Genomic DNA, 56,766 nt, shown 5'->3' on the forward strand with positions numbered 1-56,766 from the left:
TGCCCAGCGCCCGGGGCGCGGCTGCGTCGCGGTCGGGCCGGCCGTGCCCGCCGCGGCCGGATGCATGCCGCCCGGATTCGGCGGCACGAATCCGCCGGCGCCGGGGGAGATCGATTCGGAGGAGGAATTCATCGCGTCGCCCCGCCCTTACCCGCGTATCGCCCAGAACTCCATCGAGAGCCCAGGGAATTCGCCGGCGAAATGGAAAGCGAGACCGCCGGAGCGCGCCAGCTGCTTCCACAGGTCGCTGCCCTTGTCGATCTCGAAGTACGTATGGCCCGCGTGATACGGGATCTGCCGTGGCGCGACCGGCAACTGGCGCATCGTGATGCCCGGCAGCTGCAGCTGCACGAGATCGCGGATCCGCTCGACCGGCCCGAGCTTCGCCTGCGCGGGAAACCGTGCACGCAGGCTGTCGGCCGGCATGTCCGCGCGCACCGCGAGCACGAAGCCGGCCGTGTCGCGCAGCGCCGGGTCGGCCAGCGTCGCGACACGGATGCCGTTGCCCGCATCGCGCAGCTCGATCTGGATCGCGTTCTGCTCGAGCACCGTCGACAGCGACCGGCGCAGCTCGGTCATCAGCGCCGCGAAGCTCGTGCGCAGGTCGTCGTGCACGTAGACCGCAAGCGACTGCGGGCGCCGGCCGGCCGCCGTGAACGTGCTCAGGTCGCAGGCGAGCTTCAGCCAGTCGCAGAACAGCGCCTCCGGGTGCGTCGACACGTGCTGCTGCGCGTGCCAGGTCAGCGCGAGATAGCGGTTCACGAGCTGCAGCAGCAGGAAATCCGCGACTTCCGACACGCCGCCGCGCCCGGGCTCCGACAGCCGTGCCGCGAGCGCTTCGCTGCGTTGCGTGAGCAGCCCGTGCAGCTCGCGCGCATACGCCAGCAGCACGGTGTCGTGCTGCGCGACGAGGCGCGGCGGAATGTAGCCGTCGTCGACGAGCAACCGCGCGTCGGTGCGCCGCTCGACGATCCGTGCGACGCCGAGCGCGTGCCAGTCGCCGGTCAGCTCGGCTTCGAGCATCAGCCGCACGTTCAGGCGGCCCGTCTGCAGCAGCGCGGGGCCGAGTGCGACCGCGTTCGCGTCGGCCACTTCGTATTCGCGGACGACGTAGCGCGCGACGTCGGCGCTGCCGTTCGCGCCATTCACGCCGTTGGCGGCATGGCTGCCGCCCGCGCCCGCACCGAACGACACCTCCTCGCCGCCGCCGCGCCACAGCGGCAGCGCGAGCACGACGAGCTGGTCCTTCGCATTGGCCGGCACGTCGAGCGGCTCGGGGAGATCGTCCGGATGGGACAGGTCGAACGGCGTGCCGTCGCGCATCACGCCCGACGCGGTGCGCAGCGCGACCTTGCCGAGCGCCAGTTGCTCGCGATCGAGTTCCAGCGTGTCGAAGCCCCAGTAGAAGCCTTGCAGCGGCAGGCAGCGCAGCGCGACGTAGCGCTCCCAGTGCCGTTCGAGCTGCTGGAAATGCTGCGGCCGCAGGAACATCCCCTCGGTCCACACCACCCGCTGGCGGAGCGCCGCGACCGGCGTCGCGGACATCGTCGGTTCGGTCATGGGCGCCCCTTCGCATCGTTCAGCGCGACGCCGCCATTGCGGACGGCGATCGACAGCTTCAGCTCGCCCGGCGACGTCTGCCAGAACTTGTAGAGATTGAGCTGCTTCGCGCGCGGCAGCGGCACCGTCAGCCGCCAGCGGTTCTTGTCGAGCATCCGGTATTCGGCGACCACGCCGATCGCGCCGGCCTCGACGTTGCCGCGATAGCGCAGCGTGCGCGACTCACCCGGCCGCAGGATCACGCGGTCGGTGCCGAGCAGGTCCGCGCCGAGCACGTTTTCCGGCTTGTCCTGCAGCGAGAAGAAATCGGCGCTGTCGAACGACGACGCCGCGCGGAGCTGGAACACCTTCAGCACGATCGGCGAAGGCTTGCGGTTCATGTCAGGGTTGACGTCCGGCGCAACGTCAACCGTGATCGCATACGGCACCGCCGCGGCGTGCTCCGTCGCACCGCACCCCGGCAACAGCATCACGCATCCCCATACGATGAAACTGCTCGACCGCCATTGCATATGCCACCCTCGCCACCCAATAGCCGCGCGCCGGTTTTCGACTTCGAAACCGGATGATCTGATTGAAAAAGGGACAATTAATTGATCGGTAATTGTGTAACCTGCATATCCATCCATTGCAATCCGTGTCGGCAAATTGTTCTTGTAAAAAGCCGGGTCATATCAATCGGGGTTTTTGAAAGTCGCTTTGGCGAGATGATGGGCAATTGAATTGAGATTGGTAAATTAATGGCAAAAGTTAATCCGACCGGTGCGCCTGGGCGGCCCGGTTCTATGGCGTGGACACCTGTCGGATGGGCGCGGGACGTACGCCGGCCGGCCGCCGGGCAAGGGACGCTCGCGACGCTGGTGGTGTGCCAGGCTATTCGTTTCGCACGAACGGATGCCCCGTTTTCAGTGCATTGACGTGCGCTGACCAAACAACTGACGAATCCGAAAAACACAGCGAACTATAGGCCGTTTTTCCGGTTTCACAAGCACTGAAATTCGTAGTCGATTCTGTATTCAGGGGGAAACGGATTGTCGAAATGAAACAAAACGTAACAGCTGGTTGGGTGTCGATGATTGGCACTAGAATCCAACAGCGCTTGTGTGCCACCTTCCAATTACGCCAATCTTTAATTTCAATAATGAAAGGTCGTTCATCGCTCGTTCTTTTCCTCGGCGCATGGTTGCTGGGGGCCGGCGGGTGCAGTACGTCCCCGACACAGTCGGCTGCACGCGCGACGGTCGACAGCGCGCGCGCCGCGTACGACAGCGGCGACTACGGGCGCACGATCGCACTGCTGAGCCATGCGAAGGAGATCGACGGCGCCGACACCGACACGCAGGTGGCCGCGCACAAGCTCCTCGCGTTCAGCTATTGCGTGACGAACCGCATCACGCCGTGCCGCGCCGAGTTCTCGAAACTTCTCGACCTCAACCCGCGCTTCGACTTGTCCCCTGCCGAGAAGGGGCATCCGATCTGGGGGCCCGCGTTCGAATTCGCGCGCCGCAGGCATGCGTCGTCATCCTGAACGAACCGGTTTCCACGCGAGCGCTTCACCGAGCGACGTATGACATGCAACTGATCGTGATCGAACATGCCGGCGAGCCGGTCGAAAACGACTCCTACGACGCCGTCGTGTTTCATCCGCCCGGCGGCACCATCGGCCGGGCCAGCGACAACCATCTCGTGTTGCGCGACGACACGCGGCAGATATCGCGGCTGCAGGCGCTGCTGCAGGTCGGCGACGACGCGTGCCTGCTGAAGAACCTGAGCAGCGTCTCGACGATCGAGGTGAATCGCGAGCCGGTCGGTTATGCGCAGGAGCGCCCGCTCAATACCGGCGACATCATCCGCATCGGGCCGTACGTGCTGCGCGCCGAACGTGACGACGGCGGCCAGGGCGACGATGCGCCGGTCATCGACATGGCGACCGATACCGGCGTGCACGTCGATCCGCCGTCGCAGGCGCGAACGTCGGCGGCGCCCTCGCCCGCGTCGTCTTCGCGGATCGATACGAAAGGCGCCGGCAACCGGCTGTGGGGGCTTCTCCAGGATCGTCTCGCGCCACGCGGCAAGGCGGCAGATGCCGGCACACGGCCAGGTGGCCCTGCACGGCCGGATGCCGCGCAACCGGCGAACCGCGCGGCGCAAACCGTACCGCCCGCCCCTTCACAGCGCGACCTGCACCAGCTGTCGATCGATCCGCTCGACCTGTTCGCGCAGCCGTCGGGCGATATCGGCACATCAGGCACGACGGGCACGGCACCGCATGCCGATCGCGGCCACACGGAGCGCGAAGCGTCATCCGCGACCCAGGCCGACCATGCGCCCGAGTGGACGCAACACGTGCGGGTGCAGCCCGCTGCCGCGCGCGCGGCCGATACGCATGCGCGGCCGGCCGACGAACCGGCGCCGCACGCCGCACGCCCGCCGACGCCCGATGAACTGCTGAGCGCGTTCTTCGAAGGCGCGGGGCTCGATACGGCCGCCGAGTCGCATCAGTGGTCGGCCGAGCAGCTGTACATCGCGGGCCAGTTGCTGGCGCTGTTCGCGAACGGCACGGTCGAGCTGCTGTCGTCGCGCAGCATCCTGAAGCGCGAGGTGAAGGCGCACATGACGATGCTGCTCGATCGCGAGAACAACCCGCTGAAGCTGCTGCCGGACGGCGGCGCCGTGCTGCGGCAGATGTTCGGGCTGCCGCTGCCGGGCTTCATGTCACCGCAGAGCGCGGTGAGCGACGCATTCCAGGATCTGCATGCGCACCAGATCGGCATGGTCGCCGGCATGCGCGCCGCGTTGATGGACCTGCTGACGCGCTTTTCGCCGCAACGGCTGCGCGAGCGCGACGATGCGATGCGCTGGTACGAGAAGCGCGTGCCGGTGCTGTACAAGGCGAGGATGTGGGATCGCTACGCGGCGACCCATCGCGACACGGTGTTCGCGATCGAGGACGATTTCGCGTCGGTGTTCGGCAAGGCGTTTCTGGCGGCGTACGACGCGGAAGTGGAAAGCTATCGCGGCAGCGGCCGGCATTGAGCGTCGAACGGCACGCCCGCCGTCGGTGGCGGGCGGTGCGAGCCGGCGGCGGTGTCAGGTGCCTGTTTCATGCGAGGCCACCTTGTTTCGCCCGGTTTCCTTCGCGTGGTACAGCGCCTCGTCGGCCGCCTTGATCACCGCCTCGACCTCCCCTTCCTGCCCGGGGGCCCAGCTTGCCACGCCGATGCTCGCGGTGACGCGCCCGAATTCGCTTTCCGCATGTTCGATCGCGAGCCCGTCGATCGCCGCGCGAATCCGTTCGGCGATCTCGGTCGCGCCCGTGGCCGGCGTATCGGGCAGGATCACGACGAATTCCTCGCCGCCATAGCGGGCGGCGGTATCCGCGGGACGCCGGATGTTGTCGCCGATGCATCGCGCAACCGCCGCCAGCGCGTCGTCGCCGGCCTGGTGACCATACGTGTCGTTGAAGGCCTTGAAGCGGTCGACGTCGACGAACAGCAGCGAAAACACCGAACGGGCACGGCGGGCGCGACGCCATTCGAGGTCCAGCACTTCCCCGAACGAGCGGCGATTGTTGAGCCCGGTGAGGCCGTCGGTGCGCGCGAGCATCACCAGCTCGGATTCGGCCCGCATCCTGCGCCGCAGCTGGGTGCCCAGCAAAAAGGACAGCACGATGAACGCCGCGCCGAAGGTCGCGACCAGCGCGCCGATCGTGATCGCGCGTCGCCGCCACGCCGCGTAGATGTCCTGCTCCGCCTCGGCGACCATGATGATCAGCGGCAGGTGCGGCAGCGTCTTGAAGTAGTACAGGCGGCGCACGTGGTCGATCGTCGAGGTCTCGATGAACGAGCCTTCCGGCGCCGTCATGAAGTGGCGGAACGTCGCCGCCTTGCTGATGTCGCGGCCGATGGTGCGCACGTCGTACGGCTGGCGCATGAACATGATGCCGTCCCGGCCGACCAGCGAGATCGCGCCGTGCGAGCCGAGCGCGAGGCCGGCGAACAGCGTGTGGAAATACTCGAGATTGACCGCGATCATCACGATGCCGCCGAACGAGCCGTCCGGATTCGACACGCGGCGCGTCAGCGCCACGCTCAGCGAACCGCCCCGCAGGCGGGACGCATAGGGATCGCTGATGTAAAGCCCGGCGTTCGGATTGTCCCGGTGAACCGTAAAGTACGTGCGGTCGCCGAAATTGCCTTGTCGCGGCACGTCGTTCGCCGAATCGAGGATGATGTTGCCGGCCGCATCCAGCACGAGCATCGAGCCGAGAAATTGCGCGGTCATCGCATGATCGAACAGGACGGCGCGCCGCAGGGCCGGCGTGGCCGCCATGACGTCCTGCCGCTGAAGGCCCTGGATCACCGCCTCCAGTGACAGCCCGTACAGCTCGATATTGCGCTCGATGTCGCGCTCGGCGACGAGCGCCAGATTTCGTGACGTCTCGCGTGCGCGGTCGAGCGCGTCGTGACGGCTCTGAAACAACTGCAACACGCAGAGGCCCATCAGCGCGCACGCTATCAAGGTCCCCGCCAGCACAACGTAGTACGGCGCTGCCGACCGCGGATGCATCCGTGTCCTCTCAGGTTGGGCCGATGCGGACGCACCGGTTGTTATGGTTTCTTGTGAATAAGCTATACCAAAAAGTGTGACGTCCGGGTACGAGGGGCAGTCCGTACTTGCCAGGTTGCGGGTCACGTGAGCTGAACGGCATCGGGCGGAAGGTGCCGACGTCAATTCGCCGAGGGATGCGGCGCGTGTCGTTGTCGGTGACGGAATTGAAACAATCCGCCCGCAGTGACACGTATATTGAAATACCGAGGAGGTTGCCGTTCGAATGCACGGCGGGAGCGAGACGCTGGCAATAGACCGGGCGCCCCGCCCGGCCCGCGCCGATCGCATGCGCGACGCCAACAAGCGCCGCGCACGCGATCGATCGACGACCGTCAGACGGCCATCACCGTCACCGACTTCGTGACGAGGTACGGCTCGAGCGCTTCCGGCCCGCCTTCCGACCCGTAGCCCGAGTCCTTCACGCCGCCGAACGGCATTTCCGGCCACGGCGTCGCCGGCTGGTTGATCCACAGCATCCCGACTTCGAGGCGCTGCGTGAGCAGGTGCACGTTCGCGAACGAACGCGTGAACGCGTAGCCGGCGAGACCGAACGGCAGACGGTTCGCTTCCGCGATCGCGTCCTCGAGCTTGTCGAAACCGCGAATCGCCGCGACCGGGCCGAACGGCTCGTTGTTGAACACGTCCGCTTCGAGCGGCACGTTCGCGATCACGGTCGGCGCGAAGAAGTTGCCTTCCGAGCCGATCCGCTCGCCGCCGGTTTCGATGCTCGCGCCGACCTTGCGCGCGTTGTCGATGACCGATGCCATCGCGGTCAACCGGCGCGGGTTCGCGAGCGCGCCGAGCGTCGTGCCTTCCTCGAGGCCGTTGCCGACCTTCAGCCCTTCCGCATGCTTGACCAGCGCGCGCGTGAATTCGTCGCGGATGCTGTTGTGCACGAGGAAGCGCGTCGGCGAGATGCAGACCTGCCCCGCGTTGCGGAACTTCGCGCCGCCAGCTGCCTTCACCGCGAGCGCGACGTCGGCGTCCTCGGCGACGATCACCGGCGCGTGCCCGCCCAGCTCCATCGTCGCGCGCTTCATGTGCAGGCCCGCCATCGCGGCGAGCTGCTTGCCGACCGGCGTCGAACCCGTGAACGTGACCTTGCGGATCACCGGGTGCGGGATCAGGTACGACGAGATTTCAGCCGGATCGCCGTACACGAGGCCGATCACGCCGGCCGGCACGCCCGCGTCGACGAAGGCGCGCAGCAGCGCGGCCGGCGAGGCGGGGGTTTCTTCCGGCGCTTTCACGAGGAACGAGCAGCCGGTGGCCAGCGCGGCGCTCAGCTTGCGCACGACCTGGTTGACCGGGAAATTCCACGGCGTGAAGGCGGCGACCGGGCCGACCGGCTCCTTCACGACCGTCTGCTGTGCGCCGAGGTTGCGCGGCGGCACGATCCGGCCGTACACACGGCGGCCTTCGTCCGCGAACCATTCGATGATGTCCGCCGCCGACAGCACTTCGACGCGCGCTTCGGTGAGCGGCTTGCCCTGCTCCTGCGTCATCAGCTGCGCGATCGCGTCGGCGCGTTCACGCACCAGCGCCGCCGCCTTGCGCATCGTCGCCGCGCGCTCGTGCGCGGGCACCTTGCGCCAGGCTTCGAAGCCGCGTTGCGCGGCGGCGAGCGCCCGGTCGAGATCGGCGATGCCCGCGTGGGCCACCTTGCCGATCGGCTTGCCGGTCGCCGGGTTCACGACGTCGATCGTCTTGCCGCTCGCGGCGTCGACCCACTCGCCGTCGATCAGCAGTTGCGTATCCGTATAAGTCACGTTAGCCATCCAGACACCCCTACATTGCGTCGATAAACGCGCGCTGCCGCGAACGGCCGCGCGCCGGTTGACAGAAAAAGCCACGTCGCCGGGGCAGGCACGCACCCGGCGGCAGTGGCGGCGGGCACGCCGGCCCGCCCTCGTTCCGCATGGGGCCGCGCTCAGCGCGCGGCCGCCGTCGCCTTGCGGAGTTTCGCGACGTCCGCTGCCTGCACGGCCGGCGCGCCGTTGTTCCAGCCGGCGCGCATGAACGTCAGCACGTCGGCGATCTGCCGGTCGTTCAACTGGTTCGAGAACGCCGGCATCGGATACGCGGACGGCACGCCATCGATCACGAGCGTGTCGCTGCCGTTCAGCGTCACGTTGATCAGCGACGATGCATCGGCTTCGAGCACGTTCGGATTGCCGGCGAGCGGCGCGAGCAGCGGCGCGTAACCGCGCCCGTCCGCGCCGTGGCAATGCAGGCAGTAAGCGTTATACACCTTCGCGCCCGGATCGGCCGCCGGCCGGCCCAGCGCGGCCTGCGTCGCCTTCGGATCGTAGCTGTACGACGGCGCGCCCGTGCCGCCCGCCGCCGGCAGCGATTTCAGGTAACGCGAGATCGCCGCCAGATCGTCGTCGGTGAGCGCCTGCGTGCTGTGGTTGATCACGCTGACCATCGAGCCGAACGCGGTCGCATGGCGGTTCGCGCCGGTCTTCAGGAACTGCGCGACCTCGGCCTCGTTCCAGCGGCCGAGCCCCGTGTTGGGCTCGCCGGTCAGGTTCGACGCGAACCAGTTGTCGATCGGCGCGCCCGACAGGAACGCCGCGCCGCCTTCGTCGAGCGCCTTCTCCTGGAAGCCGACGCCGCGCGGCGTGTGGCACGACCCGCAGTGCCCGAGCCCCTGCACGAGATACGCGCCGCGGTTCCACACCACGTCCCTGGACGGCTTGTCGGCGTAAGGCGTCGTGTCGAGGAACACCTTGTTCCACAACGCGAGCGGCCAGCGCATGTTGAGCGGCCACGGGATGTCGGACGGCCGGTTCGCCTGCTTCACCGGTTCGACGCCGTGCATGAAGTACGCGTACAGCGCCTTCACGTCGTCGTCCTTCAGCTTCGCGTACGACGGGTACGGCATCGCCGGATACAGGTTGTGACCGTCCTTCGCGACGCCCTTGCGCAACGCGCTGGCGAAGTCGGCTTCGGTATAGCCGCCGATGCCCGTCTCCGGATCGGGCGTGATGTTGGTCGTATAGATCGCGCCCATCGGCGTGACCATCTTCAGGCCGCCGGCGAACGGCGTGCCGCGCGGCGCGGTGTGGCACGCGACGCAGTCGCCCGCTTTCGCGAGATACGCGCCGCGCGCGACGAGCGCGCTGTCGGCCGGCGCCGCCTGCGCGGCGTGCGCGGCTGTGCCGGCCAGCAGTGCAGACACGGCGAGCAACGACGTGCCGAGCATCTTCAGGGTGAGGTTTTGCATGGTCGTCTCCTCCCCTCAAGCCGTTTTCAGCTGGTCGCCGACCGGCAGCTTGCGCAGCCGCTTGCCGGTTGCCGCGAAGATCGCGTTCGCCACCGCCGCGGCGGTCGCGGCCGTACCCGGCTCGCCGATCCCGCCCGGCGCCTCGCCGCTTTTCACGAGATGCACCTCGATCGGCGGCGTCTCGTTGATCCGCAGCATCCGGTAGTCGGTGAAGTTGCTCTGCACGACGCGGCCCTCCTCGATCGTGATCTCGCCATACAGCGCGCCGGTAATCCCGAAGATGATGCCGCCCTGCACCTGTGCCTCGATCGTGTTCGGGTTGACGACCATGCCGCAGTCGACCGCGCACACGACACGCTTCACCAGCACTTCGCCGTTATCCACCGCGACATCGACGACGATCGAGAAGAAGCTGCCGAACGCGTGCATCACCGAGACGCCGCGCCCTTGCCCCGTCGGCAGCGCCGGGCCGCCCCAGCCGGCCGCCTTGGTCGCGACGTCGAGCACGTTGAGCGCGCGCGGCGTCTTGCCGAGCAGCGCGCGGCGGTATTGCACCGGGTCGGTCTTGGTCTGTGCGGCCAGTTCGTCGATGAAGCTCTCGACCACGAACGTGCCGCGCGTCGGGCCGACGCCGCGCCAGAACGCGGTCGGCACGTGGCGCGGCTCCTGGCGCACGTAGTCGACCAGCTGGTTCGGCAGGTCGTACGGCAGCTCGGCCGCGACCTCGACCGCATCGGGATCGACGCCGTGCTGGAACGCCGGCGGCGCGAAGCGCGCCATGATCGACGAGCCGACGATCCGGTGCTGCCACGCGACCGGCTTGCCGTTCGCATCGAGGCCGGCCGAGATCCTGTCGTAGTAGCACGGCCGGTACATGTCGTGCTGCACGTCTTCCTCGCGCGTCCAGACTACCTTCACCGGCGCGTTGACCTGTTTGCCGACCTTCACGGCCTGGCCGATCATGTCCGTCTCGAGCCGCCGGCCGAAGCCGCCGCCGAGCAGGTGGTTGTGCACGACGATCCGCTCGGGCGCGAGGCCCGTGAGCTGCTGCACGGTATCGCGCGCCCGCGTCGGCACCTGCGTGCCGACCCAGATCTCGCAACCGTCGCCGCGCACGTGCACCGTGCAGTTCACCGGCTCCATCGTCGCGTGGGCGAGCAACGGCTGTTCGTAGACGGCGTCGACGCGCGTCTTCGCATTCGCGAATGCCTTGTCGACGTCGCCGTCCTTGCGTGCGACCGCGCCCTTGCCGTTCGCCGCCGCCTGCGCGAGATCCGCGAACAGATCCTTGGTCGAGACTTTCGCGCCCGCGCCCTCGTTCCACTTCACGACCAGCGCCGACGCGCCGCGCTTCGCGGCCCACGTGTGATCGCCGACCACCGCCACCGCGTTGTCGACGCGCACGACCTGGCGCACGCCGGGGATCTTCTTCGCGGCCGTGTCGTCGACGCTCGCGACCGTGCCGCCGAACACCGGGCTGTTCACGATCACCGCGACCAGCATGCCGGGCAGGCGCACGTCGAGCCCGAACTGCGCGGTGCCGTCGACCTTCTCCGGCGAATCGAGCCGCTTCGCGGGCGTGCCGATCAGCTTGAAATCCGCCGGCTGCTTCAGCGCGACGTCCTTCGGCACCGGCAGCTTCGCCGCCGCATCGGCGAGCTGGCCGTACGACGCGCGCCGGCCGCTCGGCGGATGCTGCACTTCGCCGTTCGCGGCGCGGCAGGCTGCCGGATCGACGTTCCATTGCTTCGCGGCCGCCGCGACCAGCAGCGTGCGCGCGGTGGCGCCGGCACGGCGCAGCGGTTCCCATGCATAGCGCACCGACGTCGAGCCGCCGGTGAGCTGGCCGCCGAGCAGCGGATCGAGGAACAGCTTCTCGTTGGGCGGCGCATGGTCGAGCGTCACGCTCGACAGCGGCACTTCGAGTTCTTCCGCGATCAGCATCGGCAGCGCCGTATAGACGCCTTGCCCCATCTCGACCTTCGGCATCACCAGCGTGACCTTGCCGGCGCGGTCGATCTGCACGAACGCGTTCGGTGCGAACACGCCCGGTTGAGCCGGCTCGGCGGCGTCGCCGCCGATCACCGAACGACGCGCATCGTCACCCGCGGCCGGCATGCTGAAGCCGAGCAGCAATCCGCCGCCGGCCGCCGCGCCCAGCGACATGCCGAGCTTGAGGAACGAACGGCGCGACACGCCCGCGCCGGCCCGACCGGCTTCGATCAGTCCTCGTGACATGTCAGGCCTCCTTGGCGGCTTGCTTCACGGCCGCACGAATCCGGTTGTACGTGCCGCAGCGGCAGATGTTGCCGGCCATCGCCGCATCGATGTCGGCGTCGCTCGGGTTCGGGTTCGACGCGATCAGCGCGGTGGCGGCCATCACCTGCCCCGACTGGCAGTAACCGCACTGGACGACGTCGAGCGCGCGCCACGCCTGCTGGACCTTGTGGCCGGCCGGCGTCGCGCCGACGGCTTCGATCGTCGTGATCTTGCGGCCGGCGACCGCCGCGACCGGCAGCACGCACGAGCGCGCGGCGACGCCGTCGAGATGCACCGTGCACGCGCCGCACTGCGCGATTCCGCAGCCGAACTTCGTGCCGGTGAGACCGACGACGTCGCGCAGCACCCAGAGCAAGGGCATGTCGTCGGGGGCGTCGACCGAGCGGGTTTCGCCGTTGATGTTGAGGGTGATCATTCAGCCTCCGGGGCCGGTGTATTGGGGAAGCGGCGCGAACGATGCGCCGCGTGGTGTTGTCATCGCCGCCGCGTGCCGTGCGGCGGGTGCCGTGCGGCCCGGGTGGGCGCGAGCCGCGACGGGCGTACGGCGGCGTTACTCGGCGACGTCGATGCCCGACAGCACCTTGATGACCGGCGGCGCGGTGAACCAGTCGGCCGACTTCGCGCGGAATTCGCCGAAATGCGGGCTCGCGAGGTGCGCGTCGAAGGCGGCCTGGTCGTCGTAGATCTCGTACAGGTGCAGGTTCGGCGAGCCGTCCTGTTCGCGGAACAGGTCATAGCGCCGGTTGCCCGGCTCGGTGCGCGTCTTCGCGACCATGCTGCGCAGCTCGGCCTCGGCGGCCGCCGCGTGTTCGGGTTTCAGGAACAGGGAAGCCATCACGTGAAGCGCCATCTTGTCACTCTCCTAGTCGTCGATAGCGGAATCGAGCATGCCACAAGCCGGCGTCGCGTGACGCCAGCGTGCAGCCGTTGTGTGTCGCCGTGCCGAGGCGTCAGGCCAGTTCGTCCGGGCCCACGCGCACGACGACCTTGCCGAAGTTCTTGCCGGCCAGCAGGCCGATCAGCGCTTCCGGCGCATCGGCGAGATCGGGGACGACGTCCTCGCGCGTCTTCACCTTGCCCTGCGCGACCCATTCGCTCATGTCCTTCATGAACGTCGCATAGCCGGTGGCATAGTGATCCATGATGATGAAACCCTGCATCCGGATGTGCTTGCGCAGGATCGTGCCCATCAGTGCCGGCACGCGGTCGCGGCCGGTCGACACGGCCTTGTCGTCGTAGGCCGCGTCGTTGTAGTGCGCGATGATCCCGCACACCGGCACGCGCGCATGGTCGTTGAGCAGCGGCCACACCGCGTCGAACACGGCCCCGCCGACATTCTCGAAATAGATGTCGATGCCGTTCGGGCACGCTTCCTTCAGCTTCGCGGCGAACGCCGGATCGCGGTGGTCGACGCACACGTCGAAACCGAGCGTATCGGTCACGTACGCGCACTTGTCGGCGCCGCCCGCGACGCCGACCACGCGGCAGCCCTTCAGCTTGGCGATCTGGCCGACCACCGCGCCGACCGCACCGCTCGCCGCCGCGACCACCACGGTTTCGCCGGCCTTCGGCTCGCCGATCGTCAGCAGGCCGGTATAGGCGGTGAAGCCCGGCATGCCGAGCACGCCGAGCGCGTACGACGGATGGGCGAAGTCGCGGCCGAGCGGAATCAGGCCGCGGCCGTCGGACAACGCATAGTCCTGCCAGCCGGCGCCTGCGACCACCAGGTCGCCTTCGCGGAACGCCGGCAGGTTCGACGAGACGACCTGGCTGACGGTGCCGCCGACCATCGGCTGGCCGAGTTCGGCCGGCGGCGCATAGGACGGTGCGTCGCTCATCCGGCCGCGCATGTACGGGTCGAGCGACAACCAGACCGTGCGCAGCAGCACCTGGCCGGCGCCGGGCGTCGGCACGTCACCGGATTCGGTGCGGAAGTTGTCCGGCGTTGGCGCGCCGACCGGGCGCGAATTCAGGATGATCTGGCGATTAGCGGTCTTGCTTTGTGGCATGTGAGCCTCCGTCAACAGGAATGGACGTGCTTCGTGGGCACGATCGGATCAGGGATGGACCAGCGGGAGACGCACGCGGGCGGCTGCATCGGCGCTCAGGCCGGCGCGGCTGCGTGCATGCGGTTGAATCAATCGGGACAGCGTAACGCGGTGTGACACGTTCGTCATGCGTGGTTGAGTAGACCAGTCGTCTAGAATCGGGGTAAAAACAAGGCGCGCCGATGCGCGCCCGGGTTACGACTGCCCGTCGCCCGGCTCGAGCGGCGGCAGGTTCAGCATGCGCCGCGTTTCGACCATCGCTCGTTCGAGCGGCTTGCGATTGCGGTGAATCTTTTCCAGCAGCGTCGCGCCCAGCCACAGCTCGTACAGGATCGCGGCCGTATGCGACGGATCGGCGACCCCGCTCAGCGAACCGTCGGCCAGCCCGGCCTCGATGCCGCCCGCGAGCCGCTCGATGATCTGGCTCGTGCCGTTGCGCAGCACCGCGCGCATCGCTTCCGACAGGTCCGACACTTCCGCGCCGAGCTTCACCGCGAGGCACTTGCCTTCCGGATCGTCCGCGCACTGCGTGTGCAGCCAGTTGCGCCAGTACGTCATCAGGCGCTCGGCGCCCGTGCCGGCCTGATGCTTGAACAGGTTGTCGAGGTGCGCGAGATAGCCGTCGAAATACGACTCGAGCAGCGCTTCGCCGAATGCCTCTTTCGAGCCGAAGTAATGGTAGAACGAGCCCTTCGGGATGCCCGCCGCAGCGAGAATCTCGTTCAGGCCGACCGCCGAAAACCCCTTGTGGAGCATGATCGGCTTGGCGATATTCAGGATGTGCTGGCGGACTTCCGCGCCCGAAGATGCATTCATGATGGCGTATGTTAGCAACGATTAGACCGGTCGTCTAGTAACGTCGAACCGGCATGTTGAGCGGCACTTTACCCGATCCCCGCCCGGCGCCCAAACGTTGCGCCTGCATACCTCCCCCTTCCCGCTCCGCCGAGCGTGCGGCGTCACACGCCCGACTCGGTTTCGTCGCAGGCGTTTCATCGATCTCCCGCATAAATACGCGCGGCGCATGTGCCGGTGATCGACCCGTTTCGGCCGGCATTGCACACGTGTGCAATGCGCCGGACCGTCGTTGTCGCCTCCCGAACCCGTGACCAGGAACGCCCATGACCGCTTCGAAACCCGAACGCCCGTCCGCGCCGAACCGCCGGCGCTTCATCCAGCGCGGCGCCGCGCTGACCCTGTCGCCGCTCGTCGGCTCGCTGGCTGCCTGCGGCGGCGACGGCAACCCGACGTCCGCGTCGTCGTTCGCCGCCGCCGGCGCCGCGGATGCATCCGCACGCAGCTACGGCATCGCCGACCGCTCGATCACGATCAACGTCGTCAATGCGATCCCGTCGACGACGCTCGCGTACGGCAACGCGGCGAGCCAGAGCGGCTCGCTGCCGCAGGCGTCGCAAGCGCAGGTCGCCACCGGGCAATCGACCGCCGTCAGTGCGTCGAACAGCTGGGGCGACTGCACGGGATCGTTCAGCCTTGCCGGCGGCGACGCATCGTTTGCCATTTCGTACACGCATCCGTTCGGGTCGCAGCCGACCACCGTCAGCGTCACGCCGTCGGCCGGCTACGTGTCGGGTGCCGACGCCGCCACGTTTCCCGGTCACGACTCGGTCGCGAATCTCACGCTGTATCGCGGCGTCCCGACCGCGAATGGCGCGTGGGTCGTCCCGCTCGCGCAGCTCGCGACGCCGCCGGCCAACAACTGCCAGGATTTCGCGAACAGCATGTTCGGCAGCAACGTGCGCACGGCCGCGGCCATCCAGTCCGCGTACCAAGGCACCGGCCCGCTCGGCTACGTGCCGCCCGCCGACTTCACCGGCGGCCAGCTGGCGGCCTTCGTCGCGCAATGGGTGCAGCGCTGGCAGAGCGGCGCGGCCTATGGCGTGCTGCCCGCTGCCGATGCGCAACTCGTCGACGCGCTGAAACAGTACGTATCCGGCGCGTCGAACGCCGGCCCGCTGACGATGTGGGTGCCGCAGATCGCGTGGCAGGCCGGCTCCGATCCGGCGGTGTTCGCGCTGACGGGCTATCGCGCGTTTCCGTTCGTCGATGCGCAGGGCAACTGGAATACGAGCACGCTGTCCGCGTTCCTGACGCTGCTGGCGGCCGGCTCGCATATCGTCGCGATCAGCGCGACGAGCGACCTGCCGGCGGGCGTCACGATGCAGGCGTTCGACAGCTTCATGGGCGCGAGCGGGCTGACGACGTCGACGGATATCGGCAACTCGCACTACGCGTCGGTGTTGAACACGACGGGCCGCTATTACCTGAGCGTCGGCAGTGATTTCGCGCCGGCGAACTGCGGGCTGATCCTGTCGTTCCTGTACGGGCGCACGGTGAACAACCTGCTCGCGGGCGCCGGCACGTACAACACGTTCATCCAGCTCGAAGGCTGGCAGGCCGGCGGTTCGCGGCACAACGCCGACTATGCGACGTATCAGCAGACGCTGTGGAACATCTCGACGTACGGCGCGTCCGCGTATAGCGAGAAGCGCGCGACGTCGATCTTCCTCGCGCCCGCCGGGTGGACGCCGCAGGTCTATCAGACGACACGGATGATGCCGTACGTCGGCGCCTATGCGCAGTCGAATGGGTCGCCGCAGGGCTGGCTCAATACGTCGCTCGTCACGATTCCGGCGGATGCGCCGGCGTTGCCGTCGCGGTATGTGTCGAGTTGATCGGTATCGGTGGATGGGTGGGCGATCGGGGGTGTGAGGGGCTCGGTCGCTTGCCTGGCCGCTTCCGGCTTCCGGCTTCAGGCTTCAGGCTCCGGGCTTCCGGCGTGCGTCGCCTTGGGCTGACGCACGCTTGCGGTTTCTACTTCAACGAGGCGGCGCTTCGTCCGCGCGCTTTCGCGTGCGCGCCCTCCGCTCGTCCCGTTGTGCGGCTGGCGCAGCCTTGGCGCCACGCAGCGCCGACCGGCGCGAGAGCGCCGTCATTTCTCGCCGCAGCGCATCGAGTTCCTTGCTCCGTGCCGCATCGGTCGCCAGCGCGCCGTCGAGCTGCCCTTGAAGCACGCCGCATCGATGCAGCGCATCGCCGAGCTGCGCCTGCAGTGCGGCCATTTCCTTGCGCTGCTGCGCATCGCGCTGCTCCATGCGCAATGCCGCTGCCTCGAGTTCCTTCTGCAGCCGCGCGGTCGCGAGCCGCTCGCGATCGATCTCCTGAAGCGCCCGCTTCTCCGACGCGCGCAAGCGTTCCTCGGCCCGGCCGGCGTCGTCGCGCAGCCGGTCGAGCTGGGTGGTGAAATCCGCGCGCGCCTGCGCAAGTGCGCGGTCGCCCTCCGCGTTGTCGGCCGTGAGGCGTTCGATATCCGCTTGCAGCGCTTGCCGCGATGCGTCGTCCGCCGCCCTCGCCTGTTCCAGTTCCTGAATGCGCACCTGCGCGGCCAGCAGCGCGGCCGTGCGTTGCTCCAGCGCGGCTTCGGTGCGGGCCAGTTCGGCCTGCATTGCTGCCACTTCCGCCTTCGCCGCTACCCGCTCGGCCTCGACCTCCGCGCGCAATGCGTCGAGCGCGCCGGCCGCGTCGGCGCTCGACCGATTCCATAGCGCCGCCACCAGTTCGCCAGCGGCCGCCTGCAGATCGGCCGGCAGATCGGGATGCTCGATGCGCACGCGACTCTTTTCCCGCAGCTCTGCCCAGAACTCGCCGAGGACGGCCGTCGGCGTGCTCATGCTGCCCTTGCGGACGAGCTGGTACAGGCGGTTCGCGGTGGGCGTGATGCCGAAGCGGAAGAACAGCAGCGCGCAGGCTTCGCGATACAACTCGCGGGTTTTCGGGAAATCGGCCTTCAGGCGCTCGATTTCGGCGGTCAGGCGGGATTCGTCGGCAGCGAGATCGGACATGGCGGGTTGGCTTGGTGATTTCGTAAATAATATAACGTAAACCGTTAAATATTCAATTCATCACGCCTTTTAATTTGACATTATTTCTATAATGTCGAGATGGTCGAACTCGGCATCGAGCACAAAGTTGCCGAGTACAACACGTCGCCCCGATTCCCTCCCAGCCCGCCCGCACACCCAAACGCCACTGCAATCAGCGCGAAAAAACCATCAACACGCGCGATCGAAAGCCGATCGCCGGCCGCGACGTGCGCATCGTCATGCGCCCTTCTCCCCGATGACGTACCCCGCCCCTCAATCTCCTACGCAAAGCCCCCGTTGACAGTATGCATATGCATAGATACCGTTCCCTCACAGAGCGGCACGTGATCCGGTCATCGGAAGCGGCCGCATTGCACCGCGCCGGCGCTCCTGTAGGCGTCACGGCGCAATCGAACCGGCGACGCGAATGGCGCGGCGCGCCCTCGTTCGCCACCGACTCGTCCGCGCAACTTGCAACGCGATCCAGGAACGCATCATGAGCACACGCGAAGTCGTCATCTGCCACCCCGTCCGGACACCGATCGGTACGTTCAACGGATCCCTGAAGGACACCCCGGCCACCGAGCTCGGCGCGATCGCCATCCGCGAAACCTTGCGGCGCAGCGGCCTCGACGGCGCGGCGATCGACACGGTCGTGCTGGGCAACGTGATCCAGGCCGGCAACAAGATGAATCCCGCTCGGCAGGCCGCCATCGGCGCGGGCCTGCCGGTCAAGGTGCCGGCGCTCACGGTCAACCGCGTCTGCGGCTCCGGCGCGCAGGCGGTCGTCAACGCCGCGCAGGAGATCCTGCTGGGCTACGCGGATGCGGCGATTGCCGGCGGCATGGAAAGCATGGAGCGTGCGCCGTACCTGCTCGACGGCGCACGCTCGGGTTACCGGATGGGCGACGCGCCGATCCGCGACAGCATGCTGCGCGACGGCCTCGTCGATGCGTTTTCCGACCAGCATTCGGGTTGGCATACCGAGGATCTCGCGAGCCAGCTCGACATCTCGCGCGATCGCCAGGATCGCTGGGCGCTCCGCTCGCAGCAGCGCTTTTCCACCGCGCTGGCGGACGGCAAGTTCGACGCCGAGCTCGTGCCGGTCGACGTCCTGCAGCGCAAGACGCGCGTCGCGTTTGCGCGCGACGAGACACCGCGCCCCGACACGACGCTCGAAGCGCTCGCGAAGCTGAAGCCCGCGTTCCGCCCGGACGGCACGATCACCGCGGGCAATGCACCCGGCCTGAACAGCGGCGCGGCGGCGATGCTGGTGGCGGATCGCGCATTCGCCGACGCGCACGGGATTGCGCCGAGCGCGCGGCTGGTTGCATTCGGCGTCGCTGCCGTCGAACCCGGCATGTTCGGGCTCGGCCCCGTGCCGGCCGTCAGGATCGCGCTGCAGCGGGCGGGCTGGACGCTGGCCGACGTCGAGCGCTTCGAGATCAACGAAGCGTTTGCGGTCGTGCCGATCGCGGTGGCGGGCCAGCTCGGCATCGCCGAGGAGATCGTCAACGTCGAAGGCGGCGCGATTGCGCACGGCCATGCGATCGGCGCGACGGGCGCGGTGCTGACGACCCGCCTGATCCATTCGATGCGGCGCGACGGCATCAAGCGCGGCGTCGTCACGCTGTGCATAGGCGGCGGCCAGGGCATCGCGCTGGCGATCGAGGCGCTTTGAGTCGACGCTGACGCCGGCGCATCGGCGCATCGGCGATTCGGCGATTCGGACGAAAGGGAAACGCCGCGGGCGATGCGGCTCGCGGCGCGGGCTTCCCGAGTCACGGTGCAGCCAGTCACCTTCTCGGCCGCACCGCGCCAAGTCGGCGGGCGGCCCGGAGGCTTCCGTACGCATCGCGCACGGATTCGGCGATTGCCCCCGTGTCACCGATCTGCCACCGTCGACCGGTAGCGTTCGGGGCTGACCCACGCTTTCGACAGACGAATCCGCCATGCAGCGCACGTCGCGCGCCACGCCCCATGTTTATGCGGCCACGTCCCGCGCCCTCGCCGTCAGCCTCGCGATCAACCTGCTGCTGCTCGCCGTCGAGACGGCCGCGGCGTGGTCCGCGCATTCGTCGGGGCTGCTCGCGGACGCCGCCCACGCGGCGATCGATCTCGCCGCCGATGCGCTGATTCTCGTCGCGTGCCGGCTCGACGCACGCCTGCCGCCGGAGCGGCGCCCGACCTATGAACCGCTCGCGCTCGCGGGCCTCGGCGCGTTGCTCGTCGTAACCGGCGCGCAGATGATCTGGCATGCAACGAACCGGTTCGCGACACCGCCCGTCGTGCAGCCTGGCGCGACGACGCTCGCGCTCGTCGCCGTCACGCTCGCCGGCAAGGCCGGGCTGTCGCACTGGATGCTGCGCAAGGCGCGCGAGACGGGCTCCGCGCTGCTCGAGGCGAGCGGCTGGCATGTGCGGACCGATGCGCTGTCGTCTCTGCTGGCGGCGCTCGCGATGAGCGCGGCACTGGTTGGCTCCGGTCGTCTCGACGATCTGGCCGCGCTGGCGATCGGCGCACTCGTGATCCGCACGGGTGTGGGTTTCATCCGGCGCGGCTGTGCGCAGTGGCCGGCGCTGTCGGCATGGGCCGATCGGTCGACGCGCGGCTCGTGAACGCAGCGGGCAGCGCCCCGCATCGCGAGCGGCACAGTAGCCGCTATCTGCGGCGATGAATGAAGAAGAGGCTCGCGCGGTGCGAGCCTCTTTTGCATGAGGTCGCCGCCATCATCGTGCAATACGCGACGCGTTGACCGAAGTCGATGTATCGCCAGACGAATGCGGCCGGTTCCGATGGATCGACCTTGATGGTCGCTTACCCGAGCGGCACGACACTCCCGAGCAGAATCCGCACGAGCGTCGCCTGGCGCGTGACACCTGTCTTCGAGAAGATCGCGCGCAAATGGGTGCGCGCCGTGTTCTTGCTGATCCCCGATTCCTCCGCGGCTTCCTCGAGCGTCAGCCCGTTCGTCAGCAGCAGCGCGAGCGACGTCTCGGCGGGCGTCAGGTCGAACAGCTTGCGGATGATCTCCTGCGCGCCCTGCGGCTTGCGGTCGGGGTCGCGCAGGAACAGCGTGACGGCCGGCCGCCGCTTGTTGTCCTCCGACCAGTCGGACAGCAGCACCGTGCGCACCAGCAGCCCGAGGCGCGGCTTGTCGAAGCTGCGCGTGATCGGCATCGCCTCGACGGTCGCCGCGGCCGTGCCGTGGTGCCCCATCACCGCATGGCGGATCAGCCGTTTCAGCGTGCGGTTCTCCTGCGCATCGGTCGCCTCGATCGTGCCGCGCGCAATCGTCAGACCGTTGTTCTGCTTGAGGATCTCGTCGGCCACGCTGTTCAGGTCGATGATCGTGCCGTTCTCGTCGAGCGTGATCGTGCCGATCTGCATCCGGTTGATCGCATTCGCATAGATCGAGCGTTCGACCTCGGCCGTGTCGAGCCGCGAATGCAATTCCACCGCGCGTTTCAGGTGCGGCAGCAGCAGCGCGCAGATCGCCTTGTCGCGCGCCGAAAACTGCTTCGACGCATGGTTGCGGCACACGCGGAAGCGGCACTCGACGCCCGACGCCGTGCGCAGGTCGGCGCCGAGGATATAGCGCACGTCCTGCGGCTTCAGGAACTGCTTGTACAGCTCGCTCGACAGCCAGCCCGTGTCGCCGAACACGTCGTCGACCGTGACCACGCGGTCGGCCGGCAGGCCCACGAACGGGTCGAGCGAATAGTAGTAGTTGTTGTACGACGCCTCGCCGTCGCCCGGCACCACCGGGCCGAATTCCGACGCGTGCACGGACAGCGGCGCGCGGCGGTCGCTGGCGGCCGCGCGCAGGATCAGCGTCACGTAGTTCGCCTGCAGCCAGCGGCGGACCAGTTCGAGCGCGCCGGCCCACGGCGGCGTCTCCAGCGGCCCCTGGTAGATGCGCGCCATCAGTTCGCTGAAATCCGCGACGCCGATGTCGGCTTCGTCACTGGTTGCCTGGCTCTCTTGCGGAGCCCATCTCGTCTCCATCAGCACGCTCCATCCTCCATACGACATGTTTCCGGCGCGACTCAACCGCGCCGCCATGATTAAGACGCGTCTAAATTCCGGCGTCATCGGGAGATTCACTGAATGGTGAGAATTGGCCATCCGTGCGAACGAACCATCGTCCGATCGGATGATGTGGCGCCCTGCCTGCTGCGCTGGAATGCCCGTCAGGCCGTGCCGGCAAGCGTCCGGCGCGGACTCAGGGAAAACCGCGACACGGGTTTACCTGATTCAAAACGCATCCGATTCAGACAGGAGTCCCCATGCCGCTCGACCCACAGGCGCAGGCGCTGCTCGCCGCGTTTGCCCAGGCACCCGCGATCGATTTCGCGCAGCTGACCGTTCCCGCATATCGCGCGAGCCTTGCCGCCGGCGGCGCGTTCGCCCCGGGCGATGCCGTCGCCGCCGAGGAGGACTGGCGGATTCCGCTGTCGGACCGTCAGTTGTCCGCACGGCTGTATCGGCCCGCCGCCGACGGGCCGTTGCCGCTGACCGTGTTCTTCCACGGCGGCGGCTTCGTGTCGTGCGGGATCGACACGCATGCGAACCTGTGCCGCAGCCTCGCCACCCGGGCGCGCACGCTCGTGCTGTCGGTCGACTACCGGCTTGCGCCCGAGGCACGCTTCCCGGCGGCCGCGCACGACGCATGCGACGCGGTGCGCTGGGCTGCTGCCAGCGCGCGCGATCTCGGCGCGCGCGCCGGGGCGATCGCCTTGGCCGGCGACAGCGCCGGCGGCAATCTCGCGGCCGTCGCCGCGCTACAGTTGCGCGGCTCGGGCGTCGCGATCGCGCACCAGTTGCTGCTGTATCCGGTCGTCGATTGCGCGACCGAGCATCCGTCGTACGAAACGCTCGGCAACGGCTATTTCCTGACGGCGGACGCGATGCGCTGGTTCAAGCAGCACTATTTCGACGACGGCGCCGATCGCGCGTCGCCGCTCGCGAGCCCGCTCGCCGCGCCGGACGTCGCGGGCGTGGCGCCGGCGACGATCGTCAGCGCCGAATTCGATCCGCTGCGCGACGAGGCCGAAGCCTATGCGCTGCGCCTCGCGCAGGCCGGCACGCCGGTGACGCTCGTGCGCTGGCCGGGCCAGCTTCATGGTTTCGCGAGCATGCTCGGCGCGATCGATGCAGCCGACCGCGTGCTGACCTTCGGCGCCGACGCGCTGCGCCGCGCGTTCGATTTGACGGAGGCACGATGACGCTCGCCGGCACGCTGGAGATCGTCGACGAACTGCGGGCGGGCCGCATGGTCCTGCTCGTCGACGAAGAGGATCGCGAGAACGAAGGCGATCTCGTGATCGCGGCCGATCACGTGACGCCCGACGCGATCAATTTCATGGCGCGCTTCGGGCGCGGGCTGATCTGCCTCACGCTCACCGCCGAGCGCTGCGAGCAGTTGAAGCTGCCGCCGATGGCCGATCACAACGGCACGCCGTTCGGCACCGCGTTCACCGTCAGCATCGAGGCGGCCGAAGGCGTGACGACCGGCATTTCGGCGGCCGATCGCGCACACACGATCCGTGCCGCGGTGCGGGCCGGCGCCCGCCCGGACGACCTCGTGCAGCCCGGCCACGTGTTCCCGATCGCCGCGCGCCCCGGCGGCGTGCTCGTGCGTGCGGGGCACACCGAGGCCGGCTGCGATCTTGCGGCGCTCGCGGGGCTCACGCCCGCGTCGGTGATCTGCGAGGTGATGAACGACGACGGCACGATGGCGCGGCTGCCCGAGCTGAAGGCGTTTGCCGCGCAGCATGGGCTGAAGATCGGCACGATCGCCGACCTGATCCATTACCGACGCGAACACGAGTCGCTCGTCGAACGCGTCGGCGAGCGGCCGCTGCATACGCCCTGGGGACGATTCCGCGCGATCGAGTATCGCGATACGGTGCACGGCGCGCCGCATCTCGCGCTCGTGCGCGGCGAGCCCGATCCGTCGACGCCGGTGCTGACGCGCGTGCACGAATGCCATTCGCTGCTCGACCTGCTCGATGCGGAGCCGTCCGCGCATTCGTGGCCGCTGCACGCCGCGCTGCAACGAATCGACGCGGCCGGCTGCGGGGTCGCGGTGCTGCTCGACTGCGACATGCGCGGCGACGCGATGCGAATGCCGACCGGCCATGCGCGCCGCGACGGACGCGTGACGGGGATCGGCTCGCAGATCCTGCGCGAGCTCGGCGTGCGGCGGCTGAACGTGCTGTCGAGCCCGTTCCGGCTGCCGGCGCTGTCGGGTCACGACCTCGAGATCATGGCGTTCATTCCGCTCGGCGACGACGATCCGGAAAGCGCGCGGAGCGTGCAGGCGAATTCGCTGCGGGTGGCGTGAGACATTGACGCGGGATGGCGGGTCGGCTTTACGCCTGACAGGCTATCGCTTGTTTTTGGCGGATACAGTCTTTGGTTTGTATTTTGATAATACATGCTATAGGCTGTATTTTTCGATTACAAACGATCGCCTGTCATCCTGCGGAGCGCCCGATGTCCTTTCCTGTCCAGACCCTGACCCAACTGCGGCCGATACTCGTCGGCTTCCGGAAAGCCGCTGGCCTCACGCAGGCGCAATTGGCCGCCCGTCTGGGCGTCACGCAACAATCCTACGCGCAGCTCGAGGCCAACCCGTCGGCGGTCAGCATCGAGCGGCTCTTCAAAGTGCTGAACGCGCTCGGCGTTCACATGACACTCGCACTGGGCAAGCAGGACGTGTCGGCGGCATCGGCCGATCCCGTGCCTGTGCCCGATGCCACACCGGCGGTTCGGAAACCGGCTTCGAGCAAACGCAAGCAGGAAACGTCCCGCGCCACCACGCCCGCCAAAAATCCAGCCAAACCCGCAACCGGCGCCAAGCGCAAGCGGCCCACTGACGCAGCACCCGGCAAGCCCAGGGTTGCGAAGCGGGAGGACTGGTGACGATGGCCACGCGTGTCCGCCACGACCGGCTCGACCTGTGGATGAATGGCATTCCGGTCGGCTACTGGGAAGTCCGGCGCGGCGTCGAGCGCCTTGTCTACCTGCCTGAATGGCTCGACGATCCACAGGGGCGGCCGCTGTCGCTGTCGTTGCCCTTCACGCCCGGCAACCAGCCGCACCAGGGCACGATCGTCGCCGATTACTTCGACAACCTGCTGCCGGACAGCGAGCCGATCCGCCGTCGCATCGCGCAGCGTTACGGGCTCCGCTCGACGGCGCCGTTCGAACTGCTCGCGTCGATCGGCCGCGATTGCGTCGGCGCGATTCAGATGCTGCCGGCCGGTGAGACGCCTGTCGATCTCGAGGCGATCGACGGCATGACGCTTGACGACGCGGCCGTCGCCGACGTGCTGCGCCACGCGACCGCCACGCCGCTGCCCGGCCGCGCGGAGCTGGAAGGCGACCTGAGCCTGTCGATTGCCGGCGCGCAGGAAAAGACCGCGTTGCTGCGTCACGGAAACCGCTGGCTGCGACCATTGGGCAGCACGCCGACGACGCACATTTTCAAGCTGCCGCTCGGACGTGTCGGGAACATGCAGGCCGACATGCGGACGTCCGTCGAAAACGAATGGCTGTGCTCGACGCTCGTCGCCGCGTACGGCCTGCCGGTCGCACCGTGCGAGATCGGCCGGTTCGATGACCAGAAAGCGCTGATCGTCGAGCGCTTCGACCGGCGTCCATCGCGCGACCGCACGTGGATCCTGCGATTGCCGCAGGAGGACATGTGCCAGGCGACCGGCACGCCCGCAGGCGCGAAATACGAATCCGACGGCGGCCCCGGCATCGAGACGATCATGGGCATCCTCGCGAATTCGGCCGACGCTGCGCGCGACCGGATGAATTTTTTCGTCACGCAGCTCGTGTTCTGGGTGCTGGCGGCGATCGACGGCCACGCGAAGAACTTCAGCATCGCGCATTTGCCCGGCAACACCTACCGCAGCACGCCGCTGTACGACGTGCTGTCCGCGCATCCGATCATCGGCACGCGCCGCAACCAGCTTCCGCCGCGCCGCGCGCGGCTCGCGATGGCCGTGTGCGGGAATAACCTGCACTACGTGATCGGCGAGATCCAGCCGCGCCACTGGATCGCGCAGGGCCGGCGTGTCGGCCTGACCGAAGATGACGTGCACGCCGCGATGGCAGCCGTCGTCGCGCGCACGGAACCCGCGATCGCCGAGGCCGCAGCGCAGATCTCGGCGGAGTTTCCGGCGGACGTGGCGGATGCAATCTTCGAGGGCATGCGACGGCAGGCCCGCAAGCTGGGCGCGCCCGGGTAGCCTCGGCCGTCGCGCGCGGCGACACGCTACGCTCCGGCGGCGAAGCGCCGGCAATGCTCCAGATACCCCGCTTCATGGCTGCTCACGAGCTGGACGATGCTGTTCCACAGCCACATCGGTGCATCGATCGTCTTCGCGCGGGTGCGGCCGAGTTCGGTGCGCCACGCCATGCGTGTCGGCTTGTCCATCTGGCGCGCGTGGGCCGCGCCGACCACCGCACCGAGATAGCGCGCGACGTCACGCGCATCGTCCTCGGCGAGCAGATCGATGTCGAGCTTCAGGTCCTGCGGCAGCAGTTCGCGGATCACGACCGCGCGATCGAGCAGGCGCGCGGCCCGCATCCGCTCGCCGAGGGCCGGCGACAGATGCCGTGCGCCTTCCACGACGCGCTCGGCGTTGTCGCGCGGCATCGTGGCCGTTTCGTCGCGCGGTGCAGCGGCCGTCACGCCCTCCTTGATGTCCATCAGACACAGGTCGTCGCCGTCGCTCACGTCGCCGTCGATGTCGAGCAGCACCACGTAGCGTAGCCGTCCAAGCGAACTGCAGCCCTTCACCCAGTACGCCGCGTCGAGCACGTCGACCTTGCCTCCGTCCTTGCGACCCTTGAGGCTCGTCGCGAGTGTCGCGATCGCCTCGTCGCTGAACAGCGTGCCGATCGCACGGGATTCCTTCGCACTCAGCGGCCAGAAGCGACGGCCAAGCGGAATCGTCGGCGCGAGCCCTTCGATCCGTTCGACCGCGAGTTGCCGCCACGAGCGGCGCATGGCCTGCTTCATCACGAGGTGCACGGGTTCGGGGCGTTCGGGCAGCTTCGCGTGGCGGCTGCCGAATGCCGACGCATAACCCGCCGTCATCGCCTCCATCATGTGCACGATCGTCAGGCCCGCCAGTGCGGACCCGCGCGCGGCCGTCGCCAGCGACAGCCCGAGGCGGATCAGGTCGTGAACGGGATTGCCGACGACCGTCTGGTCGAGATCCCGGATCTGCACGTCGACCTTCCCTTCGCTGTTCGCGACCGGGCCGAGATTGCCGGTATGGCAGTCGCCACAGATCCAGATCGACGGCCCGTGCGGCAGTGCGCTGCCGTTGGTTTCGACGAGCCATTCGTAGAAACGCGCCGTATTGCCGCGCACGTACGCGTGAGGTGAGCGCGCCATCTTCCGGCGGCGCTGTTCGGTCAGGATCGCCTGGCGCCCGGCGGGTTTCGGCATGCGCTTCTGCTTTTGTTTCGGCTTCGGCTGTGACTGGTTGCTCATTCGGTTCTCCGGATGTTCCTGTCGTGTGCGGCATGCGGCTTCGTCACGATGCCATTGATCGATGCCTTTCTGCAAACCGGCAGCGTCGCCAATGTCCGCCCCCCGGCCTGCCGTCTCATGCTTCATTCGGCCGGATCGGGGCCATCCACCTGGACGATGCGCGCCGGTGCGGGTTGCGCACAATGACCGTCGAACCCATTCCCGACGTCTCCCCGACATGGAACTCACCGAACCGTCCCCCGCGTTCAGCCCGCTGCAGATCGGCCCGCTGACGTTGCGCAACCGCCTGATCAAGTCCGCCACCAACGAGGGCATGACGCCGAACGGCGTGCCGTCGCGCGCGCTCGTCCGTTTTCACGAACGCATCGCCGAAGGCGGCGCCGCGCTGACGACCGTCGCGTACTGCGCGATCAGCGACGACGGCCGCACGTTCGTCGACCAGGCGCGGCTCGACGCGCCGACGGTCCGCCAGTTCCGCGCGCTGACCGACGCCGTCCATCGCCACGGCGCCGCCGCATCCGCGCAGATCACGCACGGCGGCTGCTTCACGTTCCTGCCGTCGCTGTCGACCAAGCGGCCATTGAGCGCGTCGGGCGGCTTCAACAAGGTCGGCGTGATGAGCGGCCGCTTCCTGAAGCAGGCGATGACGCACGACCAGATGTCGACCATCGCCGACGAGTTCGCGCAGGCCGCACGCCGTGCGCGCGACGCCGGCTTCGACGCAGTCGAGATCCACATGGGGCACGGCTATCTGCTCAGCCAGTTCCTGTCGCCGCTGTACAACCGCCGCCGCGATGCGTATGGCGGCGACGCGGTGCGGCGTGCCGCGTTCCCGGTCGAGGTGCTGCGCCGCGTGCTCGATGCGGTGGGCCGCGACCTCGCCGTCGTCTGCAAGATCGGCGTGACCGAAGGCGTGCGCGGCGGCGGAACCGCCGACGACGCTTGCGAAGTCGCGCGGCGGCTCGAAGCCGAAGGCGCGCACCTGCTCGTGCTCAGCGGCGGGATGAACGTCGAATCGGTGTGGCAGCTGTTCGGCAGCCCGTTGCCCGGCGATGCGCGCGCGAATGCCGACAACGCGATCGTGCGCGCGGCAATGGCGCTGCAGAAGCTCACCGAGCCGAAGATGGGCGCGTTTCGGGAAATGTATTTCCTCGAACACTCGAGGAAGGTGCGCGCGGCCGTCAGGATGCCGCTTGCTTACCTCGGCGGCGTGCGTTCGCGCGAGAACGTCGAGCGGGCGATGCGCGAAGGGTTCGACGCGGTGGCACTCGCACGCGCGCTCGTGTTCGAGCCGGATTTCGTCAACGGGCTGCGCGACGGCCGGCTCGCGCAGTCGGGTTGCACGTCGTGCAACCGCTGTGTCGTGTCGATGTACACGCCGGGCGGCACCGCGTGCGTGCTGCGCGAGCCGAACGACCCCGCGCCGAACCGCGTGCCGGCCGCCGGCATCTGAGGTTTGACGTGGAGCGCGTGATGCCCGACACGCGATGCCTGATGCGGGCGCCGCGGCCGCTCAGCCGGCGTCGCGTGCGCGGGCGAGCGCCGCGAGGTTCCCTTCGCCGAACCCGTGGTGCCCCTTGCGCTGCACGATTTCGAAGAAGATCTCGCCGGGCCGGCGCTTGACGAAGGTCTGGAAGAACAGGCGCGGCACGCCGTCGCTGCCGATCTCGCCGTCGACCAGCACCGCGCGGCGGCGCAGCGCGTCGAGGTCGACGCCGTGCCCCGGCAGCCGTGCATCGACGTCGTCGTAATAGCGAGCCGGCGGCTCGACGAATTCGACGCCGTTCGCCCGCAGCGCATCGACGCAGGACAGGATGTCGTCGGTGGCCAGCGCGACGTGCTGCACGCCCTCACCGGGGTGGTCGGGCAGGTACGCATGCATCAGCTCGGTGCGCCGCGTGCCTTCCTCATAGACCGGAATCCGCACCGCGCCGCATGGCGACACCATCACGCGCGATTCCTCCGACACATGCCAGTGCGCGTCGATTTCGTGGATCTCACGAAAATGCAGCAGGTCGTGGTAGAAATCCAGCCACTCCTGCATGCGCCCTGCGCCGACGGTCTGCGTGAAATGATCGACCTGCTGCAGCCCGACGCCCACGCAGTCGAGATCGGTATGTGCGGTCGCGATGTCGATCGGCCGGAAATCGATGTCGAAGATGGAAATATCGCCGACGCCGCCGCGCTGGCCGTCACGCCCGCGCCAGCGGTCGACGAAATAGAGGTGGGAATCGCCGATGCCCTGGATCGCCGGAATCTTCAGCTCACCGACGCCGACCTTCTCACCCTCGAACGCCCACGCGCCAAGCTCGATCGCCCGCTCGAACGCGCGCCGGGCGCTGGCCACGCGCAGCCCGATCGCGCAGACGCCCATCCCGTATTCCTCCGCGTAGCGCGCGGCGAACGAATCGGGCTCGGCGTTGATCAGGAAGTGCATCTGCCCTTGCCGGTACAGCGTGACGTTCTTGCTGACGTGCCGCGCGATCGCCTTGAAGCCGAGCTGCTCGAAGCGCTGCGCGAGCGCTTCCGGCACGGGCGCCGCGAATTCGACGAACTCGAGGCCGGCCATCCCGAGCGGATTGGCAACCGGATCGGCAACGGGCGGCGTATCGCTGGACAGGGGGTGGGAAGTGCCGGGCATTCCAGTCTCCGGGGGCATGCGTCGATGGGGATGGCGCTCGTTGCGTGCGGAAGGCGCGGCCAGGGTGGCGACCGCGCGTCCGCTCCGAACGGGCGAGTTTTCAATGCTGCCAATTTTAACCAGTTCGTTCACGGCGGCACACCCTGGCCAAACGGGATATCGTCACGCCGCCTAGTGCAAACCCGGAAAGCGTTCGATAATCGCACGGATTTGAACGATAATCGCGCACTCTGTCCGATTGGCCAATTGCCGCCATGCGGCGCGCGCCCTATTCTCCGTTCACTCATCGACTTCAATGCAGCATCGGACGCGGCGCCGCCGCGATTCCACGATGCGCCGTGCCAGGAGACATCGCCATGACCCCAACCTTCGACACCCTCGACGCCGCAGCCGGCGCCCGCGCGCGCAGCCAGGCCCGCAAGGCCGCGATCGGCAGCTTCGTCGGCGCCGTCGTCGACTGGTACGACTTCCTGCTGTACGGGATCGTCGCCGCGCTGGTATTCAATTCCGAGTTCTTCCCGAAAGTCAGCCCGACGATGGGCACGCTCGCGGCGTTCGCGACCTTCGGCGTCGGCTTCCTGTTCCGGCCGCTCGGCGGCGTCGTGTTCGGCCACTACGGCGACCGGCTCGGCCGCAAGCGGATGCTGGTGCTGACGGTGATGCTGATGGGGCTGTCGACGGTCGCGATCGGCCTGCTGCCGGCGTTCTCGACGATCGGCTGGTGGGCGCCCGTGCTGCTGGTGCTGATGCGCGCGATCCAGGGTTTCGCGGTCGGCGGCGAATGGGGCGGCGCGGCGCTGATGGCCGTCGAAAGCGCGCCGAAGCAGAAGAAGGCGTTCTACAGCAGCGGCGTGCAGGTTGGCTACGGCGTCGGCCTCGTGCTGGCCACGGGCATCGTGTCGATCCTGAGCCACACGCTCGGCGAGGCCGCGTTCAAGTCGTGGGGCTGGCGCCTGCCGTTCGTGTTCAGCATCGTGCTCGTGCTGATCGGGCTGTGGGTGCGCAAGAACATGGACGAATCGCAGGAATTCGTCGAGAAGGTCGAACACGGTAACCGCAAGCTGCGCCTGCCGGTGCTGGAAGCGCTCACGCGCCATCCGAAGGCATTCCTGCTGATCATCGCGCTGCGCCTGGCCGAACTGTTCACGATGTATATCGTCACCGCGTTCGCGCTCAGCTATTCGACGACGAACCTCGGCATGTCGCGCGACCTGTTCCTGAACATCGGCCTGCTGGTGGGCGCGGTGAGTTGCGTGACGATCCCGTGCTTCGCGTGGCTGGCCGACCGCTACGGCCTGCGCCGCATCTACCTGATCGGCGCGCTGATCGGCCTGGCGTCCGCGGTGCCGTTCTTCGTCGCGCTGGAAGCGCGGTCGATCGCGTGGATCGTGATCTTCTCGATCCTGCTCGCGAATGCCGCGCACGACATGGTCGTGAGCGTCCAGCAGCCGCTGTTCACCGAGCTGTTCGGCGCCGAATACCGCTATAGCGGGGCGGGCGTCGGCTACCAGTTCGCGAGCGTGGTCGGCGGCGGGTTCACGCCGTTCATCGCGGTCGGCCTCGTCAGCATGGCCGGCGGCTCGTGGCACCTCGTCGCCGGTTATCTCGCGGTGGGCTGCCTGATCTCGCTGGTGGTCGCCGCGCGGATGCGGGCGGCGCAGTAACACCCTGCCGGATGGACGGCCCGATGCGCGGCCGGCCATCCGGCTTGGCTCGACGATGACCTGCAACGGCGCCACTGCCTCGTGTTCGAGCGCACGACGTCAAACACTGTCAGTTACACGCGTCGATTCGCCCTTTTCCCCGCTGAACATGCCACGCCGCCCGCCGACCAATGGCATCATATGGGCCTACGTCAGTCACCGATACGCCCCCATATCATGTCGAATCTCATCGTCCACGGCGGCACTCCGCTGCGCGGGGACATCAAGCCGTCCGCGAACAAGAACGCCGTCCTGCCGATTCTGTGCGCCACCCTGTTGACCGATCAGCCGCTGCGCCTCATCGGCGTGCCGGACATCACCGACGTGCGCAAGATCCTCGACATCTTCCGCACGCTCGGCAGCGATGTGTCGGTCGACTTCACGACGGGCCTGCTCGAACTCCACCATCGCAACACGAAATTCGATCCGGCCGTCCACCGGCTGCCGGAAGCGATGCGCTCGTCGATCATGCTGATCCCGCCGCTGCTCGCGCGCTTCGGCGTCGCGCGCCTCGAGAACGACGTGAAGGGCTGCACGCTCGGCGTGCGCGAGATCGATCCGCACGTCGAGGTGTTCGAGCGCTTCGGCGCGCACATCGAGCGCACGCCTGATTCGCTGATCGTCCGCACCGACGGCCCGTTGACGGCCAACGACCACTGGCTCGACTACGCGTCGGTCACGACCACCGAGAACTTCGCGCTGTGCGCGACGGCCGCCAACGGTACGTCGACGCTGATGAACGCCGCGTCCGAGCCGCACGTGCAGGAGTTCTGCCAGTTCCTCGCGATGATCGGCGTCGCGATCGAGGGCATCGGCACGTCGCGGCTGTGCGTGACGGGCGGCCGCAAGCTCGGCGGCGGCGAGTTCCGCTTCGCCGAGGATTTCCACGAGATCGCGACGTTCCTCGCGCTCGGCGCGATCACCGGCGGCGACATCACGGTGCGCAACTCGTCGCCCGAACATTTCCCGCTGATCGACCGCACGTTCGCGAAGTTCGGCGTCAACGTCACGCACCGCGACGGCTGGTCGCGCGCGGAGCGCGACGGCCCGCTGCGCGTGCGCCGGCCGTTCACGCAGAACATCCTCACCAAGGTCGAAGCCGCGCCGTGGCCGTACCTGCCGGTCGACCTGCTGCCGATCTTCATCGCGCTCGGCGTGCGTGCGGAAGGCAGCGCGATGTTCTGGAACAAGGTGTACGACGGTGCGCTCGGCTGGTCCGGCGAACTGTCGAAGTTCGGCGCGCACGTGCTGCTGTCCGATCCGCACCGGCTGATCACGTTCGGCGGGCTGCAACTGACGCCGGCGCGCGTCGAGAGCCCGTACATCATCCGTGTCGCGATCGCGCTGCTGATGGTGGCCGCGAGCATCGAAGGCCGCTCGGAAATCATGAACGCGCTGCCGATCCGCCGCGCACACCCGCACTTCGTCGAGAACCTGCGCTCGGTCGGCGCGAACGTCGAGTGGACGAGCAGCGAGTAAAGCCCTGACGGTACGGCGCAAGCGCTGCGAACAGCCGTACCATCCTCCCCACCCGGCCGGCGCCTGCGCCGGCCGCGCCTTTCCTGCGTTACTCGCCTCCTCCGCAATCGACATCGCCGCCGCCCATGTGGTCGAACCCGTAAAGCATCACGGCCGTCGTGCCGCGCGCGGGGTTGCTCGGGCGTTTCGCCAGGCTTTCATCGAGCGGAGACGACGGATACTGGACACTCGTGTCCATCAGGTTGCCCGGCTCCGAGCGCAACTCCGCTTCGGTCAGCTTGCTCCCTTCCGCGCGCGGCAGCCCGAACGCCTTGCGCACGTCCGCTTCGTTCCACGTCCCCTTCAGCGTGACGGTGACCATCTGCAGCCTGCCTTGCTCCCAGTCGAGATCGACCTTCGTCGCGAGCGGATGCACGCCGGCCGCGAGCCGGTCGGGGAACGCCGGGCCCTCGTAGTAGGCCTTCGTGTTCTTGCACGCGTCGCCGGTGTTCCGGTACTGCTTCAGCGCGCAATTGAAGCGCTTGTCACGGTAGCCGAAGGACGTTTCGACGTAACAGCCGAATTTCGGTGACGTCATGCGCGGCCACGCGCGGATGTCGGCGGTCGGACGCGGCAATGACGTGTCAGCCGAGGAATTGGCAGCGGCAAGTAACGGCACGAACGCGGCGTACGCGATAAACAGGGATTGTCGGATTTTCATGTCCAGTTCAAGTCGATGCCGCGTTTGGCCCGATGTCATGTTCGCCTGCACTGACAGACGCACGGGGCGGGCAACGCGGAAACCATCGGAGTGGGGATCGGCTCGTATCAGATTCGTACGCGTCCAATTGCCCGAATTCTCCGGGCCGGGGATTCTAACGTCCCGTTTCCGATTCCGCGATTTTCAACACCCGGCTTCGAAATGATCGAGACGGCAACGCCCCCGGATTCAAAGCGGGAATCAATCGGACCACCTGCTTCCCTCAAATCGCATGAAACCGAAATTCGACCTGCTATCGATGCGCGAAGTGTGGATAGACGCTTACCTCACCGGCGACGTCGAGCAATTGGCCTACGTGGAAAGCGCTCATTTCTTCGTCAAGCACGGCGGACTGACAAAGACGAAACAACAACAGCTGGCCCGCCTGCGGACCTTCTCAGCCGAGTATGTTTCGCGCATGTCGGGCATGACGTACGTGGACGAGTCGCGGTGCATTATCGAGTACGGTGAATGGGCGACGATATCCGGGATTTGCGCGATGCGGAAAAACGGCCAAGTTTTCGAGCGAAACGCATTTACCGAGTTATGGGTAATTGACGACGGACATGGCAAGTCGCCGCGCTGTGTTACAGGCACCAGCCGCACTTGGTCGGCGCGAACGTCGGTGGGACGAGCGGCGAGCAAGGCTGCACCGGAGGGGATGCGCCCCATCCAGATTCCCCTCCTTCCCCATGCGACCGACATTAGGATACCGGCGCCCCGCCTGACCGCGAATCACAATCGGCGGATCCAGGCAGTCTGTCGGCACTAGCCGCCGAAACCGTCGGTACTCACGCGAACGGATTTTTCAGCACCGGCCCACCCTCCACACGCAAGCCGTCATGCATGTCCTCGGTATAGAGGTATTCACAGCCCTCGATCGAAGCGCTTGCAACGATACATGCGTCGTAAAAGGACAAGCCGTGCCGCTCCGCCAGCTTTCGTCCCAGGTCATGCGTGTCGACCGAGATCGGCACGACACGGCACAAACTCCTGATCGGCTCCAGAAACTGCCCCACATCGATCCACGGCATCCGCAATTTGCGACTGCAGACACTGGCTACCTCGTTCAGTACCTGGACACTGATGGTCGGCCGCCGAAGCAGGAGTGACTCTGCCAGGTTCGCCTTGGTATCGTCCTCGGACAACAGGTAAAGCACGACGTTGCTGTCGACGAACGAGTGCGTCGCATCAGTCCCGCTCATTCGCCTCATCCCGGCTGAACTTGAAATCGGCGGGCAACTTGCCACGGAAACGCCGCAACCGCTGCAGAAGCTCTTCGGGTCGCGGCTTGCGACTCACGGCGAAAACGCGAGGGCTATCGACCACGATTTCGATGTCGTCACCTTCGCGAAGCTCCAGGGCTTCGACCACACTGGCCGGAAGGCGGACGGCCAGACTATTGCCCCACTTTGCAACCTGCATATGGACCTCCTTGGATATACATCTTCAATTGTATATCCCGCCTCCCCGTCTGCAAAGCTGACCAAATGGGGGATCCCGTCCCCCGCACGCCTTTCACCTGAAAAAGTGCGCGATAATCGCCCATTCACGCGCGATGACCGCGCATTCCGACGCCTGATCACGACGATGAAAAAGCCCGAACTCGACCGACGCGACTGGATTGCCGGCCTCGAAAAAGGCCTGGCGATCCTCGAGGCGTTCGACAGCCAGCATGCGCGCATGACGCCCACCCAGGCCGCCGCGCGCACCGGCCTCACGCGCACGGCCGCGCGGCGCTACCTGCTGACGCTCGAATCACTCGGCTACGTGTACACCGACGGCAAGCTGTACGGTCTCACGCCGCGCGTGCTGCGGGTCGGCTGGTCGTACTTCGATTCGGCCCGCCTGCCGCGCACGGTCCAGCCCTATCTGCAGCAATTGAGCGCATCGCTGAACGAGTCGGCGTACGTGAGCGTGCTCGACGACTGGGAACTCGTGTTCATCGCGCGCAACGGCGTGTCGCGGGTGATGACGACCGGCTTCGTGCTCGGCGCGCGCGTGCCGGCGCCGCTGACGTCGCCCGGCGTCGTGCTGCTCGCCCATCATCCGGATCGCGAAGCCGTGCGCGCGTGGCTCGACGACACCGAACTGCCGCCGTTCACGCCGCACACGATCACCAACAAGGCGCGCCTGCTCGAACAGGTCGACCAGGCACGCGACGCCGGTTTCGCGGCGATCGAACAGCAATTGCAGGTGGGCGTGCGCGGGATCGCGGTGCCGCTGAAGAACCGTCATGGTGAAGTGGTCGCCGCGCTGAGCACGAACATGCCGATCGGCGCGGAGACGACCGACGCGGCCGTGCGGCGCGTCCTGCCGCATCTGCAGGAAGCCGCGCTCGCGATGCTCAACGTGCTGTAGCGATACGCGGAGACGGGAAGCCGCGCGCCTGAACGGGCCGCGCAACGTCACCGTTACCGTCACCCGATCCGCCACCACCGCGGCAGCAGATCGCGCACTTCGCGCCGCCGGTAACGGTCGTCGATCAGGTGCACGACACCTTCGTCGTGCTCGGTGCGGATCACGCGCCCTGCCGCCTGCACGACTTTCTGCAAGCCCGGGTACAGGTACATGTAGTCGTAGCCGTTGCCGAAGCGCGCGTCCATCGCACGCCGCATCTGCTCGTTGACGTCGTTGACCTGCGGCAACCCGAGCGTCGCGATGAACGCGCCGATCAGCCGCTCGCCGACCAGGTCCACGCCTTCCGAGAACGCACCGCCCAGCACCGCGAAGCCGACGCCGCGCCCGCCCGCGTCGAAGCGCGCGAGAAAGGCGTCGCGCTCGCTTTCCGCCATGCCGGGCGCCTGCGCCCAGACGGGCACGTCCGGATGCCGCGTCTGCATCAGCGCGACCACGCGGCCCAGATAGTCGAAGCTGCTCAGGAAGCCGAGATAGTTGCCGGGCCGTGTCGCGTATTGCGCGGCGATCAGGTCGGCGATCGGTTCGAGCGAACGGTCGCGGTCGCGCCAGCGCGTCGACACGTGGCTCGCGACGCGCACCGTCAGTTGCTCGGCGCGGAACGGCCCGTCGACGTCGAGCCAGCCCGTCTCGCCGGGCAATCCGAGCGTGTCGCGATAGAAATGAAACGGGCTCAGCGTGCCCGAGAACAGCACGGTCGCGCACGCGGCTTCGTAGCGCGGCGCGAGAAAGCCGGCCGGAATCACGTTGCGCACGCACAGCGTCGACTGGACGCGGCGCCGGCGGCCGGCCGACGCCACGCCGTCGAGCGCCGGCTGGCGCGGTATCGGTTCGCCGTGCAGCGTCGCGTCGAAGATCGACGCGCTGTCGAACGCTTCGGCCAGCACGCCGAACTGGATCGCCTCGAAATGAAACCGCAGCAGTGCATCGCCGTTCGCGCGCGGCGCGTCGGCCAGGTGTTCACCGATTGCCGCAACGAGGTTCTGCACGGCCGACACGATCGGGCCCGGAATCTCCGGATACGCGGCATAGCGCTCGATCTGCGCGCGGCTGACCGAGCCCCAGGCGCGGGCGAGCCGGTCGAACGCCTTGCGCAGTGCCGCGGGCGCAATCTCGCGCGCCGCCGCGAACGCGAACGGGTCAAGCGATGCGCTGTACATCTTCCTCGCGCGATCGAGCAGGTTGTGCGCTTCGTCGACGAGCACGCCGACGCGCCACTGGTTCTGCTGCGCGAGCGTGTGCAGCATCGCGCTGCCGTCGTAGTAGTAGTTGTAGTCGCCGATCACCATGTCGGACCAGCGCGCGAGCTCCTGCGACAGGTAGTACGGGCAGACGTCGTGCGCGAGCGCGGCCGCGCGCACCGTGTCGCGGTCGAGCAGCCCGGCCTCGATCGCCGCATCGCGCGCGGCCGGCAGCCGGTCGTAGAAGCCTTTCGCGAGCGGACACGATTCGCCGTGGCATGCGCTGTCCGGGTGCTCGCACGCCTTGTCGCGCGCGACGAGTTCCAGCACGCGCAGCGGCAGCGCCGGCGTGCCGGCGCCGAGCGTCGTCGCCGCCTCGAGCGCGAGCGCGCGGCCGGGTGTCTTCGCGGTCAGAAAGTACACGTGATCGAGCTCGCCCTCGCCGCAGGCCTTCAGCAGCGGAAACACGGTGCCGAGCGTCTTGCCGATGCCGGTCGGCGCCTGCGCCATCAGGCACCGCTCGTCGCGTGCGGCGCGATAGACGGCCACCGCCAGCTCGCGCTGGCCGCTGCGGAACCGGCCGTGCGGAAACGCCAGCGCGCGCAGCGCCGCATCGCGCGCCGCCCGATGGGCCGTCTCGCGCTCGGCCCAGCCGACGAAGCACGCGCACTGCTCGGCGAAGAACGTCGCAAGCTCGGCCGCGCCCAGCGTTTGCGTCAGCACCGTCTCGCGCTCCGACACGATGTCGAAATAGACGAGCGCGACGTCGATTTCCGGAAGGCTGCGCGCGTCGCACATCAGGTGCGCGTAGACCTTCGCCTGCGCCCAGTGCAGCGCGCGGTGGTTGTCGGGCATCGCATCGAGGCTGCCGCGATAGGTCTTGATCTCCTCGAGACGGTTCGCCACCGGGTCGTAGCCGTCCGCGCGGCCGCGCACGGTGAGCGTGCCCCAGGTGCCGGTCAGCGCGATCTCGGTTTCGTAGCGTGCGCCGCGATTCGACGTGACCGCGCCGTGACCGGCGATGCCTTCGAGCGCGGTCGGTGCGGGCGTGAAGCGCAGGTCGAGGTCGCCGCGTCGCGCGGTGAACTCGCACATCGCCCGCACCGCGACGACGTAGCTCATGCGGACAGTCCCGCCGCTTCGGCGTGCGCGACGCCCTCACCGGCCCACTCGACATCGATCACGCGCGCCGGCATGCCGTGCGCGACGCAGTATGCGAGCCAGCGCGTCTGGTTGTCCTGCAGGCGGTCGCCGGGGCCTTTCACCTCGATCAGCTCGTAGCGGCGCTCGCCGGGCCAGAAGCGGACGAGATCGGGCAACCCCGAGCGGTTGCTGCGGATATCCGCGAGCAGGCGCGTGAACCACAGACGCAGGTGCTCGGGCGGCAGGCACGCGAGCGCCTCGTCGAGCAACGCGTCCGTCAGCACGCCCCAGAACACGAACGGCGATTGCAGCCCCGCCTTCGTCGCGAAATGCCGGCGGATCGTGTCGCGATACGCACCCGAATCGAGTTGCGCGAAGCACGCAGCGAACGCGTCCGTCCGGCGCGAGGCGAAATCAGGTGCGTGCAGATCGGCCGGGCCGCGCTGGAACGGGTGGAAGAACGCACCGGGCACCGCGGCGAACACGGGCTCCCAGCACAGCAGCCCGAACAGCGAATTGATCAGCGTGTTTTCGACGTAATGGACCGGCGAAGCCGGTTGCGCAAGATGGTCGCGCACCGCGAATTCGACACTGACGAATGCATCCGGGCGAGCAATTACGAGTGTCTCGCGCGGCACGTCCGCCGCCGCGGCAGCACGTTCGACGCGCTGGCCGAGCCGGCGCTGCAGGCGCGGCAGCATGCGCTCGACACGCTGGCGCTCCTCGTCGCTCTCGAAGCCGCCGCGCGCATCGAGCGCCAGCGCGAGCGCCTCGTCGTCACGCCCGCAGCGTTCGAGCACGCGGATGCGCCGATGGCGGCTGCCGGGCCATGCGCTGCGTGCATACGCGTCGAGCGCGCCGTCCCAGTCGGCCCGGCGCTCACACGTCTGCCCGAGCGCGAACAGCAGCTTCGCGCGACGCGTCGCGAGCCACGGCTGGGTGCAGCCGACCGCGTCGATGGCGCGCATCAGGTCGTCGAACGGCAGATCGTCGGGCCACGCGTCGAGCGCGTCGCGACACATCTGCAGCGCAAGGTACGCGTCGACGTCGCCGCGCTGCTGGAACGCACGCGACGACGGCGCGATCGGCACGCTTTCGTACTGGAACACGCCGAGATCGGCGAGCACGAACTCGCTCCAGTCCTGATGGAGATTGCCGAAGAACATCAGGCGCAGCCGGTCGCACAGCGCGCCGACCGTCACGCGCAGCACGCGGTCGCCGGCCTGCGCGCACCACGCGTCGAGCGGTTGCGCGACGTCGTGCGCGGGCCGCAGCCGTTCGAGCCATTCGGGCTTGCGCTCGCCGGCATGCGCGGCGAGTGCCGGGAAGATGCGCAGCAGATCGGCCTTGGTCGACAGCGCGAACAGTTCGTCGAGCGTCAGCGCAGGCGCCGGATCGACCCAGCCGAGTGCGACGAGCGGCGCGACCGCGTCGAGCGTGCAGCCGATTTCGTCGTAGACGAGCTTGCTGGCGCGGAAGTCGGACCCGTTGCGCATCAGCATCCGCACGAGCAGCGCGCGCGACGCCTGCGGCAGCGTGGCGAACTGCCGGACGAACGCGTGCTCGTGTGCGTCGAACAGGTCGTCGTAACGCGCGCCGAGCCAGGCCAGCGCGCGTTCGAAATTGGTCAGGTAGTAAAACGCCGGGGGCGTCGGCGATGCAGGCGTCACGGGGATCCATCACTGTACATTTGTACAGGTCGGAATCATATCAAATGTGACGGCAACTGCCGCGCGCCTCGTCGGCGATCGGTTCCCCGGCCCCACTCAGAACTGGTAATTCACCGACATGTCGAACACGCCGTTGGTCTTCTGCTGCGTGATCGGGCTGTGCGCGGCGCGACCGACGAGCTGCTCGAGCGCGCCGTCGATCGTGATGAACCAGTGCTTGTTCACGAACCAGGCCATCGTCACGCCCGCGCCGACCGACTTGAGCCCGGCCCCTGACGAATAGGCCGGCAGCCCCGAGCGCGCGGCGGCGCCCTGGCTCACGCCGAACCAGCTGTTCATGTAGCGCGAATCGGCGAACGACACGGTCGGCCCCGCGAACCAGAAGAAATGCTCGTTGCTGCCGGGCATCGGCATGTACGCGGAGAAGTCGCCGACCCAACCATTCGAGCCGCCGATGCTGCGCCGGACATCCGCGCGCAGCACGAGCGGAAATTCCTTCGAGATCACGTAATCGGCCGCCAGTTTCATCACCGGCGCCGCGTTGATGTTGTCGAGGCCGTTCAGGTGCTGGATGTCGTCGGCCGAGCGGCGCCCGAGGTCGTAACCGACGGACAGGCTCACGCGCCAGTTCGGCCCGCGCAGCACGTTCGCGCCGAGCCCTTCGCCGGTCGACAGGAAGAACAGGTCGCGATAGCGGATATCGACCGTCGGGCCGCCCATCACGCGATAGCGATCGGAGCCCGCATAGCGTGGCTGCAGCGTCATCGCGGCGCCCATGCTGATATCCCAGGTGGAGACGTTCGGCTCGAACAGTTTTTGGAGCGGCACGCCCGCCGAGTATTGCCACTCGCCGAGCGGTGAAGGCGTCTGGGCCGACGCGTCGCGGGCGCCAACAGCGGCAAGCGCCGCGCTGGCCGACACCGCGGAAACGAACCGGCGTGCGCCGGGTGACAGCAAAGAGCGAGCAACAGTCATCAAGGTCCCCGTCGGTTGCGCGAAACGAACCCGAAGTAAAGGAGCGCATTGCGCCTCTTCGGCTGCAGCGGCTGGCAGCCTGCGGCGCGAACGTAGCATGCGCTGAATTAACGGACATCCTACGCGACACACGCACGGACGCAAAGCGCCCGCTGCGTGCGGGCACTTTGCCGTACGCGGGACAGTCCGGTGAAGCGGGATGGAATCAGAATCGCTCGACGTGATAGTCGCCGGCCAGCGCGGCCGGGCTGCGCGTCGACATCATCCGCGAGAAGCCGTCGGCGAGCCGACCGAGCGCGAGCTGCTTCTGGCTTGCATCCCAGTGCGTATAGGTGTCGTACGCGGCATCGTCGAACGACACGGTGACGGCGGCCGGGCGGCCGCTGGCGCGAAAGCCGATCTGCAGCACGCCGCCCGGCAATTCCTCGATGTGATAGTGCAACGAGCGCGATTCGAAATAGCGGCCCAGCACCTGAGCGATCGCGCGCTTGTCCGGCGATTGCACGTGAATGTCCATGAGGGTCCTCCTTTTTTCAGTGTTCGCGCGGACGGTTGTGATGCACCGCCTCCCGGCATCCGCATCGGTGGCGGCTGCGACGGCGGGTCGCCTTGCGGCAGCCCGTCCGGCACGGGCGGATCGACAGGATCGTCGTGCCCGGGCGGCGGCGGGTCCGGGTCGACATCGGGCGTCGTCGGCTCGGGGCGATGCAGCTTGGATGGCGTGTTCATGTCTCTCCTGCGCGACGGCGCGCGCATCTCGATGGCGCCGGCACCGTGCGCAAGCGGCGTGCCCGCTCCTGCGCGCCCGGTTGCCCGCTCCGGCCGGACGCCGTCGTGCGCTCAGTCGTCGTAGGCCGCCATCACCAGCCACATCGTACGGCCTTCCGCGGTCAGCCGTGCCGCGAGCGCGAACCGGTCGGACGGCCTGCATTCGGCGACGAGCGCCCGCTGCGCGCGCTCGGGGCCGTCGTAGACGGTGTCGTTCAGTTCGCGTACCTCGTCCTTGCCGTCGAACATCCGCCGCTCGGGCCGATAGACCAGCGACTCACGCTTCCACGTGTCGAAACGCTCGCGCACGTGGGCGAAATCGCCGCCGCATACGTTCGCGTCGTAACGTATCCTTTCCCTGGCTGCATTCATCACGATGTCCTCTTGTCCACGCCGACGGCGCAGCGTGGTTGCGCCGCGCCCCCGTGCGGTGTCGCCCACGCGCAAGCGTCGTGCCGTCGGCCCGCGCGGGCATGGCGCTTGCGCCTGTATCCATGACCAAGGAGGTTCGACCATGACCGTTCACGCCCCCGGCCGCCACGACGCCGTGTCACCGGCTGCCGGACTGCTCTGGCTCGCCACGTCGCGCCCGCCGTCCAAAGACAAGACGGAGGAACGCATCGACGAGGGCCTCGAGGAGACGTTTCCGGCCAGCGACCCGCCCGCCGTGGGCGGCGCGACCCGTATCGACCCTGCCAAGCCGTCCGGCGAGCACGAACGCCGCTCGCCGGACGTCCCTTCACCGCCCCGCGATCACGGCTGACGGCGGCAACCGGCCCGCGCTGCGCGGCGGCGCAGCGGCGTGCCGGAGCAATCTGGAGTTGATCTGATGAAACGCCTTGAACGCAGATGGCATGAAATCAGCGGCGCCGCCGGCGTTGCCGCGCTGGCGGCGATCGAAAGCGCGGTGGTGCTCGCGATCGTCGCGATGACGGGCATCGGCCACTGAGGTCCTGCCCCGCCCGCTCGCGGCTGTCGCCGTGGAAGATGTACAAGCGGGCTGGCAAATTTCTCCGTCGCCTCACCGGCCAGGGCTTGTTCACGCTAATAACGGGCTTGCGCTGGCCCCACGAATGATTTTTCCCAAACAGGGGAATGTGCCTTGCCGGCCGCATTGCGGCGTCGCGCGTCGCTTGTTCGGCGTGGCCAAACGGCGCTCCTTGCTTCTTGCACTGCAGCCGGCAAGGCACGTTCGCAAGCCCGTTATTAGCGTGAACCAGCCCTAGGCCCGGCGTGTGCGGCCCGTGCGCGGCACGCCATCTGCTCCCCCGATAGTCTTGCTCACGAAGGAGACGTTCATGTATCGCGTCACCGAGATCATGTCGCGCGACGTGGTGTGCGTCGCGCCGACCGACACGATTCGCCACGCGGCCGAACTGATGCGGCGCTTCGATATCGGCGTGCTGCCCGTTTGCGACGGCGCCGAACTCGTCGCAATCGTGACCGACCGCGACCTCGCGGTGCGCGGACTGTCGCACGGCCATTCGTCCGATACGCCCGTGCAGGCGGTCGCGTCCCAACCCGTGCAGTGGTGCGTCGAGGACGACGGTGTCGGCGACGTCCAGCAGCGGATGGCCGACGTGCAGTTGCATCGGATGCCGGTGCTCGACCGCAACCGGCGGCTGGTCGGCATCGTGTCGCTCGGCGACATCGCGACGCGCGCCGGCGGCCCCGAGCGCGACGAGCTGGCCAATACGCTCGAGGACGTGTCACTGCCGCGCCGGCGCTGACCGGCGCCCGGGTGCCGCTTCGACCAGGAGGTGTTCGATGACAACGGACAGACCGTCGCGTGACGACACGCGCATCGTCGGCGGCAACCGCCGCACGGCCGGCGGCGGGCCAGGGCCCGACGTGATGGCCGCCCGCACGCTCGAAGGCGATCGCGTCCTGACGATGGACGGCGACGACATCGGCCAGGTCGCCGACATCATGCTCGACGTGCGCTCCGGCCGGATCGCGTATGCGGTCGTGTCGGCGGGCAACCCGCCCGGGAGCGGCGACAAGCTGCTCGCGGTGCCGTGGAACGTGCTCGTGCTCGACGTCGAGCGCCGCTGCTTCGTGTTGCCCGTCGCCACCGAACGCGTGCGCGAAGCCCCCGGCTTCGACAGGAGCCGCTGGCCCGCGATGGCCGATCCGGCGTGGGCCGAGGCGCTGCATGCGTACTACGGCAGTTCGCCGTACTGGCTGATCGAGGAAGGCGAAACGGCGCTCGACTCGCCGCCGTACGAGGCGTCGCCGGGCGGCCCCGAAGCGCCTGAAAGCCCTGACGGCGGCAAGCGGTAGCGCGGATCGGCGCTCAGTGTGCGGCCGCCACCGTCTGCGCGAGTTGCCGGGCGGCGGCCAGGTGCGCCTTCAGCGTCGGCAACGCGTGGGCCGCGAACGCACGAAGCTGCGAATCGCGGCCGTTCCGCGCCTCCGTTTCGTAGAGCCTGATCGCTTCTTCATGCGCGCCCGGGCCCGCCAGCGCGACATAGGCGGTGTCGAACGCATGACCTTCCTTGGTTTGCAACGCGGTCACGGCCGGATCGACGAGCATCCGCGACTGGACCGGTACGCCCTTGGTCGCGCCAAGCTCCCGCAATTCGGCGGCGAGCCGTCCGTGATCGTCGACCATCCGGCGCGCGAACGCCTTCACGTTGGGGTTCGACGAGCGGTCGAGCGCGAGCTGGCTGGCCTGCCGCTCCACCTTGCCGATCATGCCGGCCTTGTCGATGAATTCGACGTCGATACCGGTCGGCCGCTGGGTCATGCCGGCCTCGTCGGACGTCGTGCCGGGGCGGATGACGCCCGGCGCGACCTGGGCCGACGACGCGGGTAACGCCTGCGCATGGGCGAGTACGGCGATCGATGCGCCGACGGTCGCGGCCAGCACGATCGCCGCCGGCCGATGGATTCGATTCGTTTTCATCCGGACCTCCGTGTGGCGCGACGGGGCGGGCCGGCCGCGCGGGTTGCCGTTGCGTCCCTCGCGCCGCCTCCCTTCGTCATGACGGGGCGAGCCGCCACGCCGGCTGCTACCGGCCGCGCCCTTTCCGATCGTGCGCGGCGTCCGGCGCGACATCGGCGATCACGCTCGCCAGCGTCGGCATGTCCACCGGCTTGCGCAGGTACGCGTCGAACCCGGCCGCCATCACGCGGTGCCGGTCGGCGTTGCCGGCGTGGGCCGTGACCGCGACGACGGGCAGATGCCCGCTGCTGCCCGGCAAATGACGGATGCGGTCGAGCAGCCAGAAGCCATCACCGTCCGGCATCGCGAGATCCGACAGCACGACGTTCGGCGCCTGCCGTTCCACCGCGTCGAGCGCGTCGTGCCCCGACTGCGCGGTCGACACCTGCGCGCCCATCGTTTCGAGTGCCGCGGCAAGGCTCGCGCGCGATGTCGCGTCGTCGTCGACGACGAGCACGCGCTGGCCGTCGAGCGTCACCGGGTCCGGCGTGCCCGCCGCGTGCAGGAGGTTGTCGGCCGGATCGTCGATGTCCCAGCCAGCCGGCAGCGTGACCGTGACGGTCGTCCCGCGCCCGGGGCCGGCGCTCGTCGCCACGACATCGCCGCCGTGCAGTTGCGCGATGTGGCGCACGATCGACAGGCCGAGCCCGAGGCCGCGCTCCGGCGACGCGAATGCACGTTCGGGGCGGCTGAACGTCTCGAACAGGTGCGGCAGGTATTCCGGCGCAATGCCCTGCCCCGTATCGGCGACCGACAGCCGCACGCGCTCGCCTGCCCGGGCCAGCGACACGACGATGCGCCCGCCCGGCGGCGTGAACTTGATCGCATTCGACAGCAGGTTCGACAGGAGCTGGCGCACGCGCTCGCGGTCCGCCGGAATCACGCAGGTCGGCATCGCGTAGTGGGTCGACAGCTCGAGCCCGCTCGCCTGGGCCGTCGCGTCGAGTTCACGCGTGGCATCGCGCACGATCCGCACGAGATCGACCGGCACGCGCTCGAGGCGCAACCGGCCGGTCGCGAGCGAAGACGCATCGAGCAGGTCGGCCACCATGTGCGACAGCGACCGCGCGCTGCGATCGATCGCGTCGACGGCCTGTTGCGCGAGCCCCTGGCCGTCGACGTTGCGCAGCACCTCGACCCAGCCGTAGATCACGTTCAGCGGCGTGCGCAGTTCGTGCGACACCGTGGCCAGCAGTTCGTCCTTCAGCCGGTTCGACGTGTCCGCCTGGGCGCGTGCGTCGCGCGCGCCGCGCAGCGAGCGCAGGTTGCGCCGCTCGCCGCGGCGCCGTTCGTGCGCATCGCGCAGCGTCATCGACAGGCCCGTGCAGTTGCCCTGCGCATCGACCATCGGCGACGCGGCGAAGGTCGCCCGAAAACGGCCGCCGTCGCGTCGCACGCACAGCACGTCGAGCGGACCGACCGGCGCGTGCAGGTTCGCGAACGACGCGGGCAACGGATGGCGCCGCAACCAGCGCGGCGCGATCATCGCGGCGACGTCGCGCCCGGCGGCCTGCGCCGCATCGATGCCGAAGATCCGTCGCGCGGCCGGATTCCAGCTCGTGATCCGGCGTGCGGCATCGACCCCGACGATCGCGTCGGGCGAAGCGTCGACCACACGGCGCAGCAGGCGGTCGTCAGGTACTGGCGCGCGTGCGGCCGGCGCCGGTTCGCGATGCGGCGCGCGGGCATCGGCGTCGCGGTCGTCATCGGGTTCGCGCAGACGATCGTTCGCGAGCAGCGGCTTCACGGTCATCACGAGCACGCACTCGACGAAGCTGATCGCGACGAATGTGCCGGCCTGCGTGAGCAGCGAGGCCAGCGGCGCATCACGCCACCACAGCGTGCCGATCACGGCCACGCTCAACGCGGCCGCAACCAGCCCACCGCCGAACGACGTCAGCCATGCGGCAGCCGCAACGCCTGCATAAAAGGGCAGCGGCGCAAATGGCGCGTGCTCGCCGACGACGCGAACCGCCCACGCCTGCAGCGCGGACGCCAGCCCGACGGCCAGCACGATCCATGCACCCTGCCGTAACAGCTCACGTGTCAGGGTCCTCATTGCATCCTTGCCTCGCGCCGGCTCCGGTCGCACGGCGTCATGCCGCGGGTCGACCGTCCGGCCTGCCGTCGAGCGTGCCGGGCGAGCCTGACGGGATCCGCAAGCGGCATGCCTGACGCGGATCGCGGATGGCTGCCTGCCTGACTCCCTGTCTGTCGGGTGTGCCGTAACCGGTTGAGCACCGGCCGGTGTCGCGCGCCGCATCAATGCACGATGGTCACGACCAGCTTTTTCATCGAAATTCTGTAAAAAAGCACCGATACGACCCTGGATGGCACAGCAGTGCCGCGATGCGCGTCAGGACTCGATGGCCTGCTTCTTCTGTCCCCGCCGCACACATTGGAAATTTCTATTTTGCGGCACCTTCGTGGCCGTTTCGCTGTCGATGAAAATATTGCAATCAACGGAGCGTGTGGTGCCGATTTTCAAAACGGCCCCACCCATGCCGATCCATGCCAATGGGAGAAACCGCAAACCGGTCGAAGCAACGTGCGGACGGCCGCCGGTTGTCCGGCCGGTCCACCGCGATGCGCACGCTGCTCGGCCGCATCGAGAAGATCGCCCCGACCCGCGCCAGCGTGATGATTGCCGGCGAAAGCGGGGTCGGCAAGGATATCGTCGCGCGCCGGCTGCACGATCTCAGTGCCCGGCGCGACGGCCCGTTCGTCCCCGTGAACTGCGGCGCGATTCCGCCCGATATCGCGGAATCGCAATTGTTCGGGCACGAGAAAGGCAGTTTCACGGGCGCAATCGCGCAGCGCGAAGGTTTCTTCGAAGCCGCGCGCGGCGGCACGCTGCTGCTCGACGAGATCGCGGAAATGCCCGCGTCATTGCAGGTGAAGTTGCTGCGGGCGATCGAATCGAACGTGATCGTCCGGGTGGGCGGCACCGAGCCGATTGCGCTCGACGTGCGTATCGTGTCGGCCACGCGCCATAACCCGGCCGAAGCCGTGCGCGACGGCCGGCTGCGCGAGGACCTGTTCTATCGTCTCGCCGCGTTTGCGCTGTACGTGCCGCCGCTGCGCCAGCGCGACAGCGACATCGAGACGATCGCACTGGAATTCGTCGACGCGCTCAACGCGCGGCACCATGCGCACAAGCGGCTGACCGACGCGGCGATCGCCGCGCTGCGCGCGTATTCGTGGCCCGGCAACGTCCGCGAGCTGCACAACACGATCGAGCGCGCGTACATCCTGGCGGACGAAGGCATCGACGTCACGCTGCCGAAGCCGGCGATGCCGCCCGAGCGCCTGTCGGAGAACACGATGGCGCTGCCGCTCGGCGCGACCTTGCACCATGCGCAGCAGCGCTTCATCGCGGCGACGTTGCGCCACTTCGACGGCAACAAGCCGCGCGCCGCGAAAGCGCTCGGGATCAGCCTGAAAACGCTCTACAACCGGCTCGCGCTGATGCGCGACAACGGCCACTCCTGAGCGGCGCGGCCGTCTTTCCCACGCGCTGCGTCAAGCGACCTTGAACCGCCCGACCGTGGTCGCCAGCGCGTTCGCCTGCGACTGCAGCGCGGTCGCGGCGGCGGTCGACTGTTCGACGAGCGCCGCGTTCTGCTGCACCATTTCGTCGAGCTGCGTGACCGCGCGATTCACTTCCTGGATGCCGCGCGTCTGCTCGTTCGCCGCGTGCGTGATCTCGGAGATGATCGTCGTCACGTTCGACACGTTGGACACGATCTCGCGCATCGTGTCGCCCGCCTGACGCACCTGCCCGGATCCGGCCGACACGCTCGCGACCGTCGATTCGACCAGCACCTTCACTTCGCGCGCGGCCTGCGCGCTGCGTTGCGCGAGGCTGCGCACTTCCTGCGCGACGACCGCGAAGCCGCGGCCCTGCTCGCCCGCGCGTGCCGCTTCGACGGCCGCGTTCAGCGCGAGGATGTTGGTCTGGAACGCGATCCCGTCGATCACGCCGATGATGTCGCCGATGCGGCCCGAGGCTTCCTCGATCTTCTCCATCGTCGCGACGACGTCCGACACGACCACGCCGCCGTGCGACGCGATCCGCGACGCGGCCGCCGCGCGTTCGTCGGCCTGGCCGGCGGCGGCGGCCGATTGGCCCACCGTCGCGGTGATTTCTTCCATCGACGCGGCCGTTTCCTCGAGGCTCGCCGCCGCCGATTCGGTGCGCGACGACAGGTCCTGGTTGCCCGCCGCGATCTCGTTCGCGGCCGTGCGCACCGATTCGCTCGCATCGCGGATCTGGCGCATCACGTCGTTCAGCTTGTCGACGAAGCTGTTGAACGAGCGGGCGATGTCGGCCACTTCGTCACGACCGTCGGCCGGCAGGCGCTGCGTCAGGTCGCCGGCGCCCGAGCCGATCGCGGCCATGGCCTGGCGCACTTGCGACAGGCGACGGAACGCGGTCGCGGTGATCGCGCCGATGATCAGCGACGCCACGCCGACGATCACGAGCAGCGTGATCAGCGACGCGGTCAGCAGCGAGCGCATCCCGGCCGTCGCTTCGTTCTTGTCGAGCAGCACCAGCGCGTACCAGTCCGTGCCCGGCACGGGGCGCGCGCGCACCAGCTTCGCGTCGCCGCCGACCGTCACTTCGACGGGCGCGGCCGCGGCCGCGATCGTCGCGCCGTTCGTCGCGCCGAGTTCGGGCGACACGTCGGCGACCGGCTTCAGCGTGAGCTTCGGATCCGGGTGGGCAACCACGTGGCCGTTGCTGTCGATCAACATCCCGAAGCTCGCCGGCGTCGGACGGATCGACTTCACGTTCGCGATCACGGTGTCCATCGAGACGTCCGCTGCGACGACGCCCTTCACCGCGCCGTCACGCAGGATCGGCACCGCGAACGTGACGACGAGGTTGCCGGTGCCGGCGTCGACGTACGGCGGCGTGACGACCGGCTTGCCGGCCTGCGCGGCCTGCTTGTACCACGGGCGGCCGGTCGGATCGTAGTCGGGCGGAATGCCGGTCGGGTCGGAGAAGTGGAACGCCTTGTCGGCGTAGCCCGCGTAGACGTTCGTGAAACCGCCGGCGGTGGCCATCTGCTTGAACACCGGCAACGGATCGGGTGTCAGCGCGGCATCCTGCAGCGACGCGATCATCCGGCTCCGGGTGGCGACCCAGTCGGCGATCCCGACCACGTGGCCGCTGGCGACGGAGGTCAGGTTGCGGTCGATCGCGTCGTCGTTGTACGAGCGCGCGATGAAATAGTTGATGAGCGTGGTGGCGACCAGCGCGAATACGACGATGGCGACGCACGCGGCAAGGATGCGGGCGCGGATGGACGAGAGCATGGCAACGACTCGGTAAGGGAGCGCGAACGCCCGGTGGACGAATTCACCGGGTAAACGGCAATCGCGCCACTTACTTGAGGCCGCTGTGACAATTCAGTGAAACGTATGACAAAACGCAAGACCGGTTGTCAGCGAATCGTCAGGATGACCGTGCTGCGCGGTGCCGTGCGCGCACCGCCCGCGGACGCGACGACGGCACCGTCGATCCCGGGCACGGCGATCAAGAAGCGCGGTGGAATGGGCCGGTTTGCTGCCGACCGACTCATGAATGTCGATCAGGATCCGGCCCTGGCCCTGCCCTCGGCCACGGATCGTGTCACGTCCGCGGCATCAGCCGCGGCGCTCGCCCGTCACAGGCGATGGCTCGGACGCGGATCGGCGTCCGCGGGCGCATCGGCACGCGTGTCGTCGTGGAGATCGTCCTGCCGGCGCATCCGTTCGCGCAGGTGCCGGATCGCGAATACGTGGATGTAGTCGTGCACCCGCGCGTCGGACGACAGCGCGCGCACTTCGTCGTCGAGCATCGCACGCAACTGATCCGAACCGATCGCGCGCTGTTTGGCGGCTTCCTTGAGTGAATCGAGCAAACTGTCCTTGGACATCGACGGACTCCTGACGGTCGAGGAACGAAAAGAAGAAGGTACCGGAAGCTTAAAGACTGAACGGCGGCGCGGCGTGCGATGCGCCGGCGCATGTTTGTGCGCGATCAACGGCACGTTGCGTGCCGCCGTGCCGATCCGTCCCCGAACCGGCCGCGCAAGATTCGCGGCGCAAACTGCCCGCGAACGAGACTGGAAGCCCTGCCACGCCACCCCGGGGCGCGGCACCGGCTGACACAGGCCGACGATGGAACGCCGCCCGACGCCGATGCACTGGCCAAGTTAGACCGGCCGAAATCATGCGTCAAGCGATCCCCTCCGCGCGCCCCCATTCGTCCGAACGAACGCGCCGGCGTGTCAGCGGATTCCTATAGGCGCCGCGCATTACCTGACAGCGACTTCAGCGCGCGCTGCTTGGCAGCGCACGGGCGCGACACGATACTGGTGACATGGACGAAACGTTCATACGGGTCATCGCTCAGCCGGCCGTCGAGCCGGCATGCGGGGCCTGGCGCAGGAGACCAACCATGGCACATCGCAACTTACCGGGCCGGGACGGCCAGCGGCGCGCGTCGGGCAAAGCGCGCGCCCTGCCCGCCCAGACCGCGTCGGCGGGCAACCTTCCGTCCGACAATATCGACACCTTGCTTGCGCTGGCACGCGAGGCCGGATTGCTCGTCACGCTCGACGGGCAGATCGGCCGCGAAAAGTACCAGAGCGTCGCGGGCTCGGTGCTCGCGTTGCAACGGTTCGCCGCGGCACTCTGCGCGCGGGCCGCACCCGACGCGCCGGCCGATGCCGAGCCACGTCGCAAGGCGCGCCCCGGCTGGCCGCACGCGAACCGCCTGCGCAACCGCACGTGCAGCGCGTGCGCGCCGCTGCATGTCGGGCATCAGCGTCCGCGGGTGCGCCGCGCTCCCGGCCGACGGCACGACTTGCGGTCGATGCTTCGCTTCACCTGAACATGCAGGCATGCCGTTGCACTGCACGGGAGCCGTGCAACGGCTGAACATCTCACGACGTCGCAGCGCCTGACGCACGCCGCGCCTGTACTACTGCGAGCGGCACACCTGCCGCGATCCTCACCGATCCGCATCGGCGCCATCACGCGCCATCACGCGTCATGACGCGCCGTTCGACACGGCCGCCATGACGACGATTCCTGCGGGGAAGGCAATTCAGACGGGGCCAACTACAACACGAACGCGGAAAGCGGACGGGGTGACTTCCACCCCGTCCGTCCTCCAAGGCAGCCGTGGCTGCCTACCCTCGTGCCAGAGAGTTCTCGGTCGGACGGCGCGCCGTGCATCGCACGTCGCGGCTCCGGAAATTGATGTCACGGCTGTGAATGCACCGTCGATCGCGGCCATCAACACGCGTGTTGCAGCGTGGCTGCGCGGTACATGCACGACAGACCGGCCGTGTTGCCGGTTGTTCCGACAATGTCTCACGCGCGAGGCGCGCCGTTTCTGATGCAGGTCAAGCCAAGCCTGCTTCGATCGCGACACCGCGCGCTTTATTCGGTACCGCGCACGAGCAGCACCGGCACCTGGGCGAGATGCGCAATGCGGCGCGCGACGCTGCCGATCAGCCAGGCGGCGATGCCGCGCCTGCCATGCGTGCCGACCACCAGCAGTTCGGCACGCCAGTGCACGGCGTCGCGCATCAGCGCATGGGCCACGTCGTCGCTGGTCGGGCGGGTTTCGACGACACTGCGCTTGCTCGGGTTCCCGGTCGCATGGAACAGCGGACCGATCTTCGCGAGCGCATCCTCGCCCTCCGCGCGATAGGCATCCTCGAGCGCGCGCACCGGCACGATATCCGTCAGACGAACCGCGCGATCGATCACGTAGGCCGCGTACAGCAACGTCGTCGGCGTCGCGAAGCCGAGCCCGACGCGCACCGCGTGCAGCGACGGCTCGCTGCCGTCGACCGCGAACATCAGCCGCTGCAGGCCGCCGTCCGACGGCCGCACGTAGCCTGCCGGCACGATCAGCAGCGCGCAGCGCACGCGGGTCGTCAACGTGTCCGACATCGCGCCTTCGACGAGCCGCAGCAGCCCGTGATGCGGATTCGCGCCGACCATCAGCACGTCCGCGCGCCATGCCGACGTATCGCTCACCAATGCATCGGCCACCGAGCCGCCCGTCAGCGACGTATCGATGATGGCCTGCTCGACCTCGATCCCGCTGCCGGCGAACATTGCCGCGATCCGTTCGTTGATGGCTTGCGCCTCGCGCATCATGTCCTCGCGCGCGGACGTCAGCAGTGCGTCGATGCGCGGGATGTCGGGCAACACGAGGCGCGGGTTGTCGATGGCGCAGACGATGCGCAATCGCATGCCGGGGCGCAGCAGCGTGCGCGCATAGCGCGCGGCGGACAGCGATTCGGGCGTCGGATCGACGGCCAGCGCGATCCGCGCAAGCGTCGGGATGGACTGGGCAGGCTGCATGGCGAAGGCCTCCGTGCGTGCGCGTCGTCGCGGAACGACGACGGGAGCTTCGCGCGGAAGCGGCGCACGGCGGCCGGGCCACCGCCGCGGTCGCGGCGGTCACGGGGATCGGCGGGTTGCCACGCGAAACGCGGACAATCGATTCGTTCAGCATAGGTCGTCCGGCCCGCGCGTGCATGATCGCGATCAAGGGTCGCGCGGGCCCCTGCCCGTGCTGCTTACGACTTGGTAGGCACCGATGCCGCCGGACGGTTCGCGTAGAACAGCGCATACGTGATGCCGAGCAGCACGATCCAGACCGGCCCGATCACGAGCGCGACGCGCGTGTCGGGCGTGAACGCCATGAGCACGACGACCAGCACGAGAAAGCCGAGCGCGACGAACGAACCGAGCGGATAGAACGGCACGCGGATCGGCAGGCGCGCGATTTTGTCGGCCGACAGCGTGCGGCGAAAGCGCATCTGCGCGATCAGGATCACGCACCACGTCCAGATCGCGCCGAACGTCGACACCGACGTGAGCCACGTGAACACGTGCTGCGGCGCGAGATAGTTGAGCAGCACGCCGATCAGCAGCAGCGCGACCGACACGATCACGCCGTACACCGGCACGCCGTTGCGATTGACCTGGCCGAGCTTGCTCGGCGCCTGGCCCTGCTGCGCGAGGTTGTAGAGCATCCGCGCGGTGCTGAACAGGCCGCTGTTGCACGACGACAGCGCCGCGGTCAGCACGACGAAGTTGATGATGCCGGCCGCCGCCGGGATGCCGAGCCGCGAGAACGTCATCACGAACGGGCTGCCCTGGGTGCCGATCTGGTCCCACGGGTACAGCGACATGATCACGAACAGCGCACCGATGTAGAAAATCAGCACGCGCCAGAACACCGAGTTCACGGCCTTCGTCAGCGACTTCTCCGGGTTGCGCGCCTCGCCGGCGGTGAGGCCGAGCATCTCTACGCCGAGATACGCGAACATCACGATCGGCAACGCGGCGACCACGCCGTTGAGGCCGTTCGGCATGAAACCGCCGTGCGCCCACAGGTTCGACAGGCCGATCGCGACGCCACCGTTGCCGATGCCGAACGCGATCATCAACCCGCCGCCGATGATCATCAGCACGATCGTGACGATCTTGATCAGCGCGAACCAGAACTCGAATTCCCCGTACAGCTTGACCGCGATGAAGTTCACCGAGCCCATCGCCATGAGCGCCGCGAGCGCCCAGATCCAGTTCGGCACGCCGGGGAACCACATATGCATGTAGACGCCGACCGCCGTGATTTCCGCCATGCAGGTGACGATCCACACGAACCAGTAGGTCCAGCCGGTCAGGTAGCCGGCGAGCGGCCCGAGGTAGTCGCGTGCGTAGCGGCTGAACGCGCCGGCGACGGGATTGGCGATCGCCATCTCGCCGAGCGCGCGCATGATCAGAAAAATCGCGATGCCGCCCAGCAGGTAGGTCAGCAGGATGGCCGGGCCGGCGACGCGGATCGCGCTGGCCGAGCCGAGGAACAGGCCGACGCCGATCGTCGCGCCGAGCGCCATCAGGTTGATGTGCCGCTCTTCCAGCCCGCGATGCAACTGGTCTTCTGGTTGTTTCAAGTCCGTCTCCTGGCAGCCGTGAACGAGCCGCCGTCATTGTCGATGTCAATGCGCGACCGTTCATGCCGATCCCGGCATGCCGAAAACGAAATAATCTCCGCTGGCGTTTTCTAAATTAGAAACGACACGGATATTGCGTCAATCCGATGGGAATCGCCGCGGATTATCCGTATGTTCCGGAACAATCCGGAAAACGGATCGGGCCTTTCACGGAATACGCCCGCGCGGCCCGTTCGACGCGGCTGTGCGCGTGACGGACGGCGACGGGATCAATCGCTTTCGGCGCGAACGAACACGCGTCGAAGGTGCGCGATCAGGCGCACGCAATATGCAGGCGGGATTATAGGGAGGATAAGCCGATTCACGCCAGCCGATTTTCGTAAAAATCGCGGGGCGTGAAACCGGTAGTGGAATTCGAATGCGCGCGACTCCCGCGCTCGGATTTATTTCGACAGCGTCGCACGCACCGTATATTCGCCTTCGATCGCACCGTGATCCGGCCGCACGAAATACCGCGACGCATCGAGATCGGCCGGCATCGGCTCGACCGGATAGCCGTGCTTTTCCCACGCATCGAGGCCGCCCTTCAGCGCGCGGATATTGTGGATCATCTTCTTGCGCTGCATCTTCGCGATCAGGCGCTTCGCGGTGGCCTCGTTCGGGCACACGCAATACACGACGATCGGCCGCTTCAGCATTTCAGGATCGAGCAGGTCCGGCGAATCGAGATCGACCGGCACCGCGCCGGCGATCCGGTACGGTTCGCGTTCGCGGATCGCTTTCGGCCGCGCGTCGAAGATCAGCGGCGGCTCGTCCGACGTCATCATTTCGACGAGCTGCGGCGGCGAGATGCGCACCTGCGCGAGATAGCGGCGGAACTGCACGCGACGCACCCAGCGGTACAGCAGGAACGTGATGAAGATCGCGAGGAATGCATCGAGGATCGTGCCCCCGCTCGCGCGCACCCACAGCACGAACTGGACGATCTGGTCGTGAATGGCCGCGCCGCCGACCAGCCAGAACGCGGCCCACAGCGATGCGCCGGCCAGGTCCCAGAACAGGAACACGCCGACGCCGATCGCGGTCGTGCCGAGCAGCGGCGCGGACACCAGGCCGAGGCCCGGCAGGAATTTGGACAGCACCAGCAGCGGCGCGCCGTATCTTTCGAATACGTTACGTGCGAAACGCAGCGTCGTGTCGAGCGACAGCGAGAAGCGCACGAGGCCGTTCAGCAGGCGCCGGCCGCGGGTGCGGCCCATGAAGAACCACAGCGAATCGGCCAGCATCGTCGCGCCGATCGCCGCCGCGAACATGCTGACCCAGGACGCCTGCCCCATTGCCGCCATCGTGCCGCCGAGAATCAGCATCGGCACGGCCGGCACCGGCACGCCGAGCTGCGTGATCAACACGCTCGCGAACACGGCCCACGGGCCGAGCGACGATGGAATAGCGATGGGAAAGTGCCACACGGCGGCGCTCCTGGAAGGCATGCAGCCGTGCGACGAGGGCCGTCGGCACCGCTGGGCAACGGCCGCCGCGGCACGCCCGCGGCCGACCCGATGCATCACGGCATTCTAAACGGGTTTGGCCGCGACCGCGCGGAACACGCACCATCGGCACGGGCTTCGCGCCCTTCCGTGACAGTCACATGTCGGTGCGCTGGGCAAGCTGCCCGACGTGTTCCGCGTAGTCGGGAAACGCGGCGGCCAGCGCGGCCGCGTCGGCCAGTTCGAATTCCGCGAACTCGAAGCCCGGCGCCACCGTGCAGCCGACGAGCGCGACATGCTCCGGCAACGCGCAGCGCGCGCCGAACCAGCTCCCGGCCCGCACGACCGCCTGGAACACGGTGCCCGGATGCGTGAGCGGGTTGCCGAGGCGGTGGATCGTCAGCCCGTCGCGCTCGTCGAGCACCCACACTTCGATCGGGTCGCCCGCGTAGAAGTGCCAGACTTCGTCGGAGCGGATCCGGTGCCACGACGAATACGCGCCGTCGCAC

At 68.0% G+C, this 56,766-nt stretch carries 48 protein-coding genes and 1 pseudogene (1 of these 49 only partly in view); 19 read left to right on the forward strand and 30 right to left on the reverse strand.

The annotated features are described in order from the left end of the window. Positions 1-147: 147 nt before the first annotated feature. Positions 148-1,560 (reverse strand): type VI secretion system baseplate subunit TssK, encoded by a 1,413-nt coding sequence (tssK, locus tag G3N98_RS13780; RefSeq protein ID WP_206148462.1) that lies wholly within the window; start codon positions 1,558-1,560, stop codon positions 148-150. Continuing rightward, positions 1,557-2,072 carry a type VI secretion system lipoprotein TssJ gene (gene tssJ, locus G3N98_RS13785; protein ID WP_089427480.1) on the reverse strand — a complete coding sequence of 172 codons (516 nt, stop codon included), beginning with the start codon at positions 2,070-2,072 and terminating at the stop codon, positions 1,557-1,559. The genes tssK and tssJ overlap by 4 nt, the downstream gene beginning before the upstream one ends. A 629-nt stretch (positions 2,073-2,701) precedes the next feature. On the opposite strand from tssJ, the gene G3N98_RS13790 reads away from it, so the two are divergent. Then, on the forward strand, positions 2,702-3,088 hold the full coding sequence (locus G3N98_RS13790; protein WP_089427481.1) for a TssQ family T6SS-associated lipoprotein: 387 nt from the start codon (positions 2,702-2,704) through the stop codon (positions 3,086-3,088). Between the two features lie 44 nt (positions 3,089-3,132). Further along, positions 3,133-4,596, forward strand: a complete 1,464-nt coding sequence (tagH, locus tag G3N98_RS13795) for a type VI secretion system-associated FHA domain protein TagH (protein ID WP_206148463.1) — start codon at positions 3,133-3,135, stop codon at positions 4,594-4,596. Between the two features lie 54 nt (positions 4,597-4,650). Here tagH and G3N98_RS13800 read toward each other — a convergent pair whose 3' ends face one another. From G3N98_RS13800 to G3N98_RS13835, 8 genes are all read right to left on the reverse strand, one after another. Next, positions 4,651-6,129 (reverse strand): diguanylate cyclase, encoded by a 1,479-nt coding sequence (locus tag G3N98_RS13800; RefSeq protein ID WP_089474867.1) that lies wholly within the window; start codon positions 6,127-6,129, stop codon positions 4,651-4,653. 374 nt (positions 6,130-6,503) lie between these two features. Next, on the reverse strand, positions 6,504-7,949 hold the full coding sequence (locus tag G3N98_RS13805) for an NAD-dependent succinate-semialdehyde dehydrogenase (RefSeq protein ID WP_089427485.1): 1,446 nt from the start codon (positions 7,947-7,949) through the stop codon (positions 6,504-6,506). A 152-nt stretch (positions 7,950-8,101) separates the two neighbouring features. After that, complete coding sequence (locus G3N98_RS13810) at positions 8,102-9,400, reverse strand: cytochrome c (RefSeq protein ID WP_206148464.1); 1,299 nt, start codon at positions 9,398-9,400, stop codon at positions 8,102-8,104. Positions 9,401-9,415: 15 nt separating this feature from the next. Then, a complete protein-coding gene (locus G3N98_RS13815; protein ID WP_206148465.1) occupies positions 9,416-11,638 on the reverse strand; it encodes a xanthine dehydrogenase family protein molybdopterin-binding subunit in 2,223 nt (740 codons plus the stop codon). 1 nt (position 11,639) lies between these two features. After that, the gene (locus tag G3N98_RS13820) at positions 11,640-12,095 is read right to left on the reverse strand and encodes a (2Fe-2S)-binding protein (protein WP_089432687.1); all 456 of its coding nucleotides are present in this window, start codon (positions 12,093-12,095) and stop codon (positions 11,640-11,642) included. Between the two features lie 135 nt (positions 12,096-12,230). After that, complete coding sequence (locus G3N98_RS13825; RefSeq protein ID WP_089427489.1) at positions 12,231-12,530, reverse strand: putative quinol monooxygenase; 300 nt, start codon at positions 12,528-12,530, stop codon at positions 12,231-12,233. Positions 12,531-12,630: 100 nt separating this feature from the next. After that, entirely contained in the window at positions 12,631-13,689 is a 1,059-nt protein-coding gene (locus tag G3N98_RS13830; RefSeq protein ID WP_206148466.1) for an NADP-dependent oxidoreductase, read from the reverse strand. Positions 13,690-13,923: 234 nt separating this feature from the next. Beyond that, positions 13,924-14,544 carry a TetR/AcrR family transcriptional regulator gene (locus G3N98_RS13835; RefSeq protein ID WP_206148467.1) on the reverse strand — a complete coding sequence of 207 codons (621 nt, stop codon included), beginning with the start codon at positions 14,542-14,544 and terminating at the stop codon, positions 13,924-13,926. A gap of 305 nt (positions 14,545-14,849) precedes the next feature. Here G3N98_RS13835 and G3N98_RS13840 point away from each other — a divergent pair, with 305 nt between their 5' ends. Next, positions 14,850-16,421: a hypothetical protein gene (locus tag G3N98_RS13840; RefSeq protein ID WP_206148468.1), complete on the forward strand. Its 1,572-nt coding sequence runs from the start codon at positions 14,850-14,852 to the stop codon at positions 16,419-16,421. Positions 16,422-16,565: 144 nt separating this feature from the next. Here G3N98_RS13840 and G3N98_RS13845 read toward each other — a convergent pair whose 3' ends face one another. After that, complete coding sequence (locus G3N98_RS13845) at positions 16,566-17,588, reverse strand: DNA-binding protein (protein ID WP_206148469.1); 1,023 nt, start codon at positions 17,586-17,588, stop codon at positions 16,566-16,568. A gap of 517 nt (positions 17,589-18,105) precedes the next feature. Here G3N98_RS13845 and G3N98_RS13850 point away from each other — a divergent pair. Together G3N98_RS13850 and G3N98_RS13855 are read left to right on the forward strand one after the other, a co-directional pair. Further along, on the forward strand, positions 18,106-19,290 hold the full coding sequence (locus G3N98_RS13850; RefSeq protein ID WP_206148470.1) for a thiolase family protein: 1,185 nt from the start codon (positions 18,106-18,108) through the stop codon (positions 19,288-19,290). 271 nt (positions 19,291-19,561) lie between these two features. Next, complete coding sequence (locus tag G3N98_RS13855; RefSeq protein ID WP_206148471.1) at positions 19,562-20,227, forward strand: cation diffusion facilitator family transporter; 666 nt, start codon at positions 19,562-19,564, stop codon at positions 20,225-20,227. Positions 20,228-20,426: 199 nt separating this feature from the next. On the opposite strand, the gene G3N98_RS13860 is transcribed toward G3N98_RS13855, so the two are convergent. Then, on the reverse strand, positions 20,427-21,617 hold the full coding sequence (locus G3N98_RS13860) for a LuxR family transcriptional regulator (protein ID WP_069251570.1): 1,191 nt from the start codon (positions 21,615-21,617) through the stop codon (positions 20,427-20,429). A 281-nt stretch (positions 21,618-21,898) separates the two neighbouring features. Here G3N98_RS13860 and G3N98_RS13865 point away from each other — a divergent pair, with 281 nt between their 5' ends. The 4 genes from G3N98_RS13865 to G3N98_RS13880 all read left to right on the forward strand — a co-directional run bounded on the left by G3N98_RS13865 (position 21,899) and on the right by G3N98_RS13880 (position 25,876). Further along, positions 21,899-22,837, forward strand: a complete 939-nt coding sequence (locus G3N98_RS13865; protein ID WP_206148472.1) for an alpha/beta hydrolase — start codon at positions 21,899-21,901, stop codon at positions 22,835-22,837. Continuing rightward, complete coding sequence (gene ribBA, locus G3N98_RS13870) at positions 22,834-23,958, forward strand: bifunctional 3,4-dihydroxy-2-butanone-4-phosphate synthase/GTP cyclohydrolase II (protein ID WP_206148473.1); 1,125 nt, start codon at positions 22,834-22,836, stop codon at positions 23,956-23,958. Before G3N98_RS13865 ends, ribBA begins: the two co-directional genes overlap by 4 nt. A 152-nt stretch (positions 23,959-24,110) precedes the next feature. Beyond that, positions 24,111-24,539 carry a helix-turn-helix transcriptional regulator gene (locus G3N98_RS13875; protein ID WP_089474857.1) on the forward strand — a complete coding sequence of 143 codons (429 nt, stop codon included), beginning with the start codon at positions 24,111-24,113 and terminating at the stop codon, positions 24,537-24,539. Positions 24,540-24,541: 2 nt separating this feature from the next. After that, on the forward strand, positions 24,542-25,876 hold the full coding sequence (locus tag G3N98_RS13880; protein WP_206148474.1) for a type II toxin-antitoxin system HipA family toxin: 1,335 nt from the start codon (positions 24,542-24,544) through the stop codon (positions 25,874-25,876). A gap of 26 nt (positions 25,877-25,902) precedes the next feature. Here G3N98_RS13880 and G3N98_RS13885 read toward each other — a convergent pair whose 3' ends face one another. After that, positions 25,903-27,132 (reverse strand): DUF2252 family protein, encoded by a 1,230-nt coding sequence (locus tag G3N98_RS13885; RefSeq protein WP_206148475.1) that lies wholly within the window; start codon positions 27,130-27,132, stop codon positions 25,903-25,905. A 217-nt stretch (positions 27,133-27,349) separates the two neighbouring features. Here G3N98_RS13885 and G3N98_RS13890 point away from each other — a divergent pair, with 217 nt between their 5' ends. Continuing rightward, positions 27,350-28,585 carry an NADH:flavin oxidoreductase gene (locus G3N98_RS13890; protein WP_206148476.1) on the forward strand — a complete coding sequence of 412 codons (1,236 nt, stop codon included), beginning with the start codon at positions 27,350-27,352 and terminating at the stop codon, positions 28,583-28,585. A gap of 60 nt (positions 28,586-28,645) precedes the next feature. On the opposite strand, the gene G3N98_RS13895 is transcribed toward G3N98_RS13890, so the two are convergent. After that, positions 28,646-29,773: a VOC family protein gene (locus tag G3N98_RS13895; RefSeq protein ID WP_206148477.1), complete on the reverse strand. Its 1,128-nt coding sequence runs from the start codon at positions 29,771-29,773 to the stop codon at positions 28,646-28,648. Positions 29,774-30,129: 356 nt separating this feature from the next. Here G3N98_RS13895 and shiA point away from each other — a divergent pair, with 356 nt between their 5' ends. Both shiA and G3N98_RS13905 read left to right on the forward strand, forming a co-directional pair. Next, positions 30,130-31,437, forward strand: a complete 1,308-nt coding sequence (shiA, locus tag G3N98_RS13900) for a shikimate transporter (RefSeq protein ID WP_089427502.1) — start codon at positions 30,130-30,132, stop codon at positions 31,435-31,437. Positions 31,438-31,653: 216 nt separating this feature from the next. Further along, on the forward strand, positions 31,654-32,955 hold the full coding sequence (locus tag G3N98_RS13905) for a UDP-N-acetylglucosamine 1-carboxyvinyltransferase (RefSeq protein ID WP_089432680.1): 1,302 nt from the start codon (positions 31,654-31,656) through the stop codon (positions 32,953-32,955). 88 nt (positions 32,956-33,043) lie between these two features. On the opposite strand, the gene G3N98_RS13910 is transcribed toward G3N98_RS13905, so the two are convergent. After that, complete coding sequence (locus G3N98_RS13910; RefSeq protein WP_241025909.1) at positions 33,044-33,532, reverse strand: hypothetical protein; 489 nt, start codon at positions 33,530-33,532, stop codon at positions 33,044-33,046. A 394-nt stretch (positions 33,533-33,926) separates the two neighbouring features. Between G3N98_RS13910 and G3N98_RS13915 the strand changes: the two genes are divergently transcribed. Continuing rightward, a complete protein-coding gene (locus tag G3N98_RS13915) occupies positions 33,927-34,466 on the forward strand; it encodes a hypothetical protein (RefSeq protein WP_144030313.1) in 540 nt (179 codons plus the stop codon). A 19-nt stretch (positions 34,467-34,485) separates the two neighbouring features. On the opposite strand, the gene G3N98_RS13920 is transcribed toward G3N98_RS13915, so the two are convergent. Continuing rightward, complete coding sequence (locus G3N98_RS13920) at positions 34,486-34,899, reverse strand: PIN domain-containing protein (protein WP_089474848.1); 414 nt, start codon at positions 34,897-34,899, stop codon at positions 34,486-34,488. Continuing rightward, on the reverse strand, positions 34,886-35,119 hold the full coding sequence (locus tag G3N98_RS13925) for an AbrB/MazE/SpoVT family DNA-binding domain-containing protein (protein WP_089474847.1): 234 nt from the start codon (positions 35,117-35,119) through the stop codon (positions 34,886-34,888). Before G3N98_RS13925 ends, G3N98_RS13920 begins: the two co-directional genes overlap by 14 nt. A gap of 165 nt (positions 35,120-35,284) precedes the next feature. Between G3N98_RS13925 and G3N98_RS13930 the strand changes: the two genes are divergently transcribed. Continuing rightward, positions 35,285-36,055 (forward strand): IclR family transcriptional regulator C-terminal domain-containing protein, encoded by a 771-nt coding sequence (locus G3N98_RS13930; RefSeq protein WP_089427504.1) that lies wholly within the window; start codon positions 35,285-35,287, stop codon positions 36,053-36,055. A gap of 59 nt (positions 36,056-36,114) precedes the next feature. Here G3N98_RS13930 and G3N98_RS13935 read toward each other — a convergent pair whose 3' ends face one another. The 5 genes from G3N98_RS13935 to G3N98_RS13955 all read right to left on the reverse strand — a co-directional run bounded on the left by G3N98_RS13935 (position 36,115) and on the right by G3N98_RS13955 (position 42,221). Then, positions 36,115-38,415, reverse strand: a complete 2,301-nt coding sequence (locus G3N98_RS13935) for an ATP-dependent DNA helicase (RefSeq protein WP_089474846.1) — start codon at positions 38,413-38,415, stop codon at positions 36,115-36,117. Next, a complete protein-coding gene (locus G3N98_RS13940; protein ID WP_206148479.1) occupies positions 38,412-40,106 on the reverse strand; it encodes a VRR-NUC domain-containing protein in 1,695 nt (564 codons plus the stop codon). Before G3N98_RS13940 ends, G3N98_RS13935 begins: the two co-directional genes overlap by 4 nt. 96 nt (positions 40,107-40,202) lie before the next feature. Continuing rightward, positions 40,203-41,081, reverse strand: a complete 879-nt coding sequence (locus G3N98_RS13945) for a MipA/OmpV family protein (protein ID WP_206148480.1) — start codon at positions 41,079-41,081, stop codon at positions 40,203-40,205. A gap of 205 nt (positions 41,082-41,286) precedes the next feature. Further along, positions 41,287-41,598, reverse strand: coding sequence for a hypothetical protein (locus tag G3N98_RS13950; protein ID WP_089442496.1), 312 nt, complete (start codon positions 41,596-41,598; stop codon positions 41,287-41,289). 323 nt (positions 41,599-41,921) lie between these two features. After that, positions 41,922-42,221 (reverse strand): hypothetical protein, encoded by a 300-nt coding sequence (locus G3N98_RS13955; RefSeq protein ID WP_089442745.1) that lies wholly within the window; start codon positions 42,219-42,221, stop codon positions 41,922-41,924. A 142-nt stretch (positions 42,222-42,363) separates the two neighbouring features. Here G3N98_RS13955 and G3N98_RS13960 point away from each other — a divergent pair, with 142 nt between their 5' ends. The 3 genes from G3N98_RS13960 to G3N98_RS13970 all read left to right on the forward strand — a co-directional run bounded on the left by G3N98_RS13960 (position 42,364) and on the right by G3N98_RS13970 (position 44,132). Next, positions 42,364-42,612 (forward strand): hypothetical protein, encoded by a 249-nt coding sequence (locus G3N98_RS13960; protein ID WP_206148481.1) that lies wholly within the window; start codon positions 42,364-42,366, stop codon positions 42,610-42,612. A 535-nt stretch (positions 42,613-43,147) separates the two neighbouring features. Beyond that, entirely contained in the window at positions 43,148-43,579 is a 432-nt protein-coding gene (locus tag G3N98_RS13965; RefSeq protein ID WP_089442497.1) for a CBS domain-containing protein, read from the forward strand. 37 nt (positions 43,580-43,616) lie between these two features. After that, complete coding sequence (locus G3N98_RS13970; protein WP_175238684.1) at positions 43,617-44,132, forward strand: PRC-barrel domain-containing protein; 516 nt, start codon at positions 43,617-43,619, stop codon at positions 44,130-44,132. A gap of 13 nt (positions 44,133-44,145) precedes the next feature. On the opposite strand, the gene G3N98_RS13975 is transcribed toward G3N98_RS13970, so the two are convergent. Both G3N98_RS13975 and G3N98_RS13980 read right to left on the reverse strand, forming a co-directional pair. Further along, a complete protein-coding gene (locus tag G3N98_RS13975) occupies positions 44,146-44,757 on the reverse strand; it encodes a DUF4142 domain-containing protein (RefSeq protein ID WP_206148482.1) in 612 nt (203 codons plus the stop codon). Positions 44,758-44,863: 106 nt separating this feature from the next. Continuing rightward, positions 44,864-46,855 carry an ATP-binding protein gene (locus G3N98_RS13980; RefSeq protein WP_206148483.1) on the reverse strand — a complete coding sequence of 664 codons (1,992 nt, stop codon included), beginning with the start codon at positions 46,853-46,855 and terminating at the stop codon, positions 44,864-44,866. Between the two features lie 385 nt (positions 46,856-47,240). Between G3N98_RS13980 and G3N98_RS13985 the strand changes: the two are divergent. Further along, positions 47,241-48,288, forward strand: a pseudogene (locus G3N98_RS13985) (sigma-54 dependent transcriptional regulator). Positions 48,289-48,318: 30 nt separating this feature from the next. Here the strand turns inward: G3N98_RS13985 and G3N98_RS13990 are convergent. Together G3N98_RS13990 and G3N98_RS13995 are read right to left on the reverse strand one after the other, a co-directional pair. Continuing rightward, on the reverse strand, positions 48,319-50,118 hold the full coding sequence (locus G3N98_RS13990; protein WP_089474838.1) for a methyl-accepting chemotaxis protein: 1,800 nt from the start codon (positions 50,116-50,118) through the stop codon (positions 48,319-48,321). A 350-nt stretch (positions 50,119-50,468) separates the two neighbouring features. Continuing rightward, positions 50,469-50,720 carry a DUF3562 domain-containing protein gene (locus G3N98_RS13995; RefSeq protein WP_089427514.1) on the reverse strand — a complete coding sequence of 84 codons (252 nt, stop codon included), beginning with the start codon at positions 50,718-50,720 and terminating at the stop codon, positions 50,469-50,471. Positions 50,721-51,244: 524 nt separating this feature from the next. On the opposite strand from G3N98_RS13995, the gene G3N98_RS14000 reads away from it, so the two are divergent. Further along, on the forward strand, positions 51,245-51,679 hold the full coding sequence (locus G3N98_RS14000) for a hypothetical protein (protein WP_206148484.1): 435 nt from the start codon (positions 51,245-51,247) through the stop codon (positions 51,677-51,679). A 554-nt stretch (positions 51,680-52,233) separates the two neighbouring features. Here G3N98_RS14000 and G3N98_RS14005 read toward each other — a convergent pair. The 4 genes from G3N98_RS14005 to G3N98_RS14020 form a co-directional block, all read right to left on the reverse strand. After that, positions 52,234-53,169, reverse strand: a complete 936-nt coding sequence (locus G3N98_RS14005; RefSeq protein ID WP_206148485.1) for a universal stress protein — start codon at positions 53,167-53,169, stop codon at positions 52,234-52,236. Positions 53,170-53,387: 218 nt separating this feature from the next. Next, positions 53,388-54,770: an amino acid permease gene (locus G3N98_RS14010; RefSeq protein WP_089458175.1), complete on the reverse strand. Its 1,383-nt coding sequence runs from the start codon at positions 54,768-54,770 to the stop codon at positions 53,388-53,390. Positions 54,771-55,213: 443 nt separating this feature from the next. Then, positions 55,214-56,239, reverse strand: coding sequence for a DedA family protein/thiosulfate sulfurtransferase GlpE (locus G3N98_RS14015; protein WP_041493311.1), 1,026 nt, complete (start codon positions 56,237-56,239; stop codon positions 55,214-55,216). Between the two features lie 175 nt (positions 56,240-56,414). Then, on the reverse strand, positions 56,415-56,766 hold the 3' portion of the coding sequence (locus tag G3N98_RS14020) for a cupin domain-containing protein (protein WP_089474834.1). It continues 155 nt past the right edge of the window; 352 of the gene's 507 nt are visible here — the last part of the coding sequence; its start codon lies beyond the right edge, outside the window — the gene reads right to left on this strand; its stop codon occupies positions 56,415-56,417.

The organism is Burkholderia sp. Tr-20390, assembly GCF_017104595.1.
Lineage (GTDB): Bacteria > Pseudomonadota > Gammaproteobacteria > Burkholderiales > Burkholderiaceae > Burkholderia.

What these genes read in the sequence shown, in the direction of transcription:
- tssK (WP_206148462.1), bottom strand. Translation starts at nt 1,560, where the DNA reads ATGACCGAACCGACGATGTCCGCGACGCCGGTCGCGGCGCTCCGCCAG.
- tssJ (WP_089427480.1), bottom strand. Translation starts at nt 2,072, where the DNA reads ATGCAATGGCGGTCGAGCAGTTTCATCGTATGGGGATGCGTGATGCTG.
- G3N98_RS13790 (WP_089427481.1), top strand. Translation starts at nt 2,702, where the DNA reads ATGAAAGGTCGTTCATCGCTCGTTCTTTTCCTCGGCGCATGGTTGCTG.
- tagH (WP_206148463.1), top strand. Translation starts at nt 3,133, where the DNA reads ATGCAACTGATCGTGATCGAACATGCCGGCGAGCCGGTCGAAAACGAC.
- G3N98_RS13800 (WP_089474867.1), bottom strand. Translation starts at nt 6,129, where the DNA reads ATGCATCCGCGGTCGGCAGCGCCGTACTACGTTGTGCTGGCGGGGACC.
- G3N98_RS13805 (WP_089427485.1), bottom strand. Translation starts at nt 7,949, where the DNA reads ATGGCTAACGTGACTTATACGGATACGCAACTGCTGATCGACGGCGAG.
- G3N98_RS13810 (WP_206148464.1), bottom strand. Translation starts at nt 9,400, where the DNA reads ATGCAAAACCTCACCCTGAAGATGCTCGGCACGTCGTTGCTCGCCGTG.
- G3N98_RS13815 (WP_206148465.1), bottom strand. Translation starts at nt 11,638, where the DNA reads ATGTCACGAGGACTGATCGAAGCCGGTCGGGCCGGCGCGGGCGTGTCG.
- G3N98_RS13820 (WP_089432687.1), bottom strand. Translation starts at nt 12,095, where the DNA reads ATGATCACCCTCAACATCAACGGCGAAACCCGCTCGGTCGACGCCCCC.
- G3N98_RS13825 (WP_089427489.1), bottom strand. Translation starts at nt 12,530, where the DNA reads ATGGCGCTTCACGTGATGGCTTCCCTGTTCCTGAAACCCGAACACGCG.
- G3N98_RS13830 (WP_206148466.1), bottom strand. Translation starts at nt 13,689, where the DNA reads ATGCCACAAAGCAAGACCGCTAATCGCCAGATCATCCTGAATTCGCGC.
- G3N98_RS13835 (WP_206148467.1), bottom strand. Translation starts at nt 14,544, where the DNA reads ATGAATGCATCTTCGGGCGCGGAAGTCCGCCAGCACATCCTGAATATC.
- G3N98_RS13840 (WP_206148468.1), top strand. Translation starts at nt 14,850, where the DNA reads ATGACCGCTTCGAAACCCGAACGCCCGTCCGCGCCGAACCGCCGGCGC.
- G3N98_RS13845 (WP_206148469.1), bottom strand. Translation starts at nt 17,588, where the DNA reads ATGTCCGATCTCGCTGCCGACGAATCCCGCCTGACCGCCGAAATCGAG.
- G3N98_RS13850 (WP_206148470.1), top strand. Translation starts at nt 18,106, where the DNA reads ATGAGCACACGCGAAGTCGTCATCTGCCACCCCGTCCGGACACCGATC.
- G3N98_RS13855 (WP_206148471.1), top strand. Translation starts at nt 19,562, where the DNA reads ATGCAGCGCACGTCGCGCGCCACGCCCCATGTTTATGCGGCCACGTCC.
- G3N98_RS13860 (WP_069251570.1), bottom strand. Translation starts at nt 21,617, where the DNA reads ATGGAGACGAGATGGGCTCCGCAAGAGAGCCAGGCAACCAGTGACGAA.
- G3N98_RS13865 (WP_206148472.1), top strand. Translation starts at nt 21,899, where the DNA reads ATGCCGCTCGACCCACAGGCGCAGGCGCTGCTCGCCGCGTTTGCCCAG.
- ribBA (WP_206148473.1), top strand. Translation starts at nt 22,834, where the DNA reads ATGACGCTCGCCGGCACGCTGGAGATCGTCGACGAACTGCGGGCGGGC.
- G3N98_RS13875 (WP_089474857.1), top strand. Translation starts at nt 24,111, where the DNA reads ATGTCCTTTCCTGTCCAGACCCTGACCCAACTGCGGCCGATACTCGTC.
- G3N98_RS13880 (WP_206148474.1), top strand. Translation starts at nt 24,542, where the DNA reads ATGGCCACGCGTGTCCGCCACGACCGGCTCGACCTGTGGATGAATGGC.
- G3N98_RS13885 (WP_206148475.1), bottom strand. Translation starts at nt 27,132, where the DNA reads ATGAGCAACCAGTCACAGCCGAAGCCGAAACAAAAGCAGAAGCGCATG.
- G3N98_RS13890 (WP_206148476.1), top strand. Translation starts at nt 27,350, where the DNA reads ATGGAACTCACCGAACCGTCCCCCGCGTTCAGCCCGCTGCAGATCGGC.
- G3N98_RS13895 (WP_206148477.1), bottom strand. Translation starts at nt 29,773, where the DNA reads ATGCCCGGCACTTCCCACCCCCTGTCCAGCGATACGCCGCCCGTTGCC.
- shiA (WP_089427502.1), top strand. Translation starts at nt 30,130, where the DNA reads ATGACCCCAACCTTCGACACCCTCGACGCCGCAGCCGGCGCCCGCGCG.
- G3N98_RS13905 (WP_089432680.1), top strand. Translation starts at nt 31,654, where the DNA reads ATGTCGAATCTCATCGTCCACGGCGGCACTCCGCTGCGCGGGGACATC.
- G3N98_RS13910 (WP_241025909.1), bottom strand. Translation starts at nt 33,532, where the DNA reads ATGACGTCACCGAAATTCGGCTGTTACGTCGAAACGTCCTTCGGCTAC.
- G3N98_RS13915 (WP_144030313.1), top strand. Translation starts at nt 33,927, where the DNA reads ATGAAACCGAAATTCGACCTGCTATCGATGCGCGAAGTGTGGATAGAC.
- G3N98_RS13920 (WP_089474848.1), bottom strand. Translation starts at nt 34,899, where the DNA reads ATGAGCGGGACTGATGCGACGCACTCGTTCGTCGACAGCAACGTCGTG.
- G3N98_RS13925 (WP_089474847.1), bottom strand. Translation starts at nt 35,119, where the DNA reads ATGCAGGTTGCAAAGTGGGGCAATAGTCTGGCCGTCCGCCTTCCGGCC.
- G3N98_RS13930 (WP_089427504.1), top strand. Translation starts at nt 35,285, where the DNA reads ATGAAAAAGCCCGAACTCGACCGACGCGACTGGATTGCCGGCCTCGAA.
- G3N98_RS13935 (WP_089474846.1), bottom strand. Translation starts at nt 38,415, where the DNA reads ATGAGCTACGTCGTCGCGGTGCGGGCGATGTGCGAGTTCACCGCGCGA.
- G3N98_RS13945 (WP_206148480.1), bottom strand. Translation starts at nt 41,081, where the DNA reads ATGACTGTTGCTCGCTCTTTGCTGTCACCCGGCGCACGCCGGTTCGTT.
- G3N98_RS13950 (WP_089442496.1), bottom strand. Translation starts at nt 41,598, where the DNA reads ATGGACATTCACGTGCAATCGCCGGACAAGCGCGCGATCGCTCAGGTG.
- G3N98_RS13955 (WP_089442745.1), bottom strand. Translation starts at nt 42,221, where the DNA reads ATGAATGCAGCCAGGGAAAGGATACGTTACGACGCGAACGTATGCGGC.
- G3N98_RS13960 (WP_206148481.1), top strand. Translation starts at nt 42,364, where the DNA reads ATGACCGTTCACGCCCCCGGCCGCCACGACGCCGTGTCACCGGCTGCC.
- G3N98_RS13965 (WP_089442497.1), top strand. Translation starts at nt 43,148, where the DNA reads ATGTATCGCGTCACCGAGATCATGTCGCGCGACGTGGTGTGCGTCGCG.
- G3N98_RS13970 (WP_175238684.1), top strand. Translation starts at nt 43,617, where the DNA reads ATGACAACGGACAGACCGTCGCGTGACGACACGCGCATCGTCGGCGGC.
- G3N98_RS13975 (WP_206148482.1), bottom strand. Translation starts at nt 44,757, where the DNA reads ATGAAAACGAATCGAATCCATCGGCCGGCGGCGATCGTGCTGGCCGCG.
- G3N98_RS13980 (WP_206148483.1), bottom strand. Translation starts at nt 46,855, where the DNA reads ATGAGGACCCTGACACGTGAGCTGTTACGGCAGGGTGCATGGATCGTG.
- G3N98_RS13990 (WP_089474838.1), bottom strand. Translation starts at nt 50,118, where the DNA reads ATGCTCTCGTCCATCCGCGCCCGCATCCTTGCCGCGTGCGTCGCCATC.
- G3N98_RS13995 (WP_089427514.1), bottom strand. Translation starts at nt 50,720, where the DNA reads ATGTCCAAGGACAGTTTGCTCGATTCACTCAAGGAAGCCGCCAAACAG.
- G3N98_RS14000 (WP_206148484.1), top strand. Translation starts at nt 51,245, where the DNA reads ATGGCACATCGCAACTTACCGGGCCGGGACGGCCAGCGGCGCGCGTCG.
- G3N98_RS14005 (WP_206148485.1), bottom strand. Translation starts at nt 53,169, where the DNA reads ATGCAGCCTGCCCAGTCCATCCCGACGCTTGCGCGGATCGCGCTGGCC.